Source organism: Photorhabdus kayaii (assembly GCF_025384895.1).
Lineage (GTDB): Bacteria > Pseudomonadota > Gammaproteobacteria > Enterobacterales > Enterobacteriaceae > Photorhabdus > Photorhabdus kayaii.
This window is the reverse complement of sequence record NZ_JAJAFZ010000033.1, coordinates 1-52,240: the sequence shown is the minus strand read 5'-3', so window position 1 is coordinate 52,240 and position 52,240 is coordinate 1. Positions and strand designations below refer to the sequence as shown.

The following is a 52,240-nucleotide window of genomic DNA, read 5'->3' as shown; positions in this document are numbered from 1 at the left end:
AACCGGGGATTACTCCCCGGTTGTTCTGTTAAAGATTTTTATTTATTGCTGCTACCGGCCTTCTCATTCCAGATAGGTTATCTGGGTTATTACAGGGATCTGGCTTCTCCAGGTTAGCTATTAGGTCTCAGGATGGCTGGGTCTTTAAACTGACCATTTGGATTGTTGCTTGGTGGCGTCCAGAAAGCAACATCATAAATCCAATCGCAAGTGTCTTGCATTTTAATTGTCAGTGCCGCGTTTTCCCACTTACTTTCCAATTCAAATTTCTCTTCGGGTTTACGCTCCCATGAAAATCCGGTCCCTCGGCAGTTTGCTGTGTAAATCAGGTCGTTCACGCTAGATTCCATAACGTTTTTGTCTCCCTTGAACCTGTAGAGTATATAATTTACAACGTTAGCATCCGTATAGAGGGTCACTGTGGCTTTCCCTGGAGATTTATCTTTACGTTTGGCAACCATCTTACAGATATACGTGCCTGTGACCACACGTGGGACCTTGAAGATGCTGTTTTGTGCATTTATCCAGAACCTGCCTTGTTCCAGCGTCATATCGTCTACTCTCGGCTTTGGAAAATTACGATCTATTACTGTCGGAAAGACATTCAATAAGGTACTGGTACGTGATTCTGGGTAACGAATTGGCTTACCCCTGTTGTCTTTCCCATTTATCACCGGTTGCCCGAGAGCTTTGATTGCCCACGTTGGGTTCCAAGAGGGTGCAGCAGGATTAGGTTGATAATACTCTGATGGGGATAGCTCCCCGGTTGCCATATTAAAAATTTTCATTCTTTGTGATAACCCTGTCCCGGCCAGATTGTATTGGCCTTTTAAGGGCCCTCCTTTTTCAGATGATTATTCTCTGCATCGGGTCACCCGTGCAGGTTGTTATTACACGGTTTCGTTCATGTAAGAGTATTGCTGGAACTCATGTTTGAGGAGAAATCGTCTTGATTCATATTACTCTCCTAACTTAAGGTTATATCGGATTTACCTTTACCTACAGGGAACCTATGCCATAAAACCTATCCCTTGCGGGTTAAGCTGAATTTCTATTGCTACGAAGACATAAATAAGATTAGCAATTATTTTAAAAAAAAGATAATAGGAAATAGTTATCGGCTGATAACTTCAGATTAATGCTAAATTAATTTTTTGGTAGTTGATTTCAGATTATTTTTTTATCTATAAGTGGTAAGGGTTGAAATTATGAGACTTGAGCGACAGAATTTAGGGGGGATGTACATCTTTATGGCTACTCTTATTAATACGTAAATATGTAACTTAATATGCTAAGTATTAACTGTAAAGCAAGGAAGAAAAATCACTAGGGGTTTATTGTAATATCCGCTCTAGCCTGTTTATGAAAATGTCAGTTATTTTTGGGTTTTTAGGATTTACGTCCCAAACTATTTCGTAAAGTCATTGTCTTTTAATCTTTATTTGAAAGTTAATGTTAGTAATAACAGAGAGCGGCTGTGATGAGATTTAAAGTGAATACTCGACAGGCTGAACCGAGGTATTATGGCTCAGCCTTGGTTAATGGTTCACAATAACAAATTAATACTTAATAGATTAACTAATCGTATTCACCGTGTGCTTTAGTTCGAATGGCGAGGTTTCTCCCAGGCTAACTGATAATCATTGCAAAACCGAATGGAGCGGGCAAATTGATGCTCATTTGTGCTGTTGAGACGATCCTCATCGGTAAAGGAGAAAGTAAGCTGATGAAGCACACCCGAAGGTACTTTTCTATATCGTTTGGATTAAGTTGTTTTGAAGCCAAAATGTAATTCACAATTGCAAGCTCTGGCGTAGTTCAATAGTGTCTTAAGTGTTGGGTTTCCGTTTCCTTTTTCAAGCTTGGAAATATTCGCCTCTTTTGTTCCCATACGCTGTGCAACTTGGTTTTGCGTTAGACCAGCAGCATGCCGCATGCGTAATAAAGTATTAATTAGCTCGAATTCTGTCTCTAGCGCATCATACTCAGCTTTTACATCTGAGTTAGCTAATGCTTTGGATTTTAGGGATTTTAAGTTGCTCATTTTAGAACCTCTTTCATTCGTTTATAAGCGAGACCAAGATCCTTTTTAGGATACGAGCCTGAATTTTGGGTGGCATATTTAATATCGACCCTTGAACTTATCGTATGTGATAAGTTTATCGGTTATTAAACCTCTGTCTTCGATGAGAACCTCTGGGGCGGGAATCGTTGATGGCAGCCCTGAATCAAATATTAAATACATCAGGCTTTCACCATAAATATCCGCTTTGTGTAGTGTATGAAAAAGCCCGCTACCTTGGGATTTCAGGCAGTTATTCTTCGAACCGCTTCGCAAAGTTATTATTTCTGCCTTGGACAGCATCTCTTTATCCTCTATTTTGTTGTTATGCATGGATAGCCAAGGAGCAACGGATGCTTAATTTATTGATATTAATTCTGTTCATTGTTTTCAGTTCACCGATAGTTGCGGCTGAAATTTTTGTTTCGAATACAGAAAAGAATTGCCCCGAATGGTCGCAGGACAAATTACAACGTGAAACTAACAGCTTGATGCAACAGATGGCGCACTGGGATCAGCTCTATCGTCAGAAAGGGATCAGCGAGATCGATGATGAGGTTTATGATCAATTAATGTCGGAGCTGACTCATTGGCAATTCTGTCTGAAACAAGCACCCCATTCAGATTTTCCTGTGGAAGTTTTTCCTGATAATAAGCTTGTTCATCCGGTTGCTCATACCGGATTAAGTAAACTGAAAGACAAGCAGGAAATTAACCGATGGTTGCACGGTAGATTACCTGTCTGGTTACAGCCAAAGATTGATGGTGTAGCGGTAACATTGGTTTATCAGAACGGGAAACTTGTTTCATTAATCAGCCGGGGCAATGGTGCCGAAGGGGTAAATTGGACAGCAAAAAGTCGATATATTCCCGATATTCCGCAGAATATAGAAAATGCTCCACCTGATTTGGTATTGCAAGGAGAACTCTTTCTGCATAAAGAGGAGCATAGACAGCAATTATTGGGGAGTGATGGCGCTCGTAATCGGGTTGCGGGTTTGATGATGCGTAAGGACCATTCGTCAGAATTAAAACAAATAGGTTTGTTTATCTGGAGCTGGCCGGATGGCCCTGCGGAGATGGAAAGTAAATTGCGCAAACTGGCAGATATGGGGTTTCCATTGGCGCTTCGCTACAGTCATAAAATAGAGGAACCAGAGCAGGTGCAGAAACTGCGGATGTACTATTTTGAACAACCCATGCCTTTTGCTACAGACGGTATCGTGCTGAAACAGGAAATTGAACCTAAAGGAAACCAGTGGCGGTCTGGATCTAACAGTTGGGCTGTGGCATGGAAACACCCTTTACGCCATCAGGTTACACAAGTCAGGGAAGTTAATTTTACTATTGGCAGAACGGGCAAAATCTCAGTGGTTCTTGGGCTGGATAAGGTGAAACTGGATGATCGGCAGATAAGCAGAGTCAATATTGGTTCTGTTCGTCGTTGGCGGCAGTTGGATGTATTACCGGGGGATCAGGTGACGCTGACATTGGCAGGCCATGGTATCCCGAAATTAGCTCAGGTGGTATGGCGGATCAAAGAGCGTCAGGATATTCAGCCACCGGATAAGCAGCATTATCATGCACTAAGTTGTTTGACGTTAACGGTGGGTTGTGAACAACAATTTAATGCACGATTGAAATGGCTTGGTGAAAATCTGCAAATGACAGGTGTCAGTAGCGGTAGTTGGGTAATGTTGACCGAACGGAAGTTAGTCACTGATTTAACCGGTTGGTTAGCGCTTTCAGCTCAACAAATTGCGGCCTTACCAGGAATCGGAGATAAACGGGCACAGGCTATTTATTCGCAATTCAGCAAGGCAAAAAATCAGCCTTTTTCCTACTGGATGAAAGGGATTGGAGTGCCTTATATGGATAAGCTGTCTGATAATGTTTATCACTGGCAGCAACTGGAGCAGAAATTAGCCGCGGCAAAATTAAAACAACAGCTTACTGTCGGGCAGTTGAAAAAGTTGTCTGATTTTGTCAATGACAAGCAGATTAAAGCAATCGCGGAAAAACTGTCAGTGGCAGGGATAACGGGTTTTGACCGGGAAAACGGGGCCGTAGTTAACCCCGCTGATATGGCTCAGTGATCGGAGTGTTCGTAATTAAAGACCGGTAATCCAAGACGGTAGCGAATAGCAACCAATCTTGCTGTCAGACCGGCGATCAGGGTAATCAGAACAATGCCGTTTTGCGGTAACGATGTGTGCTGTAAGCCAATATATAACCAGGCGGCGGTAAAGGAGACACCCGCATAGATCTCTTTCTGGAAAACCAACGGAATGGTGTTACACAACATATCGCGTAACACACCACCGAAAACACCGGTAATAACCGCCGCAATGGAAGCAATGATAGGGCCATGGTTCATCTCCAGCGCAATCTGTGCGCCAAGAATGGAGAAGACAATCAAGCCAATGGCATCAAGGATCAGAAACAGGCGGCGCAAATGTTTCATCATCGGCGCAACCCAAGTGGTGATTACGGCGGCACAGGCAACGGTGACGATATATTCAGGATGCTTAACCCAACCGAGGGGATAATGCCCTAGTAGTATATCTCGAACGGAGCCACCGCCAATCGCCGTTACGGAAGCAATAATAATCACGCCGAACATATCCATTTTACGGCGGCCCGCAGCTAAAGCCCCGGTCATCGCTTCAGCTGTAATACCAATGATATAAAGAACACTTAGTAACATAGAAATGAAATGTACGTAGCATAAAAAAGTAAGAGTAATGTCGAAGTGGTAAAGTCTCGACTGAAATTTTTTAGTTCCATCCATTTCGGATTAATATTATTAATCCGAAAAAACCTGATGCAAGGATAATAAAATGGCCTTTCAGGAACGGCAAATCACGTTAGATAACCGTAGCCACCAGCTTACTAATATTAATGTCTGGACACCAGACAGCCAGTGGTTAGTTTATGATGTGCGTCCTCATGGTGCTTCTTTTACTGGTTTAACGATAGAAAAAATTCATGTACAGAGTGGAAAAACAGAAATTATCTATCAGGCAAAGGAGGGCGCTCATGTTGGCGTGGTGACAGTCAGCCCAACAGAACCTGTCCGATATGCGTTTATTCATGGGCCAGAATGCCCAGATGAGCAATGGCACTATGACTTTCATCACCGTCGGGGCGTCATTGTCAGTGAGGATTCTCCGGGAAAAGCGGTTACGCTGGATGCAATGGATATTACTGCCCCTTATACCCCGGGAGCGTTGCGCGGAGGCAGTCACGTTCATGTATTCAGCCCGGATGGTAGCCGCCTGAGTTTTACTTATAACGACCATGTTATGCATAAGCTTGATCCAGCGCTGGATTTGCGCAATATCGCCGTGGCTGTGTCCCTCAAGCCAGTTGAACCACCTAAACACCATCCCCGTGAATATGATGGTAGCTATTTCTCCGTTGTGGTTAGTACTACTACTTTTCAGCCGGAGCCGGGCAGTGATGATATTAACCGCGCCTATGAAGAGTGTTGGGTAGGTCAAGCAGGATATCGTAAAGCGGATGGTAATTGGCAGCGTTGGGCATTGGCATTTATTGGCGATACTATTTCTGCAATAGGGGAAAAAGTACCGGAAGTCTATATCGTTGATTTACCTGAACAGGATGCTGATTATGCGGTAGCAGGGGAAAAACCGCTGCAAGGTACGGAAACAACGTTACCTGCGCCGCCTGCCAGTGTAATGCAGCGTCGTTTGACATTGACCAGCCACAAACGCTGGCCGGGAGTCGTGAATAACCCGCGTCACTGGTTGCGTGCTTCACCGAATGGTGAACAGATTGGTTTTCTAATGAAAGACGATAATGGTATTGTGCAATTGTGGACAATATCGCCAAATGGTGGCGAGCTACGTCAAATAACTCAGAGTTACTGTGGCATCCAATCTGCTTTTAGTTGGGAAAGTAGCGGTCAGTTTGTTGCTTTTATTTGTGATAACAGTGTGATGCTGTGCGATGTGCGAAATAGCCAAATGCGGCGTTTGACAAAGCGTACAGAAAAAGCGCCTGCTGCGGAAGCGGTGGTGATTTCACCGGATAGTCATCATATTGCATTTATGCGTGAAGTCGATGGTTATATGCAAATTTTCCTGGTGGAAACCGGATTGAAATAAATATATTTGCCGTCAGTTCACTCTCCGCTGGTGGCAATAAATAAACCGGAACGGATTATCAATTAATTGGTTTTGGTTTGACGTTGTGCTTTTTCTATTTTTTCAATTCGCTCTTTTGGTGAACTTGTTGATTGATCTTCGTCAGATTTTATATAGTCATAAGGTAATAAGAGAGTATCTAATAGCGCAGAAAAAGGCAGATCAATCGCGAGTAATGGTTTCATTACCCAACCCGTATCTTTGTCTTTTAACATTTCAATGTTAGCTTTAGCTCCGGGATAATAACCGCGGCTAGGCCCTGAATGTGTCATGATGCTGGTACACCCGCTGATTAACAACCATCCTAATGTGACGCAAAATAGAATTAATTTATTACTCTTCATCGGTTCTATTGATCTCGTATGGCTAAGCCGCTGAAATAGTTTGCTCTTGCATAAGTTTGTTGGGTGATTTTTATTTTCCCAAATCTCTTAATGAAGAGCTTTGACATCAATCACTATAATCACGTCGTGCAACATTGACCATAGCACTGATATCAAAAAGTCGTGAATTTTTTATGTAACAGGATTTTTTTCTGTGTTTTAATTAACTTGAAATCCATAGGGTATATACCCGTCATCTTTCAAGTTGCCTCTTTTTTTGGGCTTTATTGGTAAAAGACCTAAAAGTGCTGCCGACGGGGCTATAAGGCCAGGCAGGTATTATGTGAAATTTGTTGGAACACATCAGCAATATGATGCGATAGACGTCAACACAATTGAGCCGGAGTAAGCTATGAATATTAAACCTATCAGAACAGAACAGGATTATAAGGCAGCTTTAAAAGCCATTTCTCCATTGTTTGATAATCAGCCTGAAATTGGATCTCCCGAGTTTGATTATATGGAAGTCATGGTTTTGCTGATTCAGGCTTACGAGACTGAACACTTCCCGATTGACCCGCCAAACCCTATTGAGGCGATAAAATTCCGTATGGATCAGATGGGCCTCACAGCGAAAGATCTTGAACCAGCAATAGGTCGGGTTAATCGTGTTTATGAAATATTAAACGGTAAGCGCAATCTAACACTACCAATGATTCGTAAACTGAATAAGCAGTTTGGCATATCGGCTGAAAGTCTCATTAATACGTAATGTACTCTTGCATTAGCCATCAGTAAACGCACAAAAACACGCCTATTCGAGGCATTGGATTTAGAAATTTCTGATTGAATAGAGGCTGCTTAAGGAGAGTGAGCAAACAAGGCGTGTTTCTTTCTCTTCTTTATGCACAAAGCATTCTACAAATTCTGAAAATAATTATGTAAAGTCCTCGTTATCATTTTGCTCCTGCATTTCCGGGCAGGAGCTTTTTTACTATATTGATTTCAGGCTGCTTGCTGATGTGCCTGCTCAATTTCTTCTGCCAAAATCGCAATCCCTTTTGCAATACTTTCCGGATCAGGAACATAATTCATACGCATGCATTCATGAGCATGCGGCCAGTCTTGTTCCAGTCCGGGGAAGAAATAGTGACCTGGAACCATTAACACACCACGTTTTTTCAGTCTTTGATAAAGCGTTTCTGTGGTTATCGGCAGATTTTTAAACCACAGCCACAAAAAAATGGCACCTTCTGGTTTATGGATAAGGCAAAGTTCCGCCGGCAGATAACGACGGATAATCTGAATCACGTCTTGAACCCGTTGTTGATAGAACGGGCGGATAATTTCCTGTGACAAACGAAGCAGGTCATTGCGACGGATCATTTCCAATGCCATTGCGGGGCCGACACCGCCCGGCGCAAGGCTGATGATACCATTCATGTTACTGACGGCATTGATGATTTTATCGTTAGCGATAATGATTCCGCAGCGTGAACCGGGCAGCCCCAATTTGGATAGGCTCATGCACAGAATAGTATTAGGGTTCCACAATGGTGTAGCTTCGCTAAAAATAATACCTGGGAATGGTACGCCATAAGCATTATCAATGAGTAATGGAATCTGGTGTTGTTGAGCCAGATAGTCCAGCCGTTGCAATTCTTCGTCAGTGATGACGTTACCCGTTGGGTTGGTTGGGCGAGAAACACAGATCAGGCCAATATCTTCGGTAATATTGAGATGGTCAAAATCAACACGGTATTTGAATTGGCCTTCTGGCAATAATTCAATATTGGGTTTATTGGCAACAAATAAGCCTTCATCCAGCCCTGAGTCAGAATAACCAATATATTCCGGTGTCAGTGGAAATAGTACCTTACGGGTGGAGCCATCTTCACTGCGCCCGGCCAGCAGGTTAAACAGATAGAAAAATGCGCTCTGGCTGCCATTGGTCAGGGCAATATTTTGTGTACCAATTTCCCAGCCAAGTTTTTCGCGCAGCATCTCTGCCAATGCTCGAATTAGCGTATCTTTACCCTGAGGGCCATCATAGTTGCATAGTGTTTCCGTGAGTTGGCCGCTTGCGACCATTTCAGTCAGTAATTGCTGAAAATAGTCATCCATTTCCGGGATATGTGCCGGATTACCACCGCCCAGCATAATTGCACCAGGTGTCCGCAACCCTTGATTAAGGTCATTCATCAGGCGGGTTATACCTGCGTCTTGTGTAAACTTGTTACCGAATTGAGAAAAAATCATAGCCGTGTTCGTTGTCGGTGTGTTATTTAAATTAGAAGAAATAACACCATACCCTTCGCATTATCGAGGTGCAATCTGGAAAATTATGACTACTAATTATTTAATATGGCATTTAATTTAACATTTAAAATAAAGAGCTAAATGTTTGGTTAATATCCAGTTTTATTATTGGTGTTAATCTTGGCGCTATTGTAATTCACTGAATTTATTTTCTACATAAACAGTCAGTTATATGGTCATTGACTAAGCCTGTTGCCTGCATAAATGCATAGCAAGTGGTACTGCCGATAAATTTGAACCCTCTTTTTTTCAGTGCTTGTGATAACTCATCTGAAAGATCTGTTTTTACCGGCACCTCTGTGATGGTTTTCCACTGATTAATAATCGGTTTGTTATCAACAAACCGCCAGATAAAGGTGCTGAATTCTTCACCCTGTTGTTGCATTTTAAGATATGCCCGCGCATTGTTGATAATAGCGTTAATTTTGGCGCGATTGCGGACAATAGCAGGATCAAGCATCAGCCGTGCCACATCATTTTCATCCATGACGGCAATTTTTACCGGATCAAACTGATGAAAACATTGGCGATAGCCCTCACGTTTTTTCAGGATAGTCAGCCATGATAGCCCGGATTGCTGGCCTTCCAGACAAATCATTTCAAACAGCTTCTGGCTATTTTCTTGTGGTTTTCCCCATTCATTGTCATGGTAAGCCAGATATTCAGGATCAGAGGTCACCCAATGACAGCGTGTTAGTTCCATGATGATTATTCCCGATGTTGATGGTTAATAATTGACTGTACTTTAACTGTATATATATACAAGCAAAATAGCCAGATTAAGATTTTTTTATTTCAGGGCGGAATTGAGAGCGAATTCAGGGCTGTATATCTTAAGGTCAAAGGGTATACTGACCGACTTCCTTTCAAATTCATATGTATCGCGTGCGGATCCAACATGCAAAAGTTTGATACCAAGACCTTTCAGGGGCTGATCCTGACCTTACAGGATTATTGGGCGCGCCAGGGCTGCACCATTGTCCAACCACTGGACATGGAAGTCGGCGCGGGCACTTCTCATCCAATCACTTGCCTGCGTGCACTTGGCCCGGAGCCAATTGCGGCGGCTTATGTGCAACCTTCCCGTCGTCCGACAGATGGCCGTTATGGTGAAAACCCGAATCGCTTACAACATTACTATCAGTTTCAGGTCATTATTAAGCCGTCACCAGACAATATTCAGGAATTATATCTGGGTTCGCTGAAAGAATTGGGGTTGGACCCGACGGTTCATGATATCCGTTTTGTTGAAGATAACTGGGAAAACCCAACGTTAGGCGCTTGGGGATTGGGCTGGGAAGTGTGGCTTAACGGCATGGAAGTGACTCAGTTTACTTACTTCCAACAAGTAGGTGGCCTTGAGTGTAAACCTGTTACGGGTGAGATTACCTACGGTCTTGAGCGTCTGGCAATGTATATCCAGGGCGTGGACAGTGTTTATGATCTGGTTTGGTGCGATGGCCCGCTGGGTAAAACCACTTATGGTGATATTTATCATCAAAATGAAGTGGAACAATCTACTTATAACTTTGAGTATGCGGACGTTGATTTCCTGTTTAGCTGCTTTGAGCAATATGAAAAAGAAGCTCAGGAGCTGCTGGCGCTGGAAACGCCGCTGCCTCTGCCGGCTTATGAACGTATTCTCAAAGCGGGTCATACATTCAACTTATTGGATGCCCGTAAAGCTATCTCGGTGACTGAACGTCAGCGTTATATCCTGCGTATCCGCACCCTGACCAAAGCTGTTGCAGAAGCTTATTATGCCTCCCGCGAGGCACTGGGTTTCCCTATGTGTAAAAAGAATCAGAACTAAGAGGCTGTCATGACTCAACAGACTTTCCTGGTGGAAATCGGCACAGAAGAGTTGCCGCCGAAGGCTCTTCGTTCACTGGCTGAAGCATTTGCGGCTAATTTTGCGGCAGAACTGGATAACGCTAATTTGGCTCATGGTGAAGTGAGCTGGTTTGCCGCGCCGCGCCGTCTGGCGCTGAAAGTAGCCAATCTGGATGAAGCGCAGGCTGACCGTGAAGTGGAAAAACGTGGCCCGGCGATTGCTCAGGCATTTGATGCGGAAGGTAAACCGACAAAAGCAGCTGAAGGTTGGGCCCGTGGTTGTGGTATCACGGCTGCTCAGGCTGAACGTTTAGTGACAGATAAAGGCGAATGGTTACTGTATCGTGCGCTGGTAAAAGGCCGCCGTGCAACAGAGCTATTGTCGGGTATGGTCAATCACGCGCTGAGTAAGTTGCCAATTCCTAAACTGATGCGTTGGAGCGATAAAGAGACGCAGTTTGTTCGCCCGGTGCATACCGTTACCATGTTGTTTGGTGATGAACTGATTGAAGGCGAAATTCTGGGTATTAAATCCGCGCGTGTCATTCGTGGCCATCGTTTTATGGGTGAGCCTGAATTCACGATTGACAATGCGGAACAGTATCCGGCAATTTTGCAGCAACGCGGTAAAGTGATCGCGGATTATGAAACCCGTAAGGCGCTCATCAAACAGGATGTCGAACAAGCGGCGGTTAAACTGGGTGGCATTGCGGATATTAGTGACAGTTTGTTGGAAGAAGTTACTTCACTGGTTGAATGGCCGGTTGTGCTGACAGCGAAATTTGAAGAGAAATTCCTCGAAGTACCAGCAGAAGCACTGGTTTACACCATGAAAGGTGATCAGAAATACTTCCCGGTTTACGACAATGCGGGCAAGTTGATGGCGAACTTTATCTTTGTTGCCAACATTGAATCTTCTGATCCGCAACAAATCATTTCTGGTAACGAAAAAGTGGTTCGTCCTCGTTTGGCTGATGCGGAATTCTTCTTTAAGACGGATCGTAAACAGCGTCTGGAAGACAACTTGCCTCGTTTGGAAACCGTTCTGTTCCAGAAACAGCTTGGTACATTGCGCGATAAGACGGATCGTATTCAGGCTTTGGCTGGTTGGATTGCAGAGAAGATTGGCGCTGATGTTAATCACGCCACCCGTGCGGGTCTGTTGTCCAAATGTGACCTGATGACCAATATGGTGTTCGAGTTCACCGATACTCAGGGTGTGATGGGAATGCATTACGCTTGTCATGACGGTGAAGCGGAAGATATCGCTCTGGCGCTGAATGAGCAGTATCAACCGCGTTTTGCCGGTGATGAGCTGCCTTCTACGGGTGTTTCCTGTGCATTAGCCCTTGCAGACAAAATGGATACTCTGGTGGGTATTTTTGGCATTGGTCAGCATCCGAAAGGCGATAAAGATCCGTTTGCACTGCGTCGTGCTGCGCTGGGGGCTTTGCGTATTATCGTTGAGAAAAAATTGCCATTGGATTTACAGGCATTGACAGAAGAAGCGGTTCGTCTGTATGGCGACAAGCTGACGAATGCCAAAGTTACTGATGACGTGGTTGAGTTTATGCTTGGCCGTTTCCGTGCATGGTATCAGGAGCAGGGTTACAGCATTGATACCATTCAGGCTGTATTGGCGCGTCGTCCAACGCAACCCGCTGATTTCGATGCCCGTGTTAAAGCGGTCACTCATTTCCGTACATTGGATGAAGCCGCAGCGTTGGCCGTGGCGAATAAGCGCGTTTCTAACATTCTGGCTAAGTCTGAAGAGACATTGAACGAGAAAGTAGATGTTTCTACGTTGAAAGCGCCAGAAGAGGTGAAACTGGCAACGCATCTGATAGTTTTACAGGATAAGCTGGCGCCTTTGTTTGCCGAAGGGCACTATCAGGAAGCTCTGATTGAATTGGCTTCTCTGCGTGAAGTTGTCGATGCTTTCTTCGACAATGTAATGGTAATGGATGAAGACCAGCAGGTGCGCGTGAATCGCTTAACTTTGTTAAGTGAATTGCGGGACCTGTTCCTGAAAGTTGCGGATATTTCGTTACTGCAATAGTGACCTGAAATAGTCAATTCCGGCTGTTGTGAAATGCGATAGCCGGAACTTAATACCTCTAACCTTGATTTTGTGGCTCATTCGAGCTACATTTTATTTATAAATTAAAAGGGGGATTTATGGCTGCAAATGCATTTGTTCGGGCAAGAATCGATGAGACATTAAAAGCAGAAGCTACCGAAGTTTTGGCTGGTATGGGGTTAACCATATCTGATCTTGTGCGTATCACCTTGACTAAAGTTGCGAAGGAAAAAGCATTACCGTTTGAAATGAGAGTACCTAATAAATTGACTGCCGAAACTTTGGCTAAGAGTGATCGTGGTGAAGACATTCATCAAGCAAAGGATGCTGACGATTTATTCGATCAGCTTGGTATCTGATACGTTAGCCAAGATATTCAAGTCAATTTAAGCGTGATGTGAAATCCGCACAAAAACGTGGCAAAGATATGAACAAACAGGAAGACATTCTGACCTATTTGATGAATAAACCTTTCTAGGGGCACTGGGTAGCAGGTTAAAATAACTTAGTTAGAAAAAAGAAAGTCCAGATTTAGCTACAACATTATTTTTTATCTAATGACGTATTTCTGTGAAATCCGTGAGAAAGTGCGACATAACTGAGGTTCAGTTGTTTTTATCAGCAACTAATCTCTGGTTATCAAAAAGGTATTGACGGCCTGTAGCGAGCGCAGTAAGATTCGCCTCGTTTTCGGCGAGTAGCGCAGCTTGGTAGCGCAACTGGTTTGGGACCAGTGGGTCGGAGGTTCGAATCCTCTCTCGCCGACCAATTTAGAGTTTGGGGCTGTCAAATAAGCCGCAGACTTAAAGAAATAGAGAAGCCTTACAGTGATTGCTGTAAGGCTTTTTGCTATTTGGAAGCATTTACTCTAACAACCACAGCCACTTGGTGCATAAACTTGCATAAACTTGCATAACTTTGCTATCAGCATCAAAATGCTTCGGCCTTCCACCGTTGAAAAGGCCATAATGTTTTTTCCCATCACCTATTAAATCAAATAATGTATGGTAACGACTTTTGGTGATCATATCGGCGGTATTGCGGCATACAGGGACTGCTCTGCCTGTCTCAAAAATATGTTCTCGATCAAGCACAAACTGATCCGGTGCATCGGGTAAATTGCCTTTGTAAATGGCAACTTGACCATAATCCTCACAACGGTCTTCTAAATCTAATTTGAACAGCCTCAGCGTCATTGAATACAGTTTTGCGCCGCCTAGTTTTGCCTCAATCTCCTTATTGTTTATGGATTTCAAACTGCTATTAATGACACGAACATCATTAAAACCGGCTGTTCTTGCTAGCCGTATGAAATCTTCAAAGTACAATGCGTCACCGATACACTCACAAACAATTTGTTGGTCATTTTTCAGTGATTGGTCCAGTCTTCTATCTAAAAAAATGTCAGAAAAATAGATTTCACCACCTGATTTGAGTAAACGGGCCATACCAGCCAACACACTTGCTTTAGATACAGATAGATTGATGACACAGTTTGAAACGATAACGTCTATACTTTCAGGTGGTAAATTAAGTTGTTCTAGTGACTCGATATAGCCTTGCTGAAAATGCACATTGGTGGATGAATAGTTAAAGATTTGACGATGATAATCCACAAAACGTTGGGCAAATTCGATTTGTTCTGCCGTTGCGTCAATACCAACAACTTTACCCTCAGTACCTACGAGATGAGACAGAATAAAACAATCACGCCCACTCCCACATCCCAAGTCTAATACTGTCGTTCCTTCTAGCAAGGGAGGAAAAGGCGTACCACAACCATAAAAACGCCTCTGTACATCAGGATGAATAAGCTTAAGAATTTCTTTGATTCGGTCTGAAGTGGTGCTGTCCACTGTGCATACATTTACAGCAAGCTCCTCTCTACTAGACAGGGTTTTGCCATAATAGTGTTGTATGTCTTTGATTCGCTGTTTAATCGATTGTTCGTTCATATTTATTTCCTCCAAATTAAATCATTAATAGGCTGATATTACGTTTCGCTAATTTGGCGCCAGATTGACAATAGATTCCTCATATTCCTGATCAATGCATAGATGTGCAATGTATTAAGTCAAAAAAAATCGTCATTGCTGACGATTGATATGTGCGGCGACTTCCATCCAAGCTTCTACAGCGACAGTAAAAGCTGTCCGCCCTTTATCTGTTAATGTGTATACTTTACGTCCACGGCCTGCAACGGTTTCATTGTGTACCGTTACATACTCCCCCTGCTCAAATTCACGCAGCACCGGATAAATTGTACCTTCGGTAGGTGAACAACACCCTTGGGTAGAATGTTCAACCTCTCGGGCAATTTCGTAACCATGCATAGGCCGTTGTTGTAGAACACTGAGAATGAAAAATTTGGATAAGCTCATCTTAATGATGCCATTCCAATACATTCGATCAGTGTAGTCCACTGTTGTTCGTCCAACTGTGTTAAGTGTTTTCTTTGGCTTGTTCATAACGGCATCGTATACCTTGATCATCAAGGTGTCAATGTATCAGGTAGCCCGTTTAATTTACTTTATTATTGACTTTACTCATCATCATGAGTCTCCTCTTTTCGATAATAAAATGTAGATATCTCCTGATTGTTTCAAGGGATACTCACTTCCGGCATCCCTTATATTCCATCGCTTCCATAGTGATTTTCAGATAAGGGCGACTATTCCTTGACAGCAGACGATGCTATTGGATCAAAACTCAAAAGGAGTTTAGCGGGTCCTCGTGTATACACTCCTGTTTCTTGATAATGATCATTACTAGCAAAACGTAAATTGTGCAGGCGATCCAAAATAATATTGGATGCAACTTCCAACTGATTAAGTGAAAATGCAGCCGCAGCACAGGCATGAGTACCTGCACCAAAAGCTAAATGTCTTTTTCGATTTGTTTTCTGTTGAGAAGTTGTATTTTTTCTTCGATATAGATCAAATTCATTTGGTTTGTGAAAAACCGATGGATCGCGATTAGCTGCGCCAATCATACAAAATATTACAGCGCCTTTAGGTATATCGATACCAGAAATAGTGACATCTTCACCCGCTTCTCTTGGAATTAGCTGTACCGGTGATGTCAGACGTAAAGTTTCTTCAAATGCATCTCGAACCAGACTGCGATCTTTGAGCACTGCATCAAACATACTTGAATTAGATATTAAGTGATTAAGCATCATTGCTAATATCTTGTCAGCAGGTTCTATAGCAGCTAATAGAATGTTTAAACACAGTGCTGTAATTTCACTCATGGACATCGCTGTATCTTGACAAAATATAGATATAATGTCCTCACTGGGATTACACCGTCTCTGATCTATTATAGGCTTTAGTAAGCGAATTAATTTCTGACTACATTCAAGACTGTGCATTTTTTCTGGTTCTGTTTGGTCAAACTGGGTAATAAAACTGGCGATACCCTTGTGCCATTCAGCTATATCACGATAGTTATCACTTGGTAGTCCGAGAATACCTAATGTTACTAATACGGCATAATCGCGGCCAAAGTCATTAACAATATCTATATTTCCTTTTTCCATATAAGGTTGTAAGAGATCTTCAGTAATCTTTCGAATCATGGGTTCGTAGTAGCGATTAAAATAATCTCTTGAAAGTCCTTGCATTATGAGTTTTCGTTTACACGCATGCTCTTCACCTTCCATTTGAGCAAGAACGCGATCCCCCATAACTGGTTCGGCAAGTGCGGTTAATGGCTTAGTATTGAAAATTGAGGATTTTAAAATAGCGTCAACATCCTCATATTTGCCAATAAAATAGCTATTTTGGGATTGTTCAAAATAAACTAAATCTTGTTTATGCAAGATGTCGTAAAAATCATAAGGATTTTTTATGAATTTAGGATCGTGAATACTAAAAGAACTTAATTTAGCCATTATTTTGCTTCCTTTCTAAAGATATTGGGTACTAAGAGCTTATTAACTTTAAATACAATTACTATTTCATCAGACTGTTTGTATTTTATGGTTGAGTGACGATTCCGTAACTTTGTCTATCTCCTACTTGTATAGGATAACTGCCGTTAAACAACCCTTTTCCGATTGGCCAAGGACGGTGATAAAGTAACGTAGAATACTTTACCCCAAGTAATCGAGGGGTATCGAGGTAAAAGGGAATTTCAGCGAAAATATATGGTAACGCTTTATATACTAATTGTAGGTCAATTGGACCAAAGTATTGCCCGGTACCTTTTAGTCTCCCTTTTATGGCTTGAAAGGCCATATTAAGGCAGATTTTTTTAAAAGATTCTGATTCATTAAACGCGTTTTCAACTTGTGTTTTAAGAGATTGGTAGTCATGGTTTAGTGCAAAGTCACAAAATTGAATAACTCTGATTTGCTTACTTTTTAACATTGCTGTGGAAATAGCATAATCAAGGTTACATAAAAGACGTCTAATTTCGCGCTGTGTTTTCTTGATAGCCTTAGCATTCTCAGCTCCACTAGCAACTAAAAGGCGTGAAGCTTCACGTTCACAAGGTAACAATATGTCAACTTGTCGGAAATAATGACTTGACCACTGAATAAGGTCCACTACATAGTCCTTTGAAAAACGTGAGTTAAAGGGGCTTATCCCTATTAGCGCGTGATCACCTTTTTGAATAATTTGGTCACAACGAGAGGTTTCACCTTGGACAGTAAATGATGGTGAATTCTCGTGTAGCAATGTTGAATGGACTGGTAATATTTGATTGTTCGTTTCTTTTAAATATTTTTTTTCAGTAGATAACATTTCCATTGACTTTCCATTTTTTAATGTAATCCTACATAATCTTGGTATAAATTGTTTAATTTTTATATAGACTTATTACATCTCCATTGAAATATTTATATACCCGTCGTCTTTCACGCTGCCTCTTTGTTGGCTGCACTCACTCACCCCGGTCACATAGTTATCTATGCTCCCGGGGATTCGTTCCCTTGCCGTCGCGATGCATCTTGAAATCCATAGGGTATACATAAATTTGATCTAACTTAATCTCGTAAAAATGTCAAAAACTATCGAAAGTCAGAGTTAGATAAATCACATTTCGAGCCGATAAACGAATTGATGTTAAATGAGTCTTTACCAATTCAGTCTGCTGTTGAAAAAGTGAGAAGAAAATCGGATATAAAAATGCATTGTCACCCTTGAGGACAAGACTGCATTTTTTAATAAGAAGGTTGTTCGGACAACAACGTTTAATGCTGTATTTTTAACTTTACGTCGATATGATTCGCCCGTAAAATTATCCGCTTTGGTAGATAAATTCAATAGTTAAAGAAAAAATAATTAAAAAAACATATACAAATTCCGCTATTTAACTTGAGGTTTGTTGAATCTTTTGTGCCAATAATTCCTGTATAAAAGTTACGTATATACTAATGATGACATGGTGTAAAAATAACATTTAATTACTATCAATGGTATTTAATGTTATCTTTATAACATTAATTTTATGATAAATAAGACTTGGTTTGTTTATCTGAGGAATATCTCTCATTCATTAAATGACTTGTTTGAAAAAACATAATAATGGTGTATGAATATTATCTTCTATGAACATCAAATGGAATGTAAATGTGAAATTAAATGACATAGGCAGCACAGTTTTACTCGAAATTAATAAGTTTAAAATAAACGGTAATCGAGTATTTTCGAAGTGTGAATATCAAAATTCTATAAGTAGACATAAGGATAGGATATTTTTGTATATATACCCTATGGATTTCAAGATGCATCGTGACGGCAAGGGAACGAATCCCCGGGAGCATAGATAACTATGTGACCGGGGTGAGAGAGTGCAGCCAACAAAGAGGCAACTTGAAAGATGACGGGTATAGAATAATAGGTGATATATGTCTTCATATAATGGCGTAATATATGGGGTTATTTTTTGCCTCATCAGTGCAGCATTTGATGTGTTTGTTGCGTATTTAACTCAATCGATAAATTCAGCTATTGTTATCTTTTATTGCTTTATATCATCTACTTTATTATTTATGATGATAAGTATTTTCAAAGGGATTGATCAATTAATTGTGAAAGTCCGCAAGAACACCTTATTGGTGTTAATTGTTAATATTTCAATTCTATTAAATTGGGGAGGATTAATCATTGCGCTGCGTTTTCTTGAGCCTGCAATAGTAGGTGTTGCTTCAGTGGCTTGTGGCCCTGCGATAACAATCCTCCTTTCATCTTTTATCGATAAAGACGAGGCAAAAACAGAAGAATTAGAAGTTGTCATATCTTGGTTAGTTCTCATTGGGGTAGGTGTGATGCTAGTGAATGCATTTTTAGGAAATAGTGGATTATCATCAACCTCATCTCAGGATAGGATTATTGGTATTGTTAGTGTGATAATTGGTGCTGTAGGAACGGTATTATACACTATTTCTTCTAAGAAATTATTCAAGGAAAAATGGCAAACATATGAGATATTGTCTGTTAGAAGTATTTTAATGGTGATACTTTCATTTTGTTATATTTCACTATCCGATGTTTCTCTTAGTTTGAATATTGATCTGATTCTTCCGATGTTGATTCTTGTTGCTGTCGGTCACTTACTTCCAATCTATCTCGTACTGAAGGCAATTAATGCCATTACTCCCCTTCATGTCTCTTTATTGTTTTTACTGATACCTGTATTTACGATTCTTTTCCAATATCTTGATTCACGCATAGCGTTTTCTGTTGAAAGTTTGATTGCAGCTTCGGTTATAGTTTCTTTATTAATTATTCTTGGGGTGAGCAAGATAAAAAAGACAAAAGGGTATAATGAGGTATAAATAGACAAAATAGTTCGCCGCTATCCTGTGTGACGATGGTAAGGCGATGGTAAATAGTATTAATAGCGATCTGATAATGACAACGGTCATTAATTTACTAGTTAATCATTAATGAAACCAGAAGCGATGAAAAGTAGATAAACTAGTAACAGGTTTTTGTATTTATTTATATTATTAATGTTATATTTATTTGACTTACTTTTCAGGTGCCGACTTTATTCGGCGCACAGCATTTTATGCCAGTTATCATCTTTTTCACTGAAATAATCGTTTACTAATTAATCAAACAACCACAATTTTTGCGCACAGGTTAATAGTGATTAATCCTGTAGTCATGGTCTTTTTATGGTCTTTTTGTCTATAAAACGTGCTCGTTGTCATATTTTTGTGCTAACTATGTTAATTATTAGTTTCCTTTGTGTTTTCCTGTTGTTTATGACATCTGTTGAGATCTTATTGACGCAAGAGACAACAGTTGTTTAATTGATAAGCTGAAAATAATAAACAAAACCTAAACAGCGCAGTTTCTGACAGAAAGTGCAGATTCTGACTGTACACAACACCACCACAAATGGAGTGCAAGAAAATGACAACTTTCTCTAAAGGGGCGAAGTTATTGAAGCTAGGGGTCAGCTTAGTTGCATTGGCAGTCACCGCCAGCGTTCAGGCAAAAACATTGGTTTACTGTTCCGAAGGCTCACCGGAAGGCTTTAATCCACAACTGTTCACCGCTGGCACAACTTATGATGCCAGCTCCAGACCACTGTATAACCGTTTGGTTGAGTTCAAAACAGGTACAACTGAAATTATCCCGAGCCTGGCTGAAAAATGGGATATTAGCGATGACGGTAAAGTTTACATTTTTCATCTGCGCAAAGGTGTTAAGTGGCACGATAGCAAAGACTTCAAACCAAGCCGAGAATTTAATGCTGATGATGTGATCTACACTTTCATGCGGCAAAAAGATGCAAACCACCCATACCACAAGGTGTCAGGCGGCAGCTATGAATATTTCATTGGCATGGGTATGAGTGAGATGATCAATAAGGTTGAAAAAGTAGATGATTATACTGTGCGGATTGAACTGAGCCGCCCGGAAGCACCATTCCTGGCTGATTTAGGTATGGATTTCGCTTCTATTATGTCAGCAGAATATGCAGATAAGATGATGAAAGCCGGTACGCCAGAGAAAGTCGATCTAAATCCGATTGGTACAGGCCCGTTCCAGTTGGTGCAATATCAGAAAGATTCTCGCATTCTGTATAAAGCCTTCAAAGAATACTGGGGAGATAAAGCCAAAATTGACCGGCTAGTTTTCTCTATTACTCCTGATGCATCCGTTCGTTATGCAAAATTGCAGAAAAACGAATGTCAGATCATGCCATATCCAAATCCGGCGGATATTGCCCGCATGAAACAGGATAAAGATATCGTTTTGCTGGAACAGCCGGGTCTGAATGTCGGTTATGTCGCTTTCAATGTCATTAAAAAGCCATTGGATAACGTCAAAGTTCGTCAAGCGTTGACGATGGCAGTCAATAAAGACGCTATCGTTGAAGCGGTTTATCAGGGCGCTGGTCAGAAAGCCAAAAATCTGATCCCACCAACCATGTGGGGTTACGACAATGATCTTAAAGATTATCAGTACGATCCAGAAAAAGCGAAACAGCTCCTAAAAGAAGCAGGGATGGGAAGTGGGTTTACCATTGATCTGTGGGCAATGCCGGTACAGCGTCCATACAACCCGAATGCCCGTCGTATGGCTGAAATGGTCCAGGCTGACTGGGGAAAAATTGGTGTTAAGGCCAAAATTGTCAGCTATGAGTGGGGCGAATATTTGAAGCGAGCTAAAGATGGCGAGCATCAAATTGTCATGATGGGTTGGACGGGAGACAATGGTGATCCAGATAACTTCTTCGCGACTTTGTTTAGCTGCGCAGCTAAAGATAAAGGTTCCAACTACTCTAAATGGTGTTACAAACCGTTTGAAGATGCCATACAGCCAGCCCGAATCGTTTCTGAGCATGCTAAACGTGTTGAGCTTTATAAACAGGCTCAAGCTGTGATGCATGAGCAGGTTCCGGCCCTGATTGTGGCTCATTCCACGGTATATGAACCGATCCGTAAAGAGGTCAAAGGTTACGTCGTTGATCCTCTAGGCAGACATATTTTCAGCAACGTGTCTCTCGAATAATCCTGTTCTGACTTAAGGTGTTGATTAAATTGTGAGCCAAAGGGGGAAAGTCCTCCCCCTTATCAAGCCAAACGGCCTGAGAGCTGTAACCGGCATTTAAAAAAAGAGAGTTCGGGATATGTTGCAGTTCATACTCCGACGTCTGGGGTTGGTAATCCCAACGTTTATTGGCATTACTTTACTGACTTTTGCTTTTGTCCATATGATCCCCGGCGATCCGGTGACCATTATGGCCGGGGAACGTGGAATATCGGCTGAGCGTTATGCCCAGCTAATGGCCGAAATGGGGTTGGATAAACCACTTTGGCAGCAATACTTTCATTATGTAAGTAATATGTTACATGGTGATCTTGGTATCTCCATGAAAAGTCGTATCTCGGTGTGGGAAGAGTTTGTTCCCCGTTTCCAGGCAACGCTTGAACTGGGGATATGCGCCATGCTGTTCGCTATTTCTGTGGGTATTCCCGTTGGTGTCTTGGCGGCAGTAAAGCGTGGTTCTGTTTTTGATCATACTGCGATAGGACTTTCCCTAACCGGATACTCCATGCCGATCTTTTGGTGGGGGATCATGTTGATCATGCTGGTTTCTGTTCAGTTGGATCTGACACCGGTATCTGGTCGGATAAGCGACAGTGTTTTCCTTGATGACAGCTATCCGCTAACGGGTTTTATGCTAATCGACACACTATTCTGGGGTGAAACCGGTGATTTTAAAGATGCGGTGATGCATATCATTTTGCCTGCCGTTGTCTTGGGGACGATTCCACTGGCGGTGATTGTCCGTATGACCCGATCTTCTATGTTGGAAGTACTAGGTGAAGATTATATCCGTACTGCACGCGCTAAAGGTTTGAGTCGTATTCGTGTGATTGTGGTCCATGGGCTTCGCAATGCATTGCTGCCGGTTGTCACCGTTATCGGCTTGCAGGTGGGCATGATGCTGGCGGGGGCTATCTTGACTGAAACTATTTTCTCTTGGCCGGGGCTTGGACGCTGGCTTATCGATGCCCTTCAACGCCGGGATTATCCGGTGGTGCAGGGAGGCGTATTACTGGTGGCGATCATGATCATCTTGGTTAACCTGATAGTTGACTTGTTATACGGCATCGTTAACCCGCGTATCCGGCATAAGAAATAGGGAGCACATTATGTCTCAAGTGACTGAGCCTGCAAACAGTGCGCCTAAGATTATGACGCCGATGCAGGAGTTCTGGTATTACTTTAAGCGCAATAAAGGGGCCGTTGCTGGCCTGGTTTATATTGTGTTGATGTTGTTGGTTGCTCTGTTGGCGGGGGTGCTTGCCCCACACGGTGCGGCTGAACAGTTCCGCGATTCTTTGCTGACGCCACCGGCATGGCAGGAAGGGGGAAGTTGGCAGTTTATTCTGGGTACTGATGATGTTGGGCGTGATTTACTTTCACGTCTGATGTACGGCGCTCGGCTTTCATTGCTGGTAGGTTGTCTGGTGGTGGTGCTATCCCTGTTGATGGGGGTTGTTTTGGGAGTGTTGGCGGGTTATTTCGGTGGTGTGGTGGATATTATCATCATGCGTATCGTTGATATTATGCTGGCATTGCCAAGCCTGTTGCTGGCTTTGGTGCTGGTGGCGATATTTGGGCCATCCATTGTCAATGCTTCACTGGCGTTGACCTTTGTGTCTCTGCCACATTACATCCGTTTAACTCGCGCTGCGGTGTTGGTAGAAGTTAACCGTGACTATGTGACGGCTTCACAGGTGGCGGGAGCGGGTTCCATGCGCCAGATGTTTATCAATATCCTGCCTAACTGTCTGGCGCCACTGATTGTGCAGGCTTCTCTGGGTTTTTCTAATGCCATTCTTGATATGGCTGCTTTGGGTTTTCTGGGGATGGGGGCGCAGCCACCCACGCCGGAATGGGGGACAATGCTGTCTGATGTATTGCAGTTTGCACAAAGTGCCTGGTGGGTGGTGACGTTCCCCGGGGTGGCGATTCTGCTGACAGTGTTGGCGTTTAACCTGATGGGTGACGGTTTGCGTGATGCACTTGATCCTAAACTCAAGCAGTAGTGAGGTGGCGAAATGGCACTGTTAAATGTAGAAAAATTATCGGTTCACTTTGGTGACGAAGAGGCACCATTCCGCGCCGTTGACCGCATCAGTTACCGAGTTGAGCAAGGGCAGGTTGTTGGGATTGTTGGAGAATCTGGTTCAGGTAAATCGGTGAGTTCATTGGCTGTAATGGGATTGATTGATTATCCGGGTAGAGTAATGGCTGACAAATTGGAATTTAACCAGCGTGATCTGACCAAAATTTCCGAACAAGAACGTCGCCAACTGGTTGGTGCGGAAGTGGCAATGATCTTCCAAGATCCGATGACCAGCTTGAATCCCTGTTATACCGTTGGGTTTCAGATTATGGAAGCGCTGAAAGTGCATCAAGGTGGCAATCGTCGTACTCGCCGCCAGCGGGCAATTGATCTATTGACTTTGGTCGGTATCCCTGATCCTGCATCGCGTCTGGATGTGTATCCGCACCAATTATCGGGTGGTATGAGTCAACGGGTCATGATCGCAATGGCGATTGCTTGCCGGCCAAAATTACTGATTGCTGATGAACCGACAACCGCTTTAGATGTCACCATTCAGGCGCAGGTTATTGAACTGTTGTTGGAGTTGCAACAACGGGAAAATATGGCGCTAATATTAATCACCCATGACCTGGCATTGGTTGCAGAGGCCGCTCATCACATTATTGTGATGTATGCCGGGCAGGTGGTGGAATCCGCCAAGGCATCGGAAATCTTCCGGGCACCACGTCATCCGTATACTCAGGCGTTGCTCCGGGCATTACCTGAATTTGCTACGGATAAATCCCGTCTTGCTTCTTTACCGGGTGTTGTGCCGGGGAAATATGACCGGCCTATCGGGTGTTTACTGAATCCACGTTGTCCATATGCAAATGACCATTGTCGTCAGGTGGAACCGGAATTAAGAACGGTAGGAGAACGTCAGGTGAAATGCCATATACCGTTGGATGATGCGGGGAGGCCGACAGTATGAGTGAGTATCTTTATCCGGCGCAGAAAATATCCACTGTGCCATTATTAAAAGCGACAGATCTGAAAAAATATTATCCGATTAAAGGGGGACTCTTTTCACCGGCTAGAACGGTAAAAGCGTTGGATGGGGTCTCTTTCGAATTGGAAAAGGGAAAAACGTTGGCAGTTGTTGGTGAATCGGGGTGTGGTAAATCCACGCTGGGGCGATTGCTGACGATGATTGAAAAGCCAACCGACGGGGAGCTTTATTATCAGGGGCAAGATCTGCTGGTGCCCAATAAAGATTCTGAAAAGCTACGTCGTCAGAAAATCCAGATTGTGTTTCAGAATCCTTATGGTTCACTTAATCCGCGTAAGAAAGTTGGGCAGATCCTGGAGGAACCTCTGCGGATCAATACCAAGTTGAACGCACAGGAACGTAAAGAGAAAGTGTTGCAGATGATGGAAAAAGTGGGGCTAAAAACCGAACACTACAGCCGTTATCCGCACATGTTCTCCGGTGGTCAACGCCAACGGATTGCGATTGCTCGTGGCCTAATGTTGGACCCGGATGTGATGATTGCGGATGAACCGGTTTCTGCGTTGGATGTTTCGGTGCGGGCACAGGTGTTGAATCTGATGATGGACTTACAACAAGAGTTGGGGCTCTCTTATGTCTTTATTTCCCATGACTTGTCTGTGGTTGAACATATCGCTGATGAAGTGATGGTGATGTACCTTGGTCGTTGTGTGGAAAAAGGCCGTAAGGAGATGATTTTCAGTCATCCACGTCACCCCTATACACAGGCGTTATTATCAGCAACGCCAAGGCTGAATCCTGAATTACGCCGTGAACGGATAAAATTGACCGGCGAATTACCAAGCCCAATGAATCCACCGCCCGGTTGTGCATTTGCCGCTCGTTGTCGTCGGGCACTTAGCATTTGTACTCAGTTTCAGCCAAAATTGAATCAATATGGTGATCAACTGATCGCCTGTTTTGCGGTCGATCAGGATGAAAATGTTACGGTGGAATAATTGCTTGGCAATTATACCCTATGGATTTCAAGATGAATCGCGGCGGCAAGGGAGTGAATCCCCGGGAGCATAGCAAACTATGTGACCGGGGTGAGCGAGCGCAGCCAACAAAGAGGCAACTTGAAAGATGACGGGTATATTCAATAAAACATCTTTGGTGATAATGGGTTAGTCATTATCACCATTTAAATATTTACTTATATTTCTGATGGTCATTGATTGCTGCCAAAGGCAATTATTTCAGAAAAATAACGACTTGGATAAGTGAAACGGGATCGCTAGCGATAAAATCAAGTATACTCAATTCCATTGATCACGTGTTATAACTGCGATATCCACAGGCATTGGTTTAAGTGAAAATGAAATTGCGCGTCAAACGTTCGTTAACCATTAAACAGATGGCCGCAGTGACCGGCGTCACGCTGGTGACCATTGCTATTTTTATTACGATCCAATTGTGTCATTTTATACAGCAACGTAAAGATGATTATGTCAGCCAGCTTAATAATGCGGCAGTTCAGGTACAGGCACCGTTAACGGAAGCACTACTTAATTCCGATCTCAGTAAAGCAAAAGAGTTGCTGATAGGGCTGCGCACTGTCGGTATTTTAGGACGTGCGGATGTGGTGTTACCGGAGGATATCCGGGTGATACGATTGAGCTTTGCTACCCATCGCTCAATCCCCGAACTGGCTAAACGTGTTTTTGGGATCCCTGTGGAAGTGAGTATTCCTCTTCATGTTTATGGTTCAGTATCGACAGATGCTAAACCGCTAGGGCATCTGATTTTGCAAGTGGATTCCAACCGAGTATATCGTTTTGTCATTAATACGTTGGCACTGATGCTGACAACTTATTTATTACTGGCCCTTATCCTTACGGTGTCGATAAGCTGGTGTATCAACCGGATTGTTGTGCACCCATTACGAGACATTGCGCGGGATCTTAATAACGATCAACCATCAGAGCCAATGGCTTGCCCTAAATACCATCAGGATGATGAACTGGGTATGCTGATCAGGGGATATAATCGTCAATTTAATAAGCATAAACCTCCGTCATCATGAAACCATTCATGGCGGTTTGAGGTCTAATCCTCAGTTATAATCCTGACAGGATTTCGCCTGCTAAAATTCAGGTTTTTGCTTTTTCTACCGTTATTATTGGTCGAAGGGAACATATTCTGTCATCAATGGTTAAACCTTCGAAGGCTAAAACCAAGGATAGACATTTATAGGGGTTCACATGCAGGGTACGAAAATTCGTTATTTTATTGGTGGGATAATGCTGGCAGTTGCGGGCCAGACGCAGGCAGAAGCCTTGCAGCCTGACCCTGCCTGGAAACAAGGTAAATTGGAAAACGGTTTTAACTGGCAAATTTTGCAGACGCCACAACGTCCTAACGACAGAATACAGTTGCGCCTGGTCGTGAAAACAGGGTCACTGGCGGAGAAAACCCAACAAACGGGTTATACCTGGTTGATTCCGAAAGTCGTGCTTTTTAGTAGCAAAAGTTTATCTTCCACCAAATTAGAGCAGTTATGGAACAGTGCTATTGATCCAAAATACCCACTGCCTCCAGCTATTGTTTCATATGATTTCACACTCTATAGCTTGAGCTTGCCACATAATCGGCCTGAACTACTAAAAGACGCGTTGAACTGGTTGGCTGATGCAGCGGGCAAAGCGGTATTTACACCTGAGACTCTACAACATGCCATGAAAATGGCTGATACATCCGTTGCAACCTATCCACCAGATATACAAGATCCCGTGTGGCGTAGACGTTTGAAAGGTTCAACGCTGTTAGGGCACGATCCGGCACAAAACGCGCCTCAACCTATTGATTTGGAGAAGCTTAAGCAGTTTTACCGGCAGTGGTATACCCCTGACATGATGACGTTATACGTTGCGGGACATGTAGATAGCCGTACTCTGCCGGAAAATATCAATCTAGCGTTTTCATCATTGAAAGGTAAACGCCATACTCCGGCCACCATTGCCGCGTTGTCGCCAATGAAACCGGAGACCATAGGGATTATCAGCGATAAAAAGAAAGAAGATACTTTATCCTTGATTTGGGATCTCAATTGGCAGCCGATTAATGATTCGCATGTGCTTAATCACTATTGGATTAGTGATATTACCCGCGAGGCACTTTATCGCTATCTGCAACTTGGGCTGGAAAGAAAAAATGATAAAGCGTTGAAATTGGGGCTAGATTGTAAAGTCCAGTATCATCGTGCGAGTTGTGCCCTGAATCTCAACACGGCAGCCGGTAATTTAAAACCTGCAATGGAGTATCTGGCGGCTGAATTGGCCACACTACGCGATAAAGGATTGCCGAAGGGACAATTTGATGAGCTATATGCGCAAAAACAAGCACAACTCGGCCAGTTGTTTGCCATGTATGGTCATACCAGTACGGATATTCTGATTAATCAGCGTCTTTTGTCCCAACAGAGCAATGTGGTGGATATCGCCCCTGAGCAGTATCAGCGTTTGAGGCAAGCATTTTTAGCTTCCTTGACCCCTGAAATGCTTAATCGTGAGTTGAAGCAGATCCTTTCACAAGAGGTTGCATTTATTCTGATCCAACCGGAAGGGGAAGCGGAGATAGATGTCGACCAGTTAAGAAACAGCTTTAATCAGATTATGCCGCTGACACCACATAAGGATAAGGTTGATATTCCGGCACAACCACCGATATCTAAGCCTGAGGCAAAAGCTTCTTAGGCAACAAAAAGGGCGGACAATACCGCCCTTCATCATTGGAGGCTACTTTTTAGCCTCAGCTCTAAGTTCAGTCACATTCTTACCGCCGATTCCCCAATTATCAGTATCGACTTCATCAATAATGACAAAAGTTGTCGCCGGATTTTTTCCCAATACATCGGCCAGTAACTGAGTAGCACCTTCAATTAATTGCTTCTTTTGTTCTGCTGTAGCACCTTCACGGGTAATTCTGATATTAACAAACGGCATAAACAGCTCCTTATTCATCGGGTTATTATTAGCAGATCGCTCTGCCTGGGCACATTTATTCGGTATTTTTATGATTATTATCCGCGGTGGCTATCCAGGCAGCGCAGAATAGCGTTAAGCGGGCAAAGAGGTAGAAAAATGTCATCAGGCCGATAACAGAACCAAATGCGGCACCAGAGGGAGAATTAGCGAGGCGTGGTAACGTCATGGTCATAATATATTTGATCACTTCAAAGCCTATCGCTGCCATCAATGTTCCTTTCAATAGCGCTTTACGTTCTGGCTGGTGGCGTGGTAACACCCAGAATAGCCATAGGAAAAGCAGATAGTTGGCTGAAATAGAGATGGCTAATCCAATCAGGACCCAGGATGGACGTAGCCATTCAATGCCATCTAACCCTAACATCTTAACAATAGTTGCTTGGGCGGAGCCTGCGATAGAGGTCAGTGATAGCGTGATCACCAGCGCTAATAATAGCCCAATCAGAGAAATAGCATCACGAAAATATTTAAAATAGATTTTCTCATTATCTTCTTGATTTCGCACCCAGACAGGATGGAATTGTGCAAGAATGGCCTGACGTAAATTACTGACCCAATTCACACCGGAATACAGCGCAATTGCCAAACCGGTTAATCCCACGGTAGTACGTTGTTTAATTGCCGTATTGACACTATTTTTCAGCGTGTTGGCAAGAGTCGGATCACTAATACTGTTGGCGATACCATTAATCAGTTTTGCCAGCAAATCAGGATTAGAGGCCAGAATAAAACCCGCAATGGCGAAAGAGAGCATCAGGATTGGAATAAGTGATAAGAAGGAAAAATACGTTATTGCCGCGCCAAACTGATTACCCATCCGATCATTAAAACGCAGCGTTGCACGGATAAAGTGAGCGATAATAGGAATATTGCGGATATAATTTCCTACTCTGACCGTCAGGGAAATCGCTTTTTTACCGTGATGAATTCCCTTTTCCAAAGGCGTTTTGGATAACCTTTTCGGCTGATGTTGGGTTGTTTCCTGTTTTTCTGCATACTTTGGCATGTATAGCCTCAAATAGTTACCTTGCTTGAATATGAGTAATCTCATCATGCAATATTTCTACGAGATGATTCCGTTGTCAAATCTAAGTCACTTGTCAAAGTGATATGCCACCAGCCTAACGAGATGAGATTGGGAATAAATATCAAAGAGCTGTTAGGAATTTGTTTTTATATTATCGAGAAATGAAAGCTAAATTAAGTAGAGCACTCACTACAGAAGTCGCTCGATTAAAAAGAATCAAAGAAGATCTTGAAAAATCAAGAATAGAAATTAATGAAGCTATTCATGACGGTCAAAACACGGCAATCCCGCCTTCGGTGAAGCAATTAATTTTTGCCAAGTTGTACCCAAAAGAAGCATTGGAAATTGGCCTTTTCAGTAAGGGTTCGACAAATATCACCACTAATGCAGTGCGTTTTGCAACACAAGGTGATGAGAAAAAAGGGACATTCACTCAACCCAAGGAAATGCAGGGTGAAGGAACGCAGGTGAATGCTTTTCGACATACGATTTGGCAGGCGACTCTGGCAGCCAGATATGGGGAGAAAATTGCTAAACATGCAGGTGATGCACATGAAGTTGACCCTCGGGTTGATCTGAATATCCGGCAATTTGCAGTTCTCAATGACGCTGATCAAACTATTGATTTACTTAATAACCAAATAGGCCGTCATATTGGGTTGAATTCAAATACAACGTCAATGAAAACATTAGCGCTCATTGCATTAGAGAAATTTCATAAAGAAGGGTTGTATGTTGCCGTTAAGAATGCTCATGGCTACGAAGTTGTTAAAGAAAAAATTTCCAATGTACAATACGCTTATATGAAGTCTGTATTTGAAAGCCTTGATGAAAACGGTAAATGAAAAAGTATAACTCATTGAAAAATAATCTATAATAAAAACATCAGATGAAAATCTGAGGTTTGTGTTAAAAATAGAAAAAATTATTACATATAGTTACTATGTATAAATTATACTATATACATCCTGGTATAAAATGCATTCAAAATCCTCGAAAATAATTACTCATAAGTGACGTTTTATTATAATATAAGAAAGAAGTATGAGTGAAAATTAGCTATGCATAAGGGGAAAATTGAAGATGAAATTAATGAATAAAAATTTGTCTATTGTTTTAATCATATTTGCTATTTTTGTCTCTGTTTATTTTGTTTTTTTCAAAAAATGGGATGTTAGAGAGGCCATTGCCGATTTTGCCAATGAACATTGCAAAATAAATCAGGAATGCTTAATTGATTTAAATGAAATAACACCATTTCATTGGGATCGTGCCTATATCTTTTCTACAGGAACTCGTCCTAAATCTATAGAAAAGGCGATTGGTATGCATTATCAATTTATTGATGTCGGGGTAAAATTCATTTTTATCAAAAACAAAAAAATCGTTTATTCTGAAGAATATTTTCCTTATCCTGATTATCGTGACAAAAATCAAATTGTACCTAATTTTGCCAGTTTACTATATCCAGAGAGTAATTACCCTGAATATTATTTTTTAACAAAAGAAAACAGTCAACTGTTTATAAAAAGATATCATGGCACATCGAACAAACGTAAGCGTAATATGTTCTATGAGATATCTCCCTCAAATGAAAATCAATCTGAAAGAAACAACTCATATAGGAAGTAGTCGCTTATTTTTATAGAGAATATTGTTGGAAGTGTAAGGTGTCACGGTTTTGCTTTACAGTTAGCTGGCATTTATGATGGTTTAAAAGACATGTTAGCTCTACTATAGTATGAAAGTGGAAAAATATAGAGCCCTTTATGCTAACCTGTGACTTATAGTAGTTTTTAAGTTCTAAATTTCGTTTGTAAATTTTAAACATAATTATATTCCCAAGTCATTTATTAATTTTTGATATTATGAAAAAGCATTAATATTGTCAATTGGAATTATTGAAATATTCAATATAGGTAGCAATAAAAAGATCCCTCATTTGAAGGATCTTTTATAAAAGAACAAATTAATCAGATTTACGATTAATTATTTCGCCATTAGTTGTACTACTTTCGGTTTCATTACTATAAGTTTTCACCAAAGGTATTTTGCCGGACAATACACCTTCCTGAACTGCTTTAACTATTCCGCTAACAGAATCAGGTAATGCAACATTGCCACCTTTACTATTGTCATAGCCGGTAACAGATTGTTGCTCCACATTTTGGGTATTAAGAATGACATTACCTTGCACATTGCCAATCTGCCCGCCAATCAGATGAGTATTTCCTGTTACATCTAAATTAACCCCTTGATTACCGGAAATAGCCGATTGTTCGCCGACATTTTCTCGATCTTTAATATCGACATTGCTCTTAAGTTTACCTGTAACCCCATTAATACCTTTAATATTATTAAGACTATTAAATGCGGAGGTTAATCTTTCCTGCCATCCTTTCGGTTGTGGCTCTTCGGTTGGATTTTTAGTTGGATCATCTGTCAATACCTCATCTTTCGACACATCGTCTTTAGACGAATTATCCTTAGTTGACTCGTCTTTAGGGATATCGTCACTTTTTACTTTGGATTCTTTGGTGTAATTAATACCAGCATCAACACCGGCATTTAACCCATGTTCAGTATCCTTACGGCTTTCAACTCGTAGATCACCACCAATACTGCCTTTTACCTGATCCGCCTCTATTCGTGCTCCGGCAACTGTTGTATCACCGCCGCTGTTGATAACGACATTTTCACCTTTAATATGGCTATTACGTTGGGTTGTTGCTTGCAGGCGATCAATCCCTACTTTGACTTCCCCGCCAAGGCTCTGTTTTGCGGTGGTGGTTGTACTGTCATCTTCCGCTTTCTTAATCGAGCTTGCATTACCTCCATTGCCTTTCAGGTTAAATTCCCAACTATCGTTGTTAATGCGATCCTGAGCGGATACCAGTTCAACATTACCTTGTTTAGCGTTCAAGTCGATTTGCTTACCGGTCACTTGAACACCTTGCAACGTCAAGTTATTGCCTGCACTCAGGTTGACACCTTGCTTACCGCCAATTTCACTTACCTGAGCTGTGGTACTATTTTTGCTATCTGTGTTGTAACCGCCGCCAAGACCGATATGAACATTCTTGCCCTCTGGCGAGTTTCCCCCTTTAGCAGATGCTTCTCCGTTATAACCGGTTGCTGTTTTCGTCGTGCTATTGGTGGCATTATCAAAATGGATATCACCTTTAGCATCTATATTAGCTTTACCAGAGCCAGCATTCAGAGATGTGCCTTGATATTCAGTATCCCTTTCGACGCGGATATTAATGTCATCCGCAGCGGTAATCCGGCTAGTGACTGCTGTGGTAGTCGCAGTATGGCTGCTTTGTGTGCCGCCTTTGCCTTTACCATTACCGGAGATATCTTCACCGGTGGTGGTATAGACACGTAGGTCAGCATTGCCGCGGGTTTCACTGTGGCTGCTTTCGTGGTGATTCTGTGCTGCTTCACTGTTATGGCTACCGGCAGTCAGTGTAACGTTACCTTTATCAGCACGATATTGAGTACCCTGATCATACAGCTCGCCATTGGTTCTGATAACAACATTGCCGGCCTGAACAGAGGTTACAACCGCTTCGGACTTTTTGTTTGCAGTCTGGATACTACCGCCGTTGGCGGCAATATCCGCCCCGAAATTAGGCGTGCCTTTGTTGGTTAAAGTGCCATCCAGCGCAGATTTAGCCGGTTCTTTAACCACTTTCTCTATCGGGCGAGTAACAGCGCTATAATCGACATTGACACCAATATCCGCGCCAACCTGTAGTTTGTGGTTGGCATTTGATGTCGTATTCGATACAGCCAGATTGCTGACTTTGCCTGCCTCAGCGGTATAAGTGCCATTGACTTCATGCTTTGTCCCTTCCTGAACCAATTCACCGTTGGTTGTAATATTCAAATTACCTGCGATTTGAGAACCGGAAACAACGGCAGTCGTACTGGTATGATTGTTGTTGTTACTTTCATAACTACCATGAATACCAGAACCGACTTTATCGATTCCTCCCGTAAGATAGGCGCCAACGTACTTTTTACTCTGAGATTTCTCTTCGGATTTTTTATTATCCGCGGCTAACAGATGAACATTCGCGCCGGTGATCTTCGCATCACCTGTAGTCGTCACCAGATTAGAACCACTCAGGGTGACATCTTTATCAGCATCGATAGTCATGCTACCTCCACTCAACGTGGAAGCTTGCTGTGTTATCGTCTGATTTTTTTGACTGTTACTGGTATGTTCAATGCCTATTCCGGCACGATACTGTTTATCCCCCTTTGGTTGGAAGTGGCTTTGCGGCTCCAGAGAAGTGCTTTGTTTATCAGCCTGTTTCTGTTCGCCATAAGAGAGCACGTTGATATTACCGGATGTGTTCAGGCTAAGCGCGCCGGTACTTTGCACCTGACTGCCAATAATATTGATATCTTCATCACTGAGTAATTTGAGCTCTGCTTCAGAAACCAATTCGCTGCCATGAGATTTCTGTTGCTGGCGATTGGTTCTTTTTGAGCTATTAGTGATGTTAAGTACTGTGCCCGTTCGCTCATCAACTTTGTGATTGATATGACTGACCGCATTATCGATGGTTAATTCGCCACTATTAGCATTTACAAAAGCACCTTGGACCGCCTTCACTTTGCTGCCGGTAATGGCGATACCCTCATAGCCTGACAGCAATAAACGCCCATTGGCTGTCAATTCAGATGCATGGTTGGTTTCTTTTAACTCACTGTTGTCTTTATTCCCACCGCCGCCGAGACCTCCCCAGTATTTTTTATCATCACGTATAGCCCGGCTATCAGCCGTTTTCTGAACATCGATTTGCAGTTGTTTACCAGCTTCTAATGTCAGATTTTGACCTGCATGGACTTTTGCCCCAAGAATTTCAGCACGAGTTCCTGCCTTAATATTAAGATTAGTTCCTGCTTGTAATTCACTGGCAATCAAACGCTCGGTCTGTTTACTCTCTTCCCAACTTCCGGTCTGCAATTTAGCCGTGTGATTTTTTTTGTGACCTGTTTCCGAGCTTTTTTCTGTCTCAGTCAGACCGGCAATTTGAACACCTTTTTTCGCTGTAACCGCTAGCTCACCTTTAGCATCTATTTTGCTGCCAAGGATCTTAACGTCACCTTCCGTCGCATTTAAGCTCGCATTTCCTTTGGCCTGGATATTGTTTCCTGCCTGATGCAGTTTTTCACTTTCCTGAGTGACCTCATGGCGCCAGGAATAACCCTGTTGGTTATTAATATTTTTAGTGGATTGCTTTAATTGCTGCCCATCTAAAGTGAGATTAGCACCACTCAGATTCACATCATCACCTACGATATCCGTGGCTGTAATCCGGTTATGACTATTGGCGACTAATGAAATATTTTTGCCTTCAAGCTTAGTACGAGCGAGTGACTGACTACTTTTACTATCATTGGTATAAGAACCGCTGAAATAGCTTTGGTAATTATTGCTACCATCACGGCTATATGATGATTCGCTGACTTTACCTTTTACCTCAATATCATTACCCAAAAGATCAACATTTCCACCTCGTAGATGTGCTGCTTCTAAATTGAGATTGCCGTGGGAATCAACAATAATCTCATCACTGGCAGTAAGAGTACCTTGTAAATTAACTCCACTGCCTTTTGCAGTATTGAGTAGACGGATACGTCCGGCTTGCATACTCCCCAGATAATAGCTGTCCAGCACACCGGTTAACGTTTGCTGAGAATTAATGACTTCTCCTGTGGCTGAGGTTTTATTTTCACCACTGATCGCATTAATCTCTTTTTGAGCGGTGACTGGGCCCCGGTTGTCAATTTTCGGGGCGATAAGATCAAGGATCGCATTGGCGATTAAACCATCCGATTTAATTTTCAGGCTATTCTGATTATTAAACGTACTGAAACCTTGCAAATTACCTTGTTCTATCAATGGATTACCTACAACCAGAGAAGCGCGGTTAGTATTGATAAAACCACATCCATTACAGGTGATGCCGTTCGGGTTTGCCAGTACATAATCTGCTGCTATACCAAACACTTCCTGTTGACCTAATAACAGGGAAGGGTTCCTGCTGATAACTTCATTCAGAATCAGGCTAGCAGCTTGACCATTCAAATTAGGGTTAGCGGCAAGCTGCCCCGCTAATTGTGATTGCCCCTCCTTAAGCGCATTATTTAGAACGACACCCATCTGGCCGACGTTGTAATCCAGATATTGGTTATGTGACAACCCGGAAGAGGAGGGCGTCACGATATTCACAACCGTTGCTTTACCTTCGGCAGCGAAAATATCGGGATGGTGTGCTGGATCGCCACCACCAACGATTTCACTGGCAAAACTGGTAGAACAAGAGACAAGAATGATTGCCATAGAAGCGGTAAGCTTGCCGGTAGGAGATAACCTGAATTTTTTGTTTTTCATACATTAAGTCTCTATCTATTTAGTTATATTGCTGTGTGTACAGCGTTGGGTACTGCTTAAAAACATCAAAAGGTGTAAGAAAAACGGACTAGCACCTGAATGGGTTCATCAGATGCTCGGCGATTAGAAAGTAACTTTCCTCGACTGGTTTCTAGATCGAATACCATGCTCTGGTATCTCAGTGTGGCGCCAGAACTGATTCCGGCGCTGCTTTGCCAGCCTTGTGGGCTGCGATATCCTTGAACCCGGCCAATATCAATACCGATACGCATTGATAATGTGCTGTTGGCGAGGGGAAACGTCCGGGACAGTGTATTTTGCAGATACCAGCCGTTATCCCCGGATAGTGTATTTTTGCTAAATCCCCGGACTGCATTCCGATCAGTGATATTCAGCCATTCGACGCCGGGCAAACCGCGCTGATTGTATTGCCCATAAAACAGGTTATTGAGCTGATAAGGCGAGTTGAACAGCATAAAACGCTGATGTAGATTGACCATCAACTTGCCTTTGGTGAACTGCTTATCGAGATAGGCGGTTCCGGTTTGTGCTCCAAACCAAGGCAAACCCTGTTCAACACTCAGATTGAGCGTGATTAATCCGGTTGGAATGATATGTAAATGATTAACACCGAGTTCAAAGACACTCAATGTTTGGCTACTGACACCAATCTTGGCATCGTTAAAGTAATTATTGTAATTCTTGTAAGTTAATTGCCCGCTGACACTATTAATCTGAGATTGATTACGATAGAAGGCAAAATCGGAACGCATGCCGATTTGCTGAGTATCACCATAAATCTTTATCGTTCTCATTTTTAAATGGGGATGGCTGGCATATTGGGAATAACTACCAAACCCACTGAATGTTGCTGCGCCATAGGGCACTGAATAAAGCAGAGTATAAGCACGGCTATACCGGTTGGATGGGCTATCTAACGTACTACTGGCATTCAGACTGATGAAATCGGATAAACCAAATGGGCTGTCAAAACTGACATTTGTGCGGACCAGCCATTTCCCAGTGCTCTTTTGCCCATAATTATCAGTTTTGATATTCAATAACCCAGGCTTACTGCGCTGATTATGTAATTTAATCACCGAACCACCATTCACCGCTCCCGGTAAAATATCTAGGGTGGTTTTATTGGACTGTAGCCGGTTAGCCTGATCTAAACCCTGATCGAGTTGTGTAATATTGAGTGGTTGTTTTTCCAGACCGGGAAATAACATCCTACTATTCACCCAGCGATCACCGCCTTCGATTTTTTCAATAAACCCTTCGATAACATTTATCCCTAACTCTCCATCGGTATTAGGCGCAATAAACTGAATACGGGCGGTGATATAGCCTTTACTGATATAAAGCTGAGTCAGTTCGTGGCTGAGCCGATTGATATCATGACTGCTGATACACGCCGGGGATAAAGCGCTGAGCGTACTTAAATCCCGAATCGAGAGCAGAGATATCCCTTTAAGGTAAACGCCGGTTAACGGCAGACATTGCTTAGATTCCGGCAATACTGACGCAGGCGTTGACTCAGGAACGGTATTAGCCTGCTGCTTTAATTGCTGATATCGGCGTTGTTCTATCAATTGGTTAATTTCCCTAGAACTATCTTGCAGAGTTCTTCTCGCTTCAGTCATTGGCAGATCATCATTTATCTCTGCCGGTGAGGCGATTATCTGAAAGGAAATACAACCTAATATGAGAATAGATATTCTTTTTATCATTAATTCACCGATAAGGATGATATTTTATGCCATAAAACATAAATATAGGGTGATAGCCTGATCGTAATGACATATACCCAATGGATTTCAAGATGCATCGCGACGGCAAGGGAGCGCAGCCAACAAAGAGGCAACTTGAAAGATAACGGGTATACATATTGGCTAATTTATTCGTTATTAAAGCACACTATTGGTTATATCTTGCTCTGATTAGTGGGTGGCGTTTCTTTTATATCTCGATTTTCTATCAGAAATTTTAATTAGTCGGTTATTAGGATAATAATGAGTTAATAAGAGCCATGATTTTATTGCTTATTAATGAATTAACTTAAGTGGAATAAGTAACGGGTGGTGTTTTAAAAAAATAGATAAGGCTGTACTAGGAAGATTTTTAAATAAAGAAAAACTTAATCTAAGAAAGTAATAATAAGCTAAATTTTAATTTTCTGTTATTTAGCTTGATAGACGATAATGTCAGATGTAATAGTTCTTGTAAGTTATTTTAGCTAAACAAATAGATAATAGAAAGAATATCCTCTGAATTGATGACAGAATAATTGTCGGAAGATTGTTGAATTTATGGTGAGGAATAGAGTTTACCTGGATGTTATAAGATTTTATTTATAAGGCAATAATATTATTATATAAATTAGTGTTTGTTACAGACATTTAATTAAATTGAAAAATAAAAATACTGGAAAATTATTTTAATAATTTTCCAGTAGAAAATGAAAATATACAAATGGTTAGCTATTAGTTACTTCAACATATGGATCGTATCGATAATAACCTAGGAGCTTTTTACCGTCATAAGCGGCAAAGAACCATGTATATTGTTCTACACCTGGTTTATGAGCTGTTGCTTGGAAATAACTATCTTGAGATTCGACAAAAATTATCTTAGGTTCATCCTCATTCGCATTAATACCTGAAGGGACCATTGGAACTTTTTTGCCCATAGGGTTTTGTGACCATATTTGTGATGGGACAGAGATGACATCGTCTCCTATACTAAGCTTTTTGAATTTATACAATATAATCGTATAGTCGAAATTATTAGATACCGTTGTAGCCCTCCACCTAATATTTGCATTAATGGGAACAGTGACACGGGCACCAGATGAACTCGCCACTTTCAATCCAAGCTCTGGAGTATAATTAGCTATATATACATGCTGACGGATAATTGTTGGATCTTTAGGGTCCAGAGAACTTTTAAGATTATTAGTACGAAGATATTCAATAATTGAATCAATATCAATAACAAAGGTTACATCAGCTGTAATAGAGTTCTTGGTTATAGCAATATCATCTTTACCCTGAATGACTTCACTCATCATAACACCTCTTACATATTTAAATTATTTATTGGGAATTGAAAGGTTATTTGCTTGCTCATTATTATTATTATAACTTTCTTTTTATATAATTAACTATTAAAGTTGAAACAGCTACTGGTATAAATCATAGTTTATATGGGAAAATTACTCATATATTTATCAGGTACTACTTCATATAGTTCAGTATTTTAGTTAATTTATTTTTGCGAAAAATAAAACATGAAAACTTTATATTAAGACATTAAATAATCATTTATATTTCATTGAAAGCGATTTAATATTCTTAATATGACTATAATATGTTTTTATATATATTGTTTTACCTGATTATTAAAATTTCAATCTTATTGATATAATTTCTTTTGTTTACGAAAAATACATTGTGGCTTATCAAATCTTGCTTCTGTATAACAGTAAATAATTATTTTATTTATTAAGTGTAAATTTTGATACTATAATAAATATTAGGGTTCACTATCAATATTCTTAATTTTCAAGAGGACGTTGAATGAATATTTATCGACCATATACCTTACCCTATAATTTTCATAAATTAGATGTAGATGTACATTTTGTGGCTGAAATTTGTGAGCTTATTAACAAAATTTCGGGGTTTAGTTTGTTCTCCCTTTTATTAAAAGCGCGCTTTCCTATCTCTAATCGAGACGTATATTTCTTTAATAATTATCATGAATCTTGGAGAGCCCTTTATATAGAAAAAAAGTATTGGATGATTGATCCCGTTCTAAATTTCCGACCTGTGCCACCTTCTTTTTCAAAAATATGGGACTTGGATTTTTTTTCCAAATCTAATGGGCAAGAGCTTTGGTATGTTAATCAGAAATATGGATTTCGTTCTGGGATCACCTTTGGTCTTCCTGCATTTTCAGGAACTTATGGAATATTTTCTGTTGCGGGAAAAGATGGGCCTATTGATAACGAGACAATGTATAAATGTAGTGGAGAAATTTTAGGAGTATATATTAGGATAATAAGATACTTAACATCACACACAAAGTATTTACAATCGTTCTATATCGATAATACCTCATTTTCACATAGAGAATTAGAAGTATTAAGGTATACCGCAGATGGGATGACATCAATTGAAATTGCATCAACCATTTGTGTCACTAAAAGTACAGTTGATTTTCACCTAATGAATATCGTCAAAAAACTGGATTGTAAGAATAAATTCCAGGCAATAGCTAAAGCGGCATTACTTGGCTATATATAACTGATATACCCGTTATCCTTCAAGTTGCCTCTTTGTTGGCTGCACTCGCTCACCCCGGTCACATAGTTACCTATGCTCCCGGGGATTCACTCCCTTGCCGTCGCGATGCATCTTGAAATCCATAGGGTATATCTTTATTGGGCAACACGATGTAAATGAAAATGAGGTTAAGATTGACATGAACGGTATTACTATGCCACGATTAGAACAACCGATTCATTATTCTAAAACAAAACAATTTGCAGATTTCTAATTATATATCTCCAAGATTATATAATCATTTTTTCAAGGCGGATTTTTATAAAGGTGCTTATTATATCATAAGTATCTTCTTTATGTATTAATAATAATCAGGAGAAATACAGTGGCTAATCTCAGAGAAATACTGATTGCCTTTGGTTGGGGGGGTATTGTTGTCGGGATTATGATGGGTGGGTTAATAGGAATGTATGCTTTTAAAGGGCCATTCCGTGCACCTAAAGGTCATGAGAGCTATACAGACTTAAATCGTAGGATGCTCAGGCTAGCTCATATTGCTTTTATCATGTTGCCGTTGATTTCTATCTTATACGGTATGAACATTGACGATTTACAGGTTCCTTATATTTACAAGTATTACGCAACAATCTGCATGATGATTCTTTCTATCGGAATCCCTGTATTATTGATTGCCTCGTGTTTTTATTTACCGTTCAAGTATGTTCAGGTTATTCCTTTTAGCTGTGGGATGTTTGCATTAGTTGTAATGGCCGTGGGCAGGGTGTTAGCCCTGTAATCTATTAATCGTAGTCTTTATATTGAGATTTTAATCATGGAAAAATTACCGAGTGCGCGTCAACTCGGCAGGGATGCTATTGCTGCAACCGTCGAAAATAACCAATATCAGCGTAATCATCAGTTTGCAAAGCGATTAATCGATCGCATTGAAGCGCACCCGCTGATGAGAAACCCAATTTTGTTAAAGATGAATAGCGGTGAGTTCGACATCAGCCAGATGAGGATATTCCATCTGGAGTTTTATCACGCCTTCGCCCAAGTATTTACCGATGCGGTGATCGAAGCGTTGGGCTCAGCAAAACAGCTGGAAGGGCGTTTGGGTGCGCGGGCAAAAATGGCAGCTCGTTTTTTGCTGCAAATTAACCTGCTAGATGAGTTAGGTTTCCACCCAGGAACAGGCTCTGACAGTGGCTATAACGGGCAACCAGCACTGGCTCACTATGTGCAATTCTTCAACACCATCGAGCAATTGGGGATGAGTGAGAATGAGGTGAAAGCTTGGTTTCCGATGTCCAGTTCAGTGGCATGCCGCGCGACATTTGAAAATGCCTACGGTGACTACCCTCAGTTGGTGGCACTATTAGCCGTTGCTGAAACAGTGTTCCACGACTTTGCTACGCCTTGGGCGAAAAGCGTGGGTGTAGCGACAGATATTGATGTGTCTACCGGTTATCACAGTATTCACGTAGAGACCGAAACCGGTGGATCAATTGAAGACGGTCATTCTGAGGATGCTTGGATCTTATTCTGTCAGGCGATTACCGAAGATCGCTTTGATGAAATGGAACAGAGAGTAGACCTGTGGCTGAAAGTATGGAATGACTTCTGCAACGATCTGCTAGCGGGTCGTGCTGCAAAATAATTTCAGGCTAATTTAACTTTTCATATATATACCCTATGGATTTCAAGATGCATCGCGACGGCAAGGGAGCGAATCCCCGGGAGCATAGATAACGATGTGACCGGGGTGAGAGAGCGCAGCCAACAAAGAGGCAACTTGAAAGATAACGGGTATAAAGAGCTAATCATTATGCCGTCCCACCAGTTGTTTAACAGGGGATTTAATTCCTTCAACCAACTATTGCCAGAACTTGCTGTTCAACATACCGACAAGACGGCATTTGAGTTTTTACGAAGTTCTAGGGAGATACAAAATCAAAGCTATGGGCAATTGCACCAACGCGCAGCATCATTAGCAAGCGCACTTCAGCAATATGGTCAGCGCGGTGATAGGGTTATTTTACTTTATCCAGACGGTGAAGATTTTATTGGGGCGTTTTTTGGCTGCCTTTATGCAGGAATGATTGCTGTCCCGGTCCCTATGCCAGCGAAATCCTCAGGAAATGCGTGGGAGCGTTTTATTGGCGTTTTACGCAATGCGAAAACAGAATTTATTGTAACAACCGGGAAAGGAACCGAAACGTTAATACAACTGACTTTACCGTCACCTCCACTTATTTTTACTTTTGATAAACCGGAAGCGATATCACTGCCTGCGGGATATCGCCTCCATTATCTTGAACGCCATTTTGCTGGGGTATTTAATCCTGCGCAGATGACTGACACCGATCTGGCATTTTTACAATACACCTCAGGCTCCACGGGTACGCCAAAGGGAGTGATGGTTACCCACGGCAATCTGTGGGCAAACTCACAGGCTATTCACCACTATTTTGGTCATCACAGTGAAAGCCGCGGCATGATATGGCTGCCGCATTTCCACGACATGGGGCTTATCGGTGGACTGCTACAGCCCGTGTATGGGGCGTTTCCATGCCGGGTGATGTCACCAATGATGCTGATGAAAAACCCGCTTAACTGGTTAAAACAGATCTCAGAATATCGTGCGACTACATCGGGGGGGCCCAATTTCGCGTACGATCTTTGCGTACGTAAAATTAGCCAGCAACAGGCTGAAGGTTTAGATCTCTCCTTCTGGGATGTGGCGTTTTGCGGGGCTGAGCCTATTCGTCCTGCTACATTGCGCCAGTTTGGTGAGCATTTTGCCCATACTGGCTTCCGTGCTAAGGCATTTTTACCCTGCTATGGCATGGCGGAAACCACGTTGATCGTTACCGGCATGGATAAAGGTCAGGGAATGGTCGTTACCAATGAAGATGAAAAAGATCCCGGTGTTGTCAGCTGTGGTCAGGCGTTGCCAAATACCGAAGTACGCATTGTCGACCCCGTTAACCTGCGTGCGCTGGAGGCTGGACAAACGGGAGAAATCTGGTTGCGTGGGCCCAGCATTGCGAGCGGTTACTGGAATAATGCTGCTGCGACAGCAGCTACTTTCCATGCTCAGATCGAGAATGAATCGGCACACTGGTTGCGCAGTGGTGATTTGGGGTTCCAACAGCGAGGATCGCTGTACGTTACTGGGCGTGTGAAAGAACTCTTGATTGTCAATGGTCAGAACCATTACCCAACAGATATTGAGGAAACGATCCGGAACGCTGATGCTCTGCTGGCCAATGCCACCGTCTGTGTTTTTGCCAGTGACATTGCGCAGACAGAGCAGGCCGTTGCCTTGCTGGAAATCCCGGAACGCGCCAAAGAGTCTGTTGATACAGCAGCGTTAAACGACCGCCTGAATGCAGCAGTGGCAGACCGGCATGGCATAACACTGGGTGAGTGGGTATGGGTTGGTCGACGGGCGATTCCACGCACGACCAGTGGCAAACTGCAACGAACTCGTGCCAAGGCAATGTACCAACAGGATGCATTAGTTGTGCAATGGAGCAGCCGAGCGGTTCAACCACAACCGGCCTGTACAGATGGTGGTCTGTTTCACAGTGTGCCGGCGCTAGCGTCATTTATTGCAGGTATTATCAGTACGGCGGTTAACAGGACCGTTAACCAACAGCATTGGGATGATGCGTTCACGACATTTGGGCTGAACTCGTTGCAGGCCGTTGGTGCGATAGGTGAGTTGGAACAGCATCTGGGCCGTGAGCTTTCTCCATCGTTGATTTACGATTATCCGACCATCAATAAACTGGCCGTGGCACTGTTGCAGCCTGCGGAGCAAAAAGCCGCGGCTACGGTGGCTATCACTGACGATGCTATCGCGGTGATAGGAATCGGGGTTGAATTGCCGGGGCACAGCGGCGTTCAGGCGTTATGGTCGTTGCTACAACAAGGACAAAGTACGACCGGAGATATTCCCGCTCACCGTTGGGCTGGCTCGGCGTTAAGCGGTTTTAATTGTAAAGGCAGTTTCTTTGACACCGTAAGTGAGTTTGACGCTGGCTATTTTGGGATTTCGCCGCGTGAGGCTGAGTATATTGATCCGCAACATCGCTTGTTGTTAGAAACCGTGCAGCAGGCATTAACTGATGCGGGGTTAAAGGCTTCCACCTTGCGGGGAAGTGATACCGGGGTGTTTATCGGTATCAGCGCCAGTGATTATGCTTTGCTCTCGGGCGCTCGGGTTTCTGCCTATAGCGGGTTGGGTAATGCGCACAGCATTGCGGCTAACCGCATTTCCTATGTTTATGATTTCAAAGGGCCAAGTGTCGCAATTGATACGGCCTGTTCCTCTTCTCTGGTCGCGATTGACACGGCGATACAAAGCCTGCGTTCGGGGCGTAGTACGCTGGCTATCGCTGGCGGCGTGAACTTGGCTCTGACACCGCATTTACAGACCGTCTTTACGCAGGCGCATATGTTGGCGCCAGATGGCCGGTGTAAAACCTTCGATGCACGGGCCGACGGATATGTGCGCGGTGAAGGATGTGGCATCGTCATTTTAAAACCACTGGCACAAGCACTGACCGATGGTGACCGGGTTTATGCCACTCTGGTAGCGAGTGCCATCAATCAGGATGGTCGTAGCAATGGGATCACTGCGCCGAATGGCCTATCACAACAGGCGGTTATCGCACGGGCGCAGGCCGAGGCGGGCATCAATAGCAACCATATCGATTACGTGGAAGCACACGGTACCGGTACGGCATTGGGCGACCTGATTGAATTTCAAGCGCTGGAGGCGGTGTTCGCGCAACGCCATCAACCCGCAGCGGTGCAGGTGGGGTCGATCAAGACGAACATTGGTCATCTGGAAGTCGCCGCGGGCGTGCTTGGGGTTGTGAAAGTGGCCTTAATGCTGCACTACCAACAGCGTGTACCTCATTTAAATTTCAAACAAATCAATCCTCATATTGCCGCCATTAGCCGCCGAGTTTCGGTAGCGGGGAACCGCAGTTGTGCATGGGAGTCGGCTGAGGGCCAACGCTATGCAGGTGTCAGTAGTTTTGGCTTTGGGGGAACCAATGGTCACGTGATCCTGCGTGACTGTCCGCAGGCGGCAAAAGGTGAAGAGGAAGCGTTACCGTTAACGTTACTGCTGGTGGCCTCGCATGAAGAACAGGGTTTTAACGCCCAGCGTGACGGTGTATACCGCAGCTTGCAGTTGCAACATGATGCTGACGTCTCGGCGTGGTGCCGTCTGGTCAATACCCGTTATGACCACCCACGCTACCGTGGGTTTGCCTTTGGGGCCAACCGCCAGCAATTGGCCGAGAATCTGATGCAAATCAGCGGTAGCAAAGCGGGCAAAGCGCAGCCTCAGGTCTGGTTATTCCCTGGGCAGGGAACGCAACAAATTGGCATGGGGGCAGCCTTGTATCAGCATCTGCCATATTATCGCAAGTGCTTTGACCAACTGGCTGATACGGTTTTACAACGTTATCAAATCGATATCCGCCAGGCGCTACATGCTCAAGACGACAGCTGGCAGCGCTGTGCTAAAACTTGTCAGTTGTCCCTGTTTGCGTGCAGCTATGCCATAGCAGAGAGTTTGATGCAGCTTGGGTTACGCCCAGCGGCCGTGATTGGTCATAGCCTGGGTGAATATTGCGCCGCGGTTATTGCTGGTCAAATATCGTTGGAGCACGGGCTGGCAATGGTTCACCAACGCGCCCACTTGATGGGCAGTCTGACCCAACATGGCGCGATGGCCGTGGTGTTCAGCGGTGAAGATGAGGTTCGTCGCTACATCGCCCCATGGGCAGGAGAGGTTGCCATTGCTGCGTTTAATACGCCGACGCTGACAACCATTACAGGGAGTACTGCGGCGATTGAAGCCTGCCTGAAAGACATTTCTGGGCTGGGCGGTCATGCCCGGCGTATTAAAACCGCCAACGCATTCCATTCTCACCTGATGGACCCCATCTTGTCAGAGTATCAACTCTGGCTAACGCAACACATTGATTTTAAAGAAGGGAATCTGCCTTTCTACAGCAACCTTGACGGCAAGGTACGTCAATATACGACGGCTGACTACTGGGTCCAGCAAATTCGGCAACCGGTTCACTTTTTGCAAGGAATTAGGGCACTGTTTGAAGAAGAGAAATATACGTTTGTGGATCTGAGTGCAGACAGTTCGCTGGGCAAATTTGTTGTTGTGACAGACCGTGGGCAACACGTATTGGCCGCGGCTGACCATCGACATGAATATCAATCACTGCTGACGCTGCTTGGCTCATTGTGGCAACACGGGCATGACATCGAGTGGTACAGGCTGTACCTCGCAATGGGCCGTGAGGCGTTGACGCTGCCAGCTATCCAATTTTGTAAAAAAACCTACTGGTTGGCGGATGAAAAGTTAATGCAGCCATCATCTTCACATGAGGACGTTATGTCACAACACCACCAATTACGGAGCGAAATAAAAGCGATTATAGCCGGGTATCTTGGGGCGCAGCCTGAGGATTTGGATGACGATCTGCCTTTTCTGGAAATGGGCGCGGATTCGTTGGTTCTGTTGGATGCAATCAATACCATTAAAGATCGTTACGGGGTCGCGATCCCTATGCGCTCACTGTTTGAAGAGTTAAATACACTGGATGCGGTGCTCCACTATGTCGTGGAGCATGCCCAGGTGGCGGAACCCGTTGCTCCGGTTAATGAAAATCGCGGTGCTATGCCCGTTGTGCCATGTGCAGAACCCACGGTAACACCTACATCGGTTCATGCGGGCGAACTCGGGGGGGCGGTATCGGTTGCGGTTCCTGAAACACTGCAAGGCTTGATTGCACGGCAGTTAGAGATCATGTCACAACAGCTTCGCTTACTCAATGGCGGCATAGTTCAACCCGCTCCGGCACTGCCCGCTGTAGAGGCCAGCGCACCAGTGGCGACACTCCCGCAGCCACTGGTGGCTAAACCTATGGTTACGGATAAGGCACAGACCAATGCAACACCGACTAAAGCCGGTGCGCACAACAGTTGGTTAAAAAAGGAAACCCAAAAGGCTTCGCTGGGGGCTAAACGTGACAGACATATTCAGCAACTGACTGAGCAATTTGTCAGGAAAACGGCAAGTTCGAAACATAATGCTCAACAATTCCGCGCCGTCTTGGCCGATAACCGAGCATCTGCGGGCTTCCGTTTATCCACAAAAGAAATGCTCTATCCTTTGGTCGGAGTGCGTTCACAAGGTGCCCGTATCTGGGATGCGGATGGCAATGAATACATTGACTTCACTATGGGATTTGGTGCCAACCTGTTAGGGCATGCGCCGGAATGCGTGCAGCAAGCCGTTGCCGCGCAGTTGTCCCAAGGCATGCAAATTGGGCCACAGAGTTCCCTTGCTGGTGAGGTGGCAACGTTGATCGCAGAGCTGACGGGTCAGCAGCGCGTGGCTTTCTGTAATTCTGGTTCTGAAGCGGTAATGAGCGCCATACGCTTGGCGCGCGCTGTGACAGGCAAAAATAAAGTGGCGCTGTTTAGCGGTTCTTATCACGGTGTGTTTGACGGCATTTTGGGACGCCAACAGGGAGGGGAGACACCAGAGCACGCGATACCTATTGCTGCCGGTACACCAGCGTCACTGGTAGAGGATCTGCTGGTACTTGAGTATGGCAGTGAAGAGAGCCTGGTACTGATTGCTAAATATGCCGATCAATTAGCAGCGGTCATCGTTGAGCCGGTACAAAGCCGGTATCCCAACCATCAACCGCGCGAATATTTGCATGCGCTGCGTAAATTGACGGCTGAACACGATATCACCTTGATGTTCGACGAGGTGATTACCGGTTTCCGTTTGGCTGCCGGTGGTGCACAGGCGTATTACGGCGTGAAAGCAGATATTGCTACCTATGGGAAAATTGTCGGTGGCGGTATGCCAATTGGTGTTATTGCTGGCTCTGCACGCTTTATGGACAGTATCGATGGTGGCTTCTGGCAATATGGTGATGAGTCTTGGCCACAGGCCGAGCTGATTTTCTTTGCGGGGACGTTCTCCAAACACCCGCTGACCATGGCTGCGAGCAAAGCCGTACTCGAATATATCAAGAACCACCCTAGACTCTATGACGATATCAACCAGAAAACGAACGACCTCGCGCAAACGCTCAACACCTGGTTTGCGACGACGGGAACTCCGATCGAAATTGTTTCCGCTGGCAGTTTATTCCGTTTCAAATTTAGCGGTAACTACGACATCTTGTTCCATCATCTCATGTTGCGCGGCATCTTTATTTGGGAAGGCCGTAACTGCTTTGTGTCCACTGCGCACACCACACAGGATATTGAGCTGTTTATCACTGCGGTTAAAGAAAGCCTCAATGCCATGCGTGCCGATGGCTTCTTCGGTGAGGATGGTTTGCAACCTAATACATCTTACCCTGCCACTGACCGCCAACAGCGTTTTACACTGCTGGCCGCTGAGGGGGAGTTGGGGCTACGCGCGGGTAACATTGGTTGCGTCATCGAAACGGCTCGTCAGATCGATGGTTCCATGATGCGCCAAGCCTGGACTCTATTGAGTGAACGCCATGAAGCATTGCGTATGCAGTTCAATGGCACCGGCGAGTTGCAGGTCATGGCATCTTGCGTAGGTGGCGTAGATTTTACCGAAGAATGCAGTGAACAGGCAGAAAATAATGGCCGATTGGCGGCGTTTGCGGCTCAATCGTTCACCTTGTTAACTGCTCCATTGGCTCGTGTATTACTGTTACGGCATGTCGGCGGCTCAACGCTGGCTTTGGCCGCGCACCATACCGTTGCAGATGGTTGGTCATTTATGGTGATGCTGCGCGAACTACTCCATATATATGATTCCATCATGGCAGGACAGTTGCCTGAACTGGCAGCAGCGCCAAGCTATTTGCGCTTTATACATGCGGAAAAGACGGCAAATACTGCCCTCATTGCCCAGTGCTTGGCTAAACTACCAGCACCGCGTTTGAACCCTGCGCGTACGTTACTGGTTATTCAGCAAGTAGCACCATATCAAGGTAAGCGCTTAAAAGGGAGCGTGGATTACCCAGAATTACCGTCTCAGTTACGGAAAGCTGCCGTAAAGCTACGGGTAACTCGTTTTGTGATGTTGAGCGCCTTGTTTGTGTTGGCCTTAGAGAGGTTTATTGGTCACTCTTTGCTGCCTGTTGCTGTACCGAATTCCGGTCGGGATTTTGAACGGAGTGAAGGGCTTGTGGGGCAATGTGTCAGTTTGATGCCGTTTTGTTTTGACAGCGCCGCCAGCTCGTCACTGTCTGAATTTGTTGCTGCGATACATCAAGCTGCGTTGGCTCAGCGTGATGCGTCAGCATTACCAGCTCATTGTTTCCATGGCGAAAGCGCACAATTCCCTGTGCTGGCCACGTTCAATGTTGAACCTCATGCACCGCTGACCGAAATGCGCCAGTGGCAAGCTAGCCTGTCAATGCTGCCCGTCAGTGCAGTTGAGTTCCCGCTAATGGTGAACGTAGTGGAAATGGCTGAAGGGTTGTCAATCGAGCTGGACTATCAGGAGCGTTACTTCTCTGCGCATATAGCTGCTGAGCTGCTGGAACATTACCTGGCTGTGATCAATGTCTTGGCGGAGCAGGGCGTGGACGCAGTGAATCAGCAATTTTATTCACCTGCTGAAGTGGAAGCCTGATGAAAAAGCTGATGGGTATTGCACTGGTTATTGCTGCGTTGGCGTATACGATCAATCTGCTGTTTGATGCGGGCGTTTTCTACCGCGTTCAAGATATTCACATGCAGCAGTGTAGAAAAATAGAGGGTGTCAACGGAGCTGAAGATATCGTGCCGTTGCAAGATGGCGGTGTGTTAATTAGCAGTCTTAACCGCCATGGTAATGCGTCAGGTGCCCTCTATTACTTACAACCGGGACAGGCACCTTTGCTGCTGCCAGGGGATTATCCAGCGGAATTTTTCCCGCATGGTATAGACGTATGGCAACAGGAGGGAAACACCTGGGTTTACGTGGTGAATCATCGTCATCAAGAGGACCGTATTGACGTTTTCCGTTTTGAACGTGCAGCAATGCGGCTGATTTATCAACCTGCGTTGTCACGCAGTGTTGGAAAAAATATCAATGATATCAGTGTCATTGATAAAACCCGCTGGTTGCTCACACGGGATCACGCGTATTCCGGTCTGCTCGGCCGCATTGAAGATTACCTGCGCTTGCCACTCGCACGCGTATTACTGATCGATGATTCTGGGGTGCACACATTGCTCGATGGGTTGCACTTTGCGAACGGTATTTATTATGACCGACAACGGGAACGGCTATATGTGGCGGAAACCACAAGCGGTGCCGTAAGCAGTTGGGCATGGCAACCAGGTGGGACGGCACCTATGTTACTGAGTCGGGCAACCGGCTTGCACGGGGTAGACAATATTATGCCTGATGAAAAAGGGGACAGATTATTGGTGGCCGCACACCCACAACTGCTGAAACTGGCGGCGTACCAAAAGGATGCGCAAGTGCGTTCACCATCTCTGGTCTGGCAGTTGGCGATTGCCTCAAATGGGGAAGCAGAACGCGCTCAGGTGATTCACCAAAGCCATGGTCAGATGTTGGCGGCAATCAGCGTCGCGGCACCGTTGGCTGACCAAGTGGTGATGGGCAGTGTTTTTGATAATGGGCTGCTGATGTGCAGGGGAAACTAGCATGTTGAAAAAATGGTTCTCCCGCCGCTCGACCTTCACCGGCACGTTAGAGGGGCAGACGTTTACCCTGGCAACAGTTGAAACGGTACTCGAAAGCGCTCTGAAAGCCGGTATATCACTGCCTTATAATGTTGTGGTGAAGGTTCTGGTCTGGCGGTGGGTTTGGTGTTGAAAATAACTCATGTCTTTTTGTCTTTCTTTATACCGCACGGCATAACTCCTTTTTTGAACATAGAAAATATGGCTTCTAATTTAGCGTCTTGATTAAAAGAAAATAAATATCGATAAATGCTTATCATATTTAACATGTCATTACATTCGTCATTTACTTCATTTACTTCATTTACTTCATTTACTTCATTTAGAAAAATATCGTATTTGATGTTATCAACTAACTCTTGTTTCTTTCTTATAAGATATCATTTTCTTTTTCTCATATTTTCTTTAACTTGATCCTGGGTAGATATTTTTACTCTATCAAGGATATTCTTTTGTTGCTTTATTATAATCCTCATGAAGATAAAACTCGGATACCAGATCAGAGAAAAAATCACTCCAAACTATATAGTTACATGGTATGTCTTGATCGAAAAAAAGCTTTAATGCCCTATCTTTATTATCAATAATTTTATATTCATTAAATTCTTCAATAGAACCGGATAAAAAATCCGAACTTTTAAAAAATTCAACAGGTTCCATATAAAAATTTATTATCTCACCCATATTAAATCATCCTAAAATTTTACTCCAGAGATCAAAAACTCTTTGTCTGCCTATTTGATTTACGTCTTTCCCAAAAATATTAGTGTTATACCTATCTTTGGATCTAATAATATTACCATTCTCCATGCCTTTTTTAGCTATATTTTGAATGTTAGCTACTTGTTTCGATATGGTATTAATTAATTAATTGATTGATTTAGATTTATTTTATCCAGAGCATTGCATCAA

41 protein-coding genes and 1 tRNA gene are annotated in these 52,240 nt (G+C 43.3%); 25 read left to right on the top strand and 17 right to left on the bottom strand.

Translation table 11 applies throughout. The features are described 5' to 3' along the window. Positions 1 to 113: 113 nt before the first annotated feature. On the bottom strand, positions 114 to 773 hold the full coding sequence (locus tag LGZ98_RS13460; RefSeq protein ID WP_262978180.1) for a hypothetical protein: 660 nt from the start codon (positions 771 to 773) through the stop codon (positions 114 to 116). Positions 774 to 1,765: 992 nt separating this feature from the next. Further along, positions 1,766 to 2,044, bottom strand: coding sequence for a helix-turn-helix domain-containing protein (locus tag LGZ98_RS13455; protein ID WP_046974769.1), 279 nt, complete (start codon positions 2,042 to 2,044; stop codon positions 1,766 to 1,768). 170 nt (positions 2,045 to 2,214) lie between these two features. Between LGZ98_RS13455 and ligB the strand changes: the two genes are divergently transcribed. After that, positions 2,215 to 4,158: an NAD-dependent DNA ligase LigB gene (gene ligB, locus LGZ98_RS13450; RefSeq protein WP_262978179.1), complete on the top strand. Its 1,944-nt coding sequence runs from the start codon at positions 2,215 to 2,217 to the stop codon at positions 4,156 to 4,158. On the opposite strand, the gene LGZ98_RS13445 is transcribed toward ligB, so the two are convergent. After that, positions 4,152 to 4,769, bottom strand: a complete 618-nt coding sequence (locus LGZ98_RS13445) for a trimeric intracellular cation channel family protein (RefSeq protein ID WP_113041163.1) — start codon at positions 4,767 to 4,769, stop codon at positions 4,152 to 4,154. The two genes, ligB and LGZ98_RS13445, sit on opposite strands and share 7 nt — an antisense overlap. 133 nt (positions 4,770 to 4,902) lie before the next feature. On the opposite strand from LGZ98_RS13445, the gene LGZ98_RS13440 reads away from it, so the two are divergent. Next, positions 4,903 to 6,192 carry a YidR family protein gene (locus LGZ98_RS13440; protein WP_113041162.1) on the top strand — a complete coding sequence of 430 codons (1,290 nt, stop codon included), beginning with the start codon at positions 4,903 to 4,905 and terminating at the stop codon, positions 6,190 to 6,192. 62 nt (positions 6,193 to 6,254) lie between these two features. On the opposite strand, the gene LGZ98_RS13435 is transcribed toward LGZ98_RS13440, so the two are convergent. Next, positions 6,255 to 6,575, bottom strand: coding sequence for a YceK/YidQ family lipoprotein (locus LGZ98_RS13435; RefSeq protein WP_112878610.1), 321 nt, complete (start codon positions 6,573 to 6,575; stop codon positions 6,255 to 6,257). A 391-nt stretch (positions 6,576 to 6,966) separates the two neighbouring features. On the opposite strand from LGZ98_RS13435, the gene LGZ98_RS13430 reads away from it, so the two are divergent. Further along, positions 6,967 to 7,326, top strand: coding sequence for a helix-turn-helix domain-containing protein (locus tag LGZ98_RS13430; RefSeq protein WP_262978178.1), 360 nt, complete (start codon positions 6,967 to 6,969; stop codon positions 7,324 to 7,326). Between the two features lie 233 nt (positions 7,327 to 7,559). On the opposite strand, the gene LGZ98_RS13425 is transcribed toward LGZ98_RS13430, so the two are convergent. Continuing rightward, positions 7,560 to 8,813, bottom strand: coding sequence for a valine--pyruvate transaminase (locus tag LGZ98_RS13425; protein WP_113041161.1), 1,254 nt, complete (start codon positions 8,811 to 8,813; stop codon positions 7,560 to 7,562). Positions 8,814 to 9,018: 205 nt separating this feature from the next. After that, positions 9,019 to 9,576: a DNA-3-methyladenine glycosylase I gene (locus tag LGZ98_RS13420; RefSeq protein ID WP_113041160.1), complete on the bottom strand. Its 558-nt coding sequence runs from the start codon at positions 9,574 to 9,576 to the stop codon at positions 9,019 to 9,021. Positions 9,577 to 9,771: 195 nt separating this feature from the next. Here LGZ98_RS13420 and glyQ point away from each other — a divergent pair, with 195 nt between their 5' ends. The 4 genes from glyQ (at position 9,772) to LGZ98_RS13400 (ending at position 13,554) form a co-directional block, all read left to right on the top strand. Next, positions 9,772 to 10,686: a glycine--tRNA ligase subunit alpha gene (gene glyQ / locus LGZ98_RS13415; protein WP_113041159.1), complete on the top strand. Its 915-nt coding sequence runs from the start codon at positions 9,772 to 9,774 to the stop codon at positions 10,684 to 10,686. A gap of 9 nt (positions 10,687 to 10,695) precedes the next feature. Beyond that, entirely contained in the window at positions 10,696 to 12,765 is a 2,070-nt protein-coding gene (gene glyS, locus LGZ98_RS13410) for a glycine--tRNA ligase subunit beta (RefSeq protein WP_262978177.1), read from the top strand. Between the two features lie 119 nt (positions 12,766 to 12,884). Then, positions 12,885 to 13,145 (top strand): type II toxin-antitoxin system RelB/DinJ family antitoxin, encoded by a 261-nt coding sequence (locus LGZ98_RS13405; protein WP_021325378.1) that lies wholly within the window; start codon positions 12,885 to 12,887, stop codon positions 13,143 to 13,145. Positions 13,146 to 13,477: 332 nt separating this feature from the next. Then, a tRNA-Pro gene (locus LGZ98_RS13400) sits at positions 13,478 to 13,554 on the top strand. A gap of 95 nt (positions 13,555 to 13,649) precedes the next feature. Here the strand turns inward: LGZ98_RS13400 and LGZ98_RS13395 are convergent. The 5 genes from LGZ98_RS13395 to LGZ98_RS13375 form a co-directional block, all read right to left on the bottom strand. Then, entirely contained in the window at positions 13,650 to 14,741 is a 1,092-nt protein-coding gene (locus LGZ98_RS13395) for a methyltransferase domain-containing protein (RefSeq protein WP_262978176.1), read from the bottom strand. A gap of 132 nt (positions 14,742 to 14,873) precedes the next feature. Continuing rightward, a complete protein-coding gene (locus tag LGZ98_RS13390; RefSeq protein WP_228900753.1) occupies positions 14,874 to 15,254 on the bottom strand; it encodes a PadR family transcriptional regulator in 381 nt (126 codons plus the stop codon). Positions 15,255 to 15,457: 203 nt separating this feature from the next. Further along, the gene (locus LGZ98_RS13385; RefSeq protein WP_228900754.1) at positions 15,458 to 16,681 is read right to left on the bottom strand and encodes a cytochrome P450, cyclodipeptide synthase-associated; all 1,224 of its coding nucleotides are present in this window, start codon (positions 16,679 to 16,681) and stop codon (positions 15,458 to 15,460) included. 85 nt (positions 16,682 to 16,766) lie between these two features. After that, a complete protein-coding gene (locus LGZ98_RS13380) occupies positions 16,767 to 17,543 on the bottom strand; it encodes a tRNA-dependent cyclodipeptide synthase (protein WP_228900755.1) in 777 nt (258 codons plus the stop codon). A 69-nt stretch (positions 17,544 to 17,612) separates the two neighbouring features. Then, positions 17,613 to 17,765 carry a hypothetical protein gene (locus tag LGZ98_RS13375; protein WP_158536483.1) on the bottom strand — a complete coding sequence of 51 codons (153 nt, stop codon included), beginning with the start codon at positions 17,763 to 17,765 and terminating at the stop codon, positions 17,613 to 17,615. Between the two features lie 762 nt (positions 17,766 to 18,527). On the opposite strand from LGZ98_RS13375, the gene LGZ98_RS13370 reads away from it, so the two are divergent. The 9 genes from LGZ98_RS13370 (at position 18,528) to LGZ98_RS13330 (ending at position 28,560) form a co-directional block, all read left to right on the top strand. Beyond that, the gene (locus LGZ98_RS13370) at positions 18,528 to 18,665 is read left to right on the top strand and encodes a hypothetical protein (protein WP_262978175.1); all 138 of its coding nucleotides are present in this window, start codon (positions 18,528 to 18,530) and stop codon (positions 18,663 to 18,665) included. Then, positions 18,644 to 19,573: an EamA family transporter gene (locus tag LGZ98_RS13365; RefSeq protein ID WP_113041155.1), complete on the top strand. Its 930-nt coding sequence runs from the start codon at positions 18,644 to 18,646 to the stop codon at positions 19,571 to 19,573. The genes LGZ98_RS13370 and LGZ98_RS13365 overlap by 22 nt, the downstream gene beginning before the upstream one ends. Positions 19,574 to 20,159: 586 nt before the next feature. After that, positions 20,160 to 21,767 (top strand): dipeptide ABC transporter periplasmic-binding protein DppA, encoded by a 1,608-nt coding sequence (dppA, locus tag LGZ98_RS13360; RefSeq protein WP_262978174.1) that lies wholly within the window; start codon positions 20,160 to 20,162, stop codon positions 21,765 to 21,767. 118 nt (positions 21,768 to 21,885) lie between these two features. After that, on the top strand, positions 21,886 to 22,905 hold the full coding sequence (gene dppB / locus LGZ98_RS13355; protein ID WP_113041153.1) for a dipeptide ABC transporter permease DppB: 1,020 nt from the start codon (positions 21,886 to 21,888) through the stop codon (positions 22,903 to 22,905). Between the two features lie 10 nt (positions 22,906 to 22,915). Continuing rightward, entirely contained in the window at positions 22,916 to 23,815 is a 900-nt protein-coding gene (gene dppC / locus LGZ98_RS13350; RefSeq protein ID WP_046974787.1) for a dipeptide ABC transporter permease DppC, read from the top strand. Between the two features lie 12 nt (positions 23,816 to 23,827). After that, positions 23,828 to 24,808, top strand: coding sequence for a dipeptide ABC transporter ATP-binding protein (dppD, locus tag LGZ98_RS13345; protein WP_011144700.1), 981 nt, complete (start codon positions 23,828 to 23,830; stop codon positions 24,806 to 24,808). Beyond that, positions 24,805 to 25,824 (top strand): dipeptide ABC transporter ATP-binding subunit DppF, encoded by a 1,020-nt coding sequence (gene dppF, locus LGZ98_RS13340; RefSeq protein ID WP_046974788.1) that lies wholly within the window; start codon positions 24,805 to 24,807, stop codon positions 25,822 to 25,824. Before dppD ends, dppF begins: the two co-directional genes overlap by 4 nt. A gap of 359 nt (positions 25,825 to 26,183) precedes the next feature. After that, entirely contained in the window at positions 26,184 to 26,891 is a 708-nt protein-coding gene (locus LGZ98_RS13335) for a HAMP domain-containing protein (protein WP_046976796.1), read from the top strand. Between the two features lie 178 nt (positions 26,892 to 27,069). Further along, entirely contained in the window at positions 27,070 to 28,560 is a 1,491-nt protein-coding gene (locus tag LGZ98_RS13330) for an insulinase family protein (RefSeq protein WP_262978173.1), read from the top strand. A gap of 42 nt (positions 28,561 to 28,602) precedes the next feature. Here LGZ98_RS13330 and LGZ98_RS13325 read toward each other — a convergent pair whose 3' ends face one another. Then, positions 28,603 to 28,809, bottom strand: coding sequence for a 2-hydroxymuconate tautomerase family protein (locus LGZ98_RS13325; RefSeq protein ID WP_011144704.1), 207 nt, complete (start codon positions 28,807 to 28,809; stop codon positions 28,603 to 28,605). Positions 28,810 to 28,864: 55 nt separating this feature from the next. Next, positions 28,865 to 29,857 (bottom strand): inner membrane protein YhjD, encoded by a 993-nt coding sequence (gene yhjD, locus LGZ98_RS13320; protein WP_113041149.1) that lies wholly within the window; start codon positions 29,855 to 29,857, stop codon positions 28,865 to 28,867. Positions 29,858 to 30,039: 182 nt separating this feature from the next. Between yhjD and LGZ98_RS13315 the strand changes: the two genes are divergently transcribed. Then, positions 30,040 to 30,723, top strand: a complete 684-nt coding sequence (locus LGZ98_RS13315) for a DUF6973 domain-containing protein (protein WP_113041148.1) — start codon at positions 30,040 to 30,042, stop codon at positions 30,721 to 30,723. A gap of 238 nt (positions 30,724 to 30,961) precedes the next feature. Beyond that, positions 30,962 to 31,510, top strand: a complete 549-nt coding sequence (locus tag LGZ98_RS13310) for a hypothetical protein (RefSeq protein ID WP_113041147.1) — start codon at positions 30,962 to 30,964, stop codon at positions 31,508 to 31,510. 337 nt (positions 31,511 to 31,847) lie between these two features. On the opposite strand, the gene LGZ98_RS13305 is transcribed toward LGZ98_RS13310, so the two are convergent. Together LGZ98_RS13305 and LGZ98_RS13300 are read right to left on the bottom strand one after the other, a co-directional pair. Continuing rightward, a complete protein-coding gene (locus LGZ98_RS13305; protein ID WP_262978172.1) occupies positions 31,848 to 36,290 on the bottom strand; it encodes a hemagglutinin repeat-containing protein in 4,443 nt (1,480 codons plus the stop codon). A 65-nt stretch (positions 36,291 to 36,355) separates the two neighbouring features. Further along, positions 36,356 to 38,023: a ShlB/FhaC/HecB family hemolysin secretion/activation protein gene (locus LGZ98_RS13300; protein WP_262978171.1), complete on the bottom strand. Its 1,668-nt coding sequence runs from the start codon at positions 38,021 to 38,023 to the stop codon at positions 36,356 to 36,358. Positions 38,024 to 38,089: 66 nt separating this feature from the next. On the opposite strand from LGZ98_RS13300, the gene LGZ98_RS13295 reads away from it, so the two are divergent. Next, positions 38,090 to 38,233, top strand: a complete 144-nt coding sequence (locus LGZ98_RS13295) for a hypothetical protein (RefSeq protein ID WP_262978170.1) — start codon at positions 38,090 to 38,092, stop codon at positions 38,231 to 38,233. 536 nt (positions 38,234 to 38,769) lie between these two features. On the opposite strand, the gene LGZ98_RS13290 is transcribed toward LGZ98_RS13295, so the two are convergent. After that, on the bottom strand, positions 38,770 to 39,363 hold the full coding sequence (locus tag LGZ98_RS13290; protein WP_262978169.1) for an inclusion body family protein: 594 nt from the start codon (positions 39,361 to 39,363) through the stop codon (positions 38,770 to 38,772). Between the two features lie 508 nt (positions 39,364 to 39,871). Between LGZ98_RS13290 and LGZ98_RS13285 the strand changes: the two genes are divergently transcribed. The 6 genes from LGZ98_RS13285 (at position 39,872) to LGZ98_RS13260 (ending at position 51,461) form a co-directional block, all read left to right on the top strand. Further along, entirely contained in the window at positions 39,872 to 40,600 is a 729-nt protein-coding gene (locus tag LGZ98_RS13285) for a LuxR family transcriptional regulator (RefSeq protein ID WP_113041143.1), read from the top strand. A 364-nt stretch (positions 40,601 to 40,964) separates the two neighbouring features. Continuing rightward, a complete protein-coding gene (locus LGZ98_RS13280) occupies positions 40,965 to 41,375 on the top strand; it encodes a CorA family divalent cation transporter (protein WP_113041142.1) in 411 nt (136 codons plus the stop codon). A gap of 36 nt (positions 41,376 to 41,411) precedes the next feature. Then, complete coding sequence (locus LGZ98_RS13275) at positions 41,412 to 42,239, top strand: hypothetical protein (protein ID WP_113041141.1); 828 nt, start codon at positions 41,412 to 41,414, stop codon at positions 42,237 to 42,239. A gap of 168 nt (positions 42,240 to 42,407) precedes the next feature. Then, positions 42,408 to 50,267: an aminotransferase class III-fold pyridoxal phosphate-dependent enzyme gene (locus LGZ98_RS13270; RefSeq protein ID WP_390904687.1), complete on the top strand. Its 7,860-nt coding sequence runs from the start codon at positions 42,408 to 42,410 to the stop codon at positions 50,265 to 50,267. After that, complete coding sequence (locus LGZ98_RS13265; RefSeq protein WP_113041139.1) at positions 50,267 to 51,289, top strand: arylesterase; 1,023 nt, start codon at positions 50,267 to 50,269, stop codon at positions 51,287 to 51,289. Before LGZ98_RS13270 ends, LGZ98_RS13265 begins: the two co-directional genes overlap by 1 nt. 1 nt (position 51,290) lies before the next feature. Further along, positions 51,291 to 51,461, top strand: a complete 171-nt coding sequence (locus tag LGZ98_RS13260) for a hypothetical protein (protein ID WP_228902698.1) — start codon at positions 51,291 to 51,293, stop codon at positions 51,459 to 51,461. 305 nt (positions 51,462 to 51,766) lie between these two features. Here the strand turns inward: LGZ98_RS13260 and LGZ98_RS13255 are convergent, their stop codons facing one another. Then, positions 51,767 to 52,012 carry a hypothetical protein gene (locus LGZ98_RS13255; protein WP_240002813.1) on the bottom strand — a complete coding sequence of 82 codons (246 nt, stop codon included), beginning with the start codon at positions 52,010 to 52,012 and terminating at the stop codon, positions 51,767 to 51,769. Positions 52,013 to 52,240: the final 228 nt, after the last annotated feature.

Excerpts from the sequence above, each read along its gene's own strand:
- glyS (WP_262978177.1), top strand. The coding sequence starts at position 10,696 with ATGACTCAACAGACTTTCCTGGTGGAAATCGGCACAGAAGAGTTGCCG.
- LGZ98_RS13295 (WP_262978170.1), top strand. The coding sequence starts at position 38,090 with ATGACATATACCCAATGGATTTCAAGATGCATCGCGACGGCAAGGGAG.
- LGZ98_RS13270 (WP_390904687.1), top strand. The coding sequence starts at position 42,408 with ATGCCGTCCCACCAGTTGTTTAACAGGGGATTTAATTCCTTCAACCAA.
- LGZ98_RS13300 (WP_262978171.1), bottom strand. The coding sequence starts at position 38,023 with ATGATAAAAAGAATATCTATTCTCATATTAGGTTGTATTTCCTTTCAG.
- dppA (WP_262978174.1), top strand. The coding sequence starts at position 20,160 with ATGACAACTTTCTCTAAAGGGGCGAAGTTATTGAAGCTAGGGGTCAGC.
- LGZ98_RS13440 (WP_113041162.1), top strand. The coding sequence starts at position 4,903 with ATGGCCTTTCAGGAACGGCAAATCACGTTAGATAACCGTAGCCACCAG.
- dppB (WP_113041153.1), top strand. The coding sequence starts at position 21,886 with ATGTTGCAGTTCATACTCCGACGTCTGGGGTTGGTAATCCCAACGTTT.
- dppD (WP_011144700.1), top strand. The coding sequence starts at position 23,828 with ATGGCACTGTTAAATGTAGAAAAATTATCGGTTCACTTTGGTGACGAA.
- LGZ98_RS13395 (WP_262978176.1), bottom strand. The coding sequence starts at position 14,741 with ATGAACGAACAATCGATTAAACAGCGAATCAAAGACATACAACACTAT.
- LGZ98_RS13255 (WP_240002813.1), bottom strand. The coding sequence starts at position 52,012 with ATGGGTGAGATAATAAATTTTTATATGGAACCTGTTGAATTTTTTAAA.
- LGZ98_RS13325 (WP_011144704.1), bottom strand. The coding sequence starts at position 28,809 with ATGCCGTTTGTTAATATCAGAATTACCCGTGAAGGTGCTACAGCAGAA.
- LGZ98_RS13315 (WP_113041148.1), top strand. The coding sequence starts at position 30,040 with ATGAAAGCTAAATTAAGTAGAGCACTCACTACAGAAGTCGCTCGATTA.
- LGZ98_RS13275 (WP_113041141.1), top strand. The coding sequence starts at position 41,412 with ATGGAAAAATTACCGAGTGCGCGTCAACTCGGCAGGGATGCTATTGCT.
- LGZ98_RS13420 (WP_113041160.1), bottom strand. The coding sequence starts at position 9,576 with ATGGAACTAACACGCTGTCATTGGGTGACCTCTGATCCTGAATATCTG.
- LGZ98_RS13310 (WP_113041147.1), top strand. The coding sequence starts at position 30,962 with ATGAAATTAATGAATAAAAATTTGTCTATTGTTTTAATCATATTTGCT.
- glyQ (WP_113041159.1), top strand. The coding sequence starts at position 9,772 with ATGCAAAAGTTTGATACCAAGACCTTTCAGGGGCTGATCCTGACCTTA.
- LGZ98_RS13290 (WP_262978169.1), bottom strand. The coding sequence starts at position 39,363 with ATGATGAGTGAAGTCATTCAGGGTAAAGATGATATTGCTATAACCAAG.
- LGZ98_RS13390 (WP_228900753.1), bottom strand. The coding sequence starts at position 15,254 with ATGAACAAGCCAAAGAAAACACTTAACACAGTTGGACGAACAACAGTG.
- LGZ98_RS13380 (WP_228900755.1), bottom strand. The coding sequence starts at position 17,543 with ATGGAAATGTTATCTACTGAAAAAAAATATTTAAAAGAAACGAACAAT.
- LGZ98_RS13375 (WP_158536483.1), bottom strand. The coding sequence starts at position 17,765 with ATGTATACCCTATGGATTTCAAGATGCATCGCGACGGCAAGGGAACGA.
- LGZ98_RS13330 (WP_262978173.1), top strand. The coding sequence starts at position 27,070 with ATGCAGGGTACGAAAATTCGTTATTTTATTGGTGGGATAATGCTGGCA.
- LGZ98_RS13365 (WP_113041155.1), top strand. The coding sequence starts at position 18,644 with ATGTCTTCATATAATGGCGTAATATATGGGGTTATTTTTTGCCTCATC.
- LGZ98_RS13445 (WP_113041163.1), bottom strand. The coding sequence starts at position 4,769 with ATGTTACTAAGTGTTCTTTATATCATTGGTATTACAGCTGAAGCGATG.
- LGZ98_RS13385 (WP_228900754.1), bottom strand. The coding sequence starts at position 16,681 with ATGGCTAAATTAAGTTCTTTTAGTATTCACGATCCTAAATTCATAAAA.
- LGZ98_RS13285 (WP_113041143.1), top strand. The coding sequence starts at position 39,872 with ATGAATATTTATCGACCATATACCTTACCCTATAATTTTCATAAATTA.
- LGZ98_RS13265 (WP_113041139.1), top strand. The coding sequence starts at position 50,267 with ATGAAAAAGCTGATGGGTATTGCACTGGTTATTGCTGCGTTGGCGTAT.
- LGZ98_RS13335 (WP_046976796.1), top strand. The coding sequence starts at position 26,184 with ATGAAATTGCGCGTCAAACGTTCGTTAACCATTAAACAGATGGCCGCA.
- LGZ98_RS13425 (WP_113041161.1), bottom strand. The coding sequence starts at position 8,813 with ATGATTTTTTCTCAATTCGGTAACAAGTTTACACAAGACGCAGGTATA.
- LGZ98_RS13455 (WP_046974769.1), bottom strand. The coding sequence starts at position 2,044 with ATGAGCAACTTAAAATCCCTAAAATCCAAAGCATTAGCTAACTCAGAT.
- LGZ98_RS13405 (WP_021325378.1), top strand. The coding sequence starts at position 12,885 with ATGGCTGCAAATGCATTTGTTCGGGCAAGAATCGATGAGACATTAAAA.
- dppC (WP_046974787.1), top strand. The coding sequence starts at position 22,916 with ATGTCTCAAGTGACTGAGCCTGCAAACAGTGCGCCTAAGATTATGACG.
- LGZ98_RS13430 (WP_262978178.1), top strand. The coding sequence starts at position 6,967 with ATGAATATTAAACCTATCAGAACAGAACAGGATTATAAGGCAGCTTTA.
- LGZ98_RS13260 (WP_228902698.1), top strand. The coding sequence starts at position 51,291 with ATGTTGAAAAAATGGTTCTCCCGCCGCTCGACCTTCACCGGCACGTTA.
- LGZ98_RS13460 (WP_262978180.1), bottom strand. The coding sequence starts at position 773 with ATGGCAACCGGGGAGCTATCCCCATCAGAGTATTATCAACCTAATCCT.
- LGZ98_RS13435 (WP_112878610.1), bottom strand. The coding sequence starts at position 6,575 with ATGAAGAGTAATAAATTAATTCTATTTTGCGTCACATTAGGATGGTTG.
- dppF (WP_046974788.1), top strand. The coding sequence starts at position 24,805 with ATGAGTGAGTATCTTTATCCGGCGCAGAAAATATCCACTGTGCCATTA.
- yhjD (WP_113041149.1), bottom strand. The coding sequence starts at position 29,857 with ATGCCAAAGTATGCAGAAAAACAGGAAACAACCCAACATCAGCCGAAA.
- LGZ98_RS13305 (WP_262978172.1), bottom strand. The coding sequence starts at position 36,290 with ATGAAAAACAAAAAATTCAGGTTATCTCCTACCGGCAAGCTTACCGCT.
- ligB (WP_262978179.1), top strand. The coding sequence starts at position 2,215 with ATGGCAGCCCTGAATCAAATATTAAATACATCAGGCTTTCACCATAAA.